This is a genomic window from Castellaniella sp. (assembly GCF_049650445.1).
In the GTDB taxonomy this organism is placed as follows: Bacteria; Pseudomonadota; Gammaproteobacteria; order Burkholderiales; family Burkholderiaceae_B; genus Castellaniella.
The window spans coordinates 1-54,126 of the sequence record NZ_JBASAD010000039.1; the positions used below are offsets into that span (position 1 = coordinate 1).

54 protein-coding genes, 1 tRNA gene and 1 pseudogene are annotated in these 54,126 nt (G+C 64.9%); 18 read left to right on the forward strand and 38 right to left on the reverse strand.

Features of this window, described 5'->3' with window-relative positions; translation table 11 throughout:
- The first annotated feature begins 292 nt into the window (after window positions 1-292).
- Window positions 293-565 carry a LuxR C-terminal-related transcriptional regulator gene (locus WA983_RS14295; protein WP_424252060.1) on the forward strand — a complete coding sequence of 91 codons (273 nt, stop codon included), beginning with the start codon at window positions 293-295 and terminating at the stop codon, window positions 563-565.
- Here WA983_RS14295 and WA983_RS14300 read toward each other — a convergent pair.
- The 10 genes from WA983_RS14300 to WA983_RS14345 all read right to left on the reverse strand — a co-directional run bounded on the left by WA983_RS14300 (window position 456) and on the right by WA983_RS14345 (window position 10,031).
- The gene (locus WA983_RS14300; RefSeq protein ID WP_424252034.1) at window positions 456-1,001 is read right to left on the reverse strand and encodes a hypothetical protein; all 546 of its coding nucleotides are present in this window, start codon (window positions 999-1,001) and stop codon (window positions 456-458) included. The two genes, WA983_RS14295 and WA983_RS14300, sit on opposite strands and share 110 nt — an antisense overlap.
- 112 nt (window positions 1,002-1,113) lie before the next feature.
- Window positions 1,114-2,028, reverse strand: coding sequence for an SMP-30/gluconolactonase/LRE family protein (locus tag WA983_RS14305; RefSeq protein WP_424252036.1), 915 nt, complete (start codon window positions 2,026-2,028; stop codon window positions 1,114-1,116).
- 61 nt (window positions 2,029-2,089) lie between these two features.
- Window positions 2,090-2,923, reverse strand: a complete 834-nt coding sequence (locus WA983_RS14310) for an NAD-dependent epimerase/dehydratase family protein (RefSeq protein ID WP_424252038.1) — start codon at window positions 2,921-2,923, stop codon at window positions 2,090-2,092.
- 64 nt (window positions 2,924-2,987) lie between these two features.
- Window positions 2,988-3,914, reverse strand: a complete 927-nt coding sequence (locus WA983_RS14315) for a 2-hydroxyacid dehydrogenase (RefSeq protein ID WP_424252040.1) — start codon at window positions 3,912-3,914, stop codon at window positions 2,988-2,990.
- Between the two features lie 7 nt (window positions 3,915-3,921).
- Window positions 3,922-4,908, reverse strand: coding sequence for a TRAP transporter substrate-binding protein (locus WA983_RS14320; RefSeq protein ID WP_424252042.1), 987 nt, complete (start codon window positions 4,906-4,908; stop codon window positions 3,922-3,924).
- Window positions 4,909-4,975: 67 nt separating this feature from the next.
- Window positions 4,976-6,247 (reverse strand): TRAP transporter large permease, encoded by a 1,272-nt coding sequence (locus WA983_RS14325; RefSeq protein ID WP_424252044.1) that lies wholly within the window; start codon window positions 6,245-6,247, stop codon window positions 4,976-4,978.
- Window positions 6,244-6,831 carry a TRAP transporter small permease gene (locus WA983_RS14330; RefSeq protein ID WP_424252046.1) on the reverse strand — a complete coding sequence of 196 codons (588 nt, stop codon included), beginning with the start codon at window positions 6,829-6,831 and terminating at the stop codon, window positions 6,244-6,246. The genes WA983_RS14325 and WA983_RS14330 overlap by 4 nt, the downstream gene beginning before the upstream one ends.
- Before the next feature lie 81 nt (window positions 6,832-6,912).
- Complete coding sequence (locus WA983_RS14335; RefSeq protein ID WP_424252048.1) at window positions 6,913-7,830, reverse strand: dihydrodipicolinate synthase family protein; 918 nt, start codon at window positions 7,828-7,830, stop codon at window positions 6,913-6,915.
- 26 nt (window positions 7,831-7,856) lie between these two features.
- Window positions 7,857-9,008, reverse strand: a complete 1,152-nt coding sequence (locus tag WA983_RS14340) for a mandelate racemase/muconate lactonizing enzyme family protein (protein ID WP_424252050.1) — start codon at window positions 9,006-9,008, stop codon at window positions 7,857-7,859.
- Between the two features lie 84 nt (window positions 9,009-9,092).
- Window positions 9,093-10,031, reverse strand: coding sequence for a 3-hydroxyacyl-CoA dehydrogenase family protein (locus WA983_RS14345; RefSeq protein ID WP_424252052.1), 939 nt, complete (start codon window positions 10,029-10,031; stop codon window positions 9,093-9,095).
- 125 nt (window positions 10,032-10,156) lie between these two features.
- Here WA983_RS14345 and WA983_RS14350 point away from each other — a divergent pair, with 125 nt between their 5' ends.
- From WA983_RS14350 to WA983_RS14365, 4 genes are all read left to right on the forward strand, one after another.
- Entirely contained in the window at window positions 10,157-11,113 is a 957-nt protein-coding gene (locus tag WA983_RS14350; protein WP_424252054.1) for a LysR family transcriptional regulator, read from the forward strand.
- On the forward strand, window positions 11,107-12,684 hold the full coding sequence (gshA, locus tag WA983_RS14355) for a glutamate--cysteine ligase (protein WP_424252061.1): 1,578 nt from the start codon (window positions 11,107-11,109) through the stop codon (window positions 12,682-12,684). Before WA983_RS14350 ends, gshA begins: the two co-directional genes overlap by 7 nt.
- A gap of 134 nt (window positions 12,685-12,818) precedes the next feature.
- On the forward strand, window positions 12,819-13,079 hold the full coding sequence (locus WA983_RS14360; RefSeq protein WP_424252055.1) for a helix-turn-helix transcriptional regulator: 261 nt from the start codon (window positions 12,819-12,821) through the stop codon (window positions 13,077-13,079).
- Window positions 13,080-13,083: 4 nt separating this feature from the next.
- Window positions 13,084-14,427 (forward strand): type II toxin-antitoxin system HipA family toxin, encoded by a 1,344-nt coding sequence (locus WA983_RS14365; RefSeq protein ID WP_424252057.1) that lies wholly within the window; start codon window positions 13,084-13,086, stop codon window positions 14,425-14,427.
- Between the two features lie 164 nt (window positions 14,428-14,591).
- On the opposite strand, the gene WA983_RS14370 is transcribed toward WA983_RS14365, so the two are convergent.
- A tRNA-Arg gene (locus WA983_RS14370) sits at window positions 14,592-14,666 on the reverse strand.
- Between the two features lie 256 nt (window positions 14,667-14,922).
- On the opposite strand from WA983_RS14370, the gene WA983_RS14375 reads away from it, so the two are divergent.
- The 4 genes from WA983_RS14375 to WA983_RS14390 all read left to right on the forward strand — a co-directional run bounded on the left by WA983_RS14375 (window position 14,923) and on the right by WA983_RS14390 (window position 18,086).
- Entirely contained in the window at window positions 14,923-15,816 is an 894-nt protein-coding gene (locus WA983_RS14375; RefSeq protein WP_424312224.1) for a c-type cytochrome, read from the forward strand.
- Between the two features lie 191 nt (window positions 15,817-16,007).
- Entirely contained in the window at window positions 16,008-16,985 is a 978-nt protein-coding gene (locus WA983_RS14380) for an NAD(P)H-dependent flavin oxidoreductase (RefSeq protein WP_424250604.1), read from the forward strand.
- Window positions 16,982-17,713: an enoyl-CoA hydratase-related protein gene (locus WA983_RS14385; protein WP_424312225.1), complete on the forward strand. Its 732-nt coding sequence runs from the start codon at window positions 16,982-16,984 to the stop codon at window positions 17,711-17,713. The genes WA983_RS14380 and WA983_RS14385 overlap by 4 nt, the downstream gene beginning before the upstream one ends.
- A 142-nt stretch (window positions 17,714-17,855) precedes the next feature.
- A complete protein-coding gene (locus WA983_RS14390; RefSeq protein WP_424312226.1) occupies window positions 17,856-18,086 on the forward strand; it encodes a hypothetical protein in 231 nt (76 codons plus the stop codon).
- A 112-nt stretch (window positions 18,087-18,198) separates the two neighbouring features.
- On the opposite strand, the gene WA983_RS14395 is transcribed toward WA983_RS14390, so the two are convergent.
- The 4 genes from WA983_RS14395 to WA983_RS14410 all read right to left on the reverse strand — a co-directional run bounded on the left by WA983_RS14395 (window position 18,199) and on the right by WA983_RS14410 (window position 24,463).
- Window positions 18,199-20,415 carry a UvrD-helicase domain-containing protein gene (locus tag WA983_RS14395; RefSeq protein ID WP_424312227.1) on the reverse strand — a complete coding sequence of 739 codons (2,217 nt, stop codon included), beginning with the start codon at window positions 20,413-20,415 and terminating at the stop codon, window positions 18,199-18,201.
- A 4-nt stretch (window positions 20,416-20,419) separates the two neighbouring features.
- The gene (locus WA983_RS14400) at window positions 20,420-22,642 is read right to left on the reverse strand and encodes a primosomal protein N' (RefSeq protein WP_424252162.1); all 2,223 of its coding nucleotides are present in this window, start codon (window positions 22,640-22,642) and stop codon (window positions 20,420-20,422) included.
- A gap of 430 nt (window positions 22,643-23,072) precedes the next feature.
- The gene (gene hemE, locus WA983_RS14405; RefSeq protein WP_424252164.1) at window positions 23,073-24,143 is read right to left on the reverse strand and encodes a uroporphyrinogen decarboxylase; all 1,071 of its coding nucleotides are present in this window, start codon (window positions 24,141-24,143) and stop codon (window positions 23,073-23,075) included.
- Between the two features lie 92 nt (window positions 24,144-24,235).
- Window positions 24,236-24,463, reverse strand: a complete 228-nt coding sequence (locus WA983_RS14410) for a hypothetical protein (protein ID WP_424252166.1) — start codon at window positions 24,461-24,463, stop codon at window positions 24,236-24,238.
- Here WA983_RS14410 and WA983_RS14415 point away from each other — a divergent pair.
- Complete coding sequence (locus WA983_RS14415) at window positions 24,462-25,814, forward strand: alanine/glycine:cation symporter family protein (protein WP_424252168.1); 1,353 nt, start codon at window positions 24,462-24,464, stop codon at window positions 25,812-25,814. The two genes, WA983_RS14410 and WA983_RS14415, sit on opposite strands and share 2 nt — an antisense overlap.
- Before the next feature lie 97 nt (window positions 25,815-25,911).
- On the opposite strand, the gene WA983_RS14420 is transcribed toward WA983_RS14415, so the two are convergent.
- The 7 genes from WA983_RS14420 to ddpX all read right to left on the reverse strand — a co-directional run bounded on the left by WA983_RS14420 (window position 25,912) and on the right by ddpX (window position 32,947).
- The gene (locus WA983_RS14420; protein WP_424252170.1) at window positions 25,912-26,730 is read right to left on the reverse strand and encodes a helix-turn-helix domain-containing protein; all 819 of its coding nucleotides are present in this window, start codon (window positions 26,728-26,730) and stop codon (window positions 25,912-25,914) included.
- 127 nt (window positions 26,731-26,857) lie between these two features.
- Window positions 26,858-27,916 carry an oligopeptide/dipeptide ABC transporter ATP-binding protein gene (locus tag WA983_RS14425; RefSeq protein ID WP_424312228.1) on the reverse strand — a complete coding sequence of 353 codons (1,059 nt, stop codon included), beginning with the start codon at window positions 27,914-27,916 and terminating at the stop codon, window positions 26,858-26,860.
- A complete protein-coding gene (locus WA983_RS14430) occupies window positions 27,913-28,932 on the reverse strand; it encodes an ABC transporter ATP-binding protein (RefSeq protein ID WP_424252174.1) in 1,020 nt (339 codons plus the stop codon). The genes WA983_RS14425 and WA983_RS14430 overlap by 4 nt, the downstream gene beginning before the upstream one ends.
- Before the next feature lie 2 nt (window positions 28,933-28,934).
- The gene (ddpC, locus tag WA983_RS14435; RefSeq protein WP_424252175.1) at window positions 28,935-29,768 is read right to left on the reverse strand and encodes a D,D-dipeptide ABC transporter permease; all 834 of its coding nucleotides are present in this window, start codon (window positions 29,766-29,768) and stop codon (window positions 28,935-28,937) included.
- On the reverse strand, window positions 29,765-30,787 hold the full coding sequence (locus WA983_RS14440) for an ABC transporter permease (protein WP_424312229.1): 1,023 nt from the start codon (window positions 30,785-30,787) through the stop codon (window positions 29,765-29,767). Before WA983_RS14440 ends, ddpC begins: the two co-directional genes overlap by 4 nt.
- A 3-nt stretch (window positions 30,788-30,790) precedes the next feature.
- Window positions 30,791-32,353, reverse strand: coding sequence for an ABC transporter substrate-binding protein (locus tag WA983_RS14445; protein WP_424312230.1), 1,563 nt, complete (start codon window positions 32,351-32,353; stop codon window positions 30,791-30,793).
- 36 nt (window positions 32,354-32,389) lie between these two features.
- On the reverse strand, window positions 32,390-32,947 hold the full coding sequence (gene ddpX, locus WA983_RS14450; protein WP_424312231.1) for a D-alanyl-D-alanine dipeptidase: 558 nt from the start codon (window positions 32,945-32,947) through the stop codon (window positions 32,390-32,392).
- Window positions 32,948-33,226: 279 nt separating this feature from the next.
- Here ddpX and WA983_RS14455 point away from each other — a divergent pair, with 279 nt between their 5' ends.
- From WA983_RS14455 to WA983_RS14480, 6 genes are all read left to right on the forward strand, one after another.
- Window positions 33,227-34,063: a formate/nitrite transporter family protein gene (locus tag WA983_RS14455; RefSeq protein ID WP_424252183.1), complete on the forward strand. Its 837-nt coding sequence runs from the start codon at window positions 33,227-33,229 to the stop codon at window positions 34,061-34,063.
- A gap of 36 nt (window positions 34,064-34,099) precedes the next feature.
- Complete coding sequence (gene nirB, locus WA983_RS14460; protein WP_424312232.1) at window positions 34,100-36,664, forward strand: nitrite reductase large subunit NirB; 2,565 nt, start codon at window positions 34,100-34,102, stop codon at window positions 36,662-36,664.
- A gap of 11 nt (window positions 36,665-36,675) precedes the next feature.
- A complete protein-coding gene (nirD, locus tag WA983_RS14465; RefSeq protein WP_424252186.1) occupies window positions 36,676-37,152 on the forward strand; it encodes a nitrite reductase small subunit NirD in 477 nt (158 codons plus the stop codon).
- The gene (gene cobA / locus WA983_RS14470; RefSeq protein ID WP_424252188.1) at window positions 37,130-38,035 is read left to right on the forward strand and encodes a uroporphyrinogen-III C-methyltransferase; all 906 of its coding nucleotides are present in this window, start codon (window positions 37,130-37,132) and stop codon (window positions 38,033-38,035) included. Before nirD ends, cobA begins: the two co-directional genes overlap by 23 nt.
- Window positions 38,032-38,937 carry an NAD(P)-dependent oxidoreductase gene (locus WA983_RS14475; RefSeq protein WP_424312233.1) on the forward strand — a complete coding sequence of 302 codons (906 nt, stop codon included), beginning with the start codon at window positions 38,032-38,034 and terminating at the stop codon, window positions 38,935-38,937. The genes cobA and WA983_RS14475 overlap by 4 nt, the downstream gene beginning before the upstream one ends.
- A gap of 336 nt (window positions 38,938-39,273) precedes the next feature.
- A complete protein-coding gene (locus WA983_RS14480) occupies window positions 39,274-39,465 on the forward strand; it encodes a hypothetical protein (protein ID WP_424312234.1) in 192 nt (63 codons plus the stop codon).
- A 34-nt stretch (window positions 39,466-39,499) separates the two neighbouring features.
- Here the strand turns inward: WA983_RS14480 and WA983_RS14485 are convergent, their stop codons facing one another.
- The 3 genes from WA983_RS14485 to WA983_RS14495 form a co-directional block, all read right to left on the reverse strand.
- On the reverse strand, window positions 39,500-40,108 hold the full coding sequence (locus WA983_RS14485; protein ID WP_424312235.1) for a glutathione S-transferase: 609 nt from the start codon (window positions 40,106-40,108) through the stop codon (window positions 39,500-39,502).
- Window positions 40,109-40,215: 107 nt separating this feature from the next.
- Window positions 40,216-40,545: a YegP family protein gene (locus WA983_RS14490; protein ID WP_424247806.1), complete on the reverse strand. Its 330-nt coding sequence runs from the start codon at window positions 40,543-40,545 to the stop codon at window positions 40,216-40,218.
- 204 nt (window positions 40,546-40,749) lie between these two features.
- Entirely contained in the window at window positions 40,750-40,944 is a 195-nt protein-coding gene (locus WA983_RS14495) for a YqaE/Pmp3 family membrane protein (RefSeq protein ID WP_376811294.1), read from the reverse strand.
- 178 nt (window positions 40,945-41,122) lie between these two features.
- Between WA983_RS14495 and WA983_RS14500 the strand changes: the two are divergent.
- Together WA983_RS14500 and WA983_RS14505 are read left to right on the forward strand one after the other, a co-directional pair.
- Window positions 41,123-41,326 (forward strand): annotated as a pseudogene (locus WA983_RS14500) (type II toxin-antitoxin system RelE/ParE family toxin); the annotation flags it as partial.
- A complete protein-coding gene (locus WA983_RS14505; RefSeq protein ID WP_424247808.1) occupies window positions 41,313-41,600 on the forward strand; it encodes a helix-turn-helix domain-containing protein in 288 nt (95 codons plus the stop codon). The pseudogene WA983_RS14500 and the gene WA983_RS14505, both read left to right, overlap by 14 nt.
- 24 nt (window positions 41,601-41,624) lie before the next feature.
- Here WA983_RS14505 and WA983_RS14510 read toward each other — a convergent pair whose 3' ends face one another.
- The 13 genes from WA983_RS14510 to WA983_RS14570 all read right to left on the reverse strand — a co-directional run.
- Window positions 41,625-41,699: a hypothetical protein gene (locus WA983_RS14510; RefSeq protein ID WP_424247813.1), complete on the reverse strand. Its 75-nt coding sequence runs from the start codon at window positions 41,697-41,699 to the stop codon at window positions 41,625-41,627.
- Window positions 41,700-41,782: 83 nt separating this feature from the next.
- On the reverse strand, window positions 41,783-42,160 hold the full coding sequence (locus tag WA983_RS14515; protein ID WP_424247809.1) for a two pore domain potassium channel family protein: 378 nt from the start codon (window positions 42,158-42,160) through the stop codon (window positions 41,783-41,785).
- A 14-nt stretch (window positions 42,161-42,174) separates the two neighbouring features.
- On the reverse strand, window positions 42,175-44,778 hold the full coding sequence (locus WA983_RS14520) for an exopolysaccharide biosynthesis polyprenyl glycosylphosphotransferase (RefSeq protein ID WP_424312236.1): 2,604 nt from the start codon (window positions 44,776-44,778) through the stop codon (window positions 42,175-42,177).
- Between the two features lie 113 nt (window positions 44,779-44,891).
- Window positions 44,892-46,013 carry a glycosyltransferase family 4 protein gene (locus tag WA983_RS14525; protein WP_424312237.1) on the reverse strand — a complete coding sequence of 374 codons (1,122 nt, stop codon included), beginning with the start codon at window positions 46,011-46,013 and terminating at the stop codon, window positions 44,892-44,894.
- Entirely contained in the window at window positions 46,010-46,828 is an 819-nt protein-coding gene (locus tag WA983_RS14530) for a glycosyltransferase family 2 protein (RefSeq protein ID WP_424312238.1), read from the reverse strand. The genes WA983_RS14525 and WA983_RS14530 overlap by 4 nt, the downstream gene beginning before the upstream one ends.
- Complete coding sequence (locus tag WA983_RS14535; RefSeq protein WP_424312239.1) at window positions 46,822-47,919, reverse strand: glycosyltransferase; 1,098 nt, start codon at window positions 47,917-47,919, stop codon at window positions 46,822-46,824. Before WA983_RS14535 ends, WA983_RS14530 begins: the two co-directional genes overlap by 7 nt.
- Window positions 47,916-49,193 (reverse strand): oligosaccharide flippase family protein, encoded by a 1,278-nt coding sequence (locus WA983_RS14540; protein WP_424312246.1) that lies wholly within the window; start codon window positions 49,191-49,193, stop codon window positions 47,916-47,918. The genes WA983_RS14535 and WA983_RS14540 overlap by 4 nt, the downstream gene beginning before the upstream one ends.
- Window positions 49,194-49,336: 143 nt before the next feature.
- The gene (locus WA983_RS14545) at window positions 49,337-49,891 is read right to left on the reverse strand and encodes a hypothetical protein (RefSeq protein WP_424312240.1); all 555 of its coding nucleotides are present in this window, start codon (window positions 49,889-49,891) and stop codon (window positions 49,337-49,339) included.
- Window positions 49,878-50,240, reverse strand: coding sequence for an STAS-like domain-containing protein (locus WA983_RS14550; protein ID WP_424312241.1), 363 nt, complete (start codon window positions 50,238-50,240; stop codon window positions 49,878-49,880). Before WA983_RS14550 ends, WA983_RS14545 begins: the two co-directional genes overlap by 14 nt.
- Window positions 50,241-50,254: 14 nt before the next feature.
- Window positions 50,255-51,109, reverse strand: coding sequence for an ATP-binding protein (locus WA983_RS14555; RefSeq protein ID WP_424312242.1), 855 nt, complete (start codon window positions 51,107-51,109; stop codon window positions 50,255-50,257).
- Window positions 51,110-51,259: 150 nt separating this feature from the next.
- Entirely contained in the window at window positions 51,260-52,576 is a 1,317-nt protein-coding gene (locus tag WA983_RS14560; RefSeq protein ID WP_424312243.1) for a hypothetical protein, read from the reverse strand.
- 117 nt (window positions 52,577-52,693) lie between these two features.
- Complete coding sequence (dinD, locus tag WA983_RS14565) at window positions 52,694-53,554, reverse strand: DNA damage-inducible protein D (RefSeq protein WP_424312244.1); 861 nt, start codon at window positions 53,552-53,554, stop codon at window positions 52,694-52,696.
- A 75-nt stretch (window positions 53,555-53,629) separates the two neighbouring features.
- The coding region (locus WA983_RS14570; RefSeq protein ID WP_424312245.1) for a polysaccharide biosynthesis protein at window positions 53,630-54,126 on the reverse strand (497 nt) is incomplete at its 5' end.

A 54,126-nucleotide genomic window follows, 5' to 3' on the forward strand; every position in this document is an offset into this window, starting at 1 on the left:
GCCAATCATCCCTGGAGACGCTGGGAGGGGCCTATCGAACGCCTGCGCGCACACCCGGCCGCCTCCCCCTGAACCGGACATTTCTATTTGGGAGAAAACCGGACATTTCTATTTAGCGTTGACAGCCCGCCTTTCGCACGGCTGGTGGAGCCTGAGCACATCCGGTCACCCCCCGGAATTAAGTCACATCAACGTTTTTTGGATTCCTGCTTGGCAAGCCGAAAAACGGTGGATACATTTGCTCACGTTAGCTTTCATTAATAGATTAATAAATCTCGGAGGACACATCACCATGACCTTGCTGACCGAGCGCCAACACGACTGCCTGTACTGGGCGGCACAAGGCAAAACAAGCTGGGAAATCGGGTGCATCCTGGGCATCAGCGAACGGACTGCCAATTTCCACATCTCCAATACCTGCGACAAACTGGCGGTACGTACGCGTCAGGCCGCCATCACGGCGGCGATGAGCCAGGCACTGCTGTCCCCACCCCGCCCGGCCAGCGCAACGACAACCAAAAGTCACCCAACGGCGCGCGTGCACGGTCGTCGGACCCGGAAATAACCACCGCCTCCAGCCATTCGGTCGCCGTCACCCTGATCTGCGCTTCGACCTGCACCGGGCCTTGCGGCCCGCGTCCCTCGAAGGAAAACCGCTGCTCCAGATCCGCATCCGGGCCAGGTGGCTCGGCCCCGACGTTGCGGTACAAAGCATCGATCGCCCAGCGGGCCAGACGCCGCCGGACCGCCGCATCATCGGCCCAACCGGGCGGCAGATCCGCCGCCCCCAGTGCGAACAGCACGCCACCGGCCCGCGCCGAACGCATCGTCAGATTCAACGTCTGGTTCTCGAACGTCACCGGGCGGGCCTGCGTCTGCGGCGTGTCCGGCAGCACCCCCGTCGCGCCGCCCTGGCCAAAGGCCACCGGCCGCCAGTCAAAGGTCGGCGAGCAGGCGGCCAGCCAGGCCGCACAGCACACGATCGCCAGAATCCTGAACATGCCGTCTCCCACAAATGCCCCGATTGCGCCCCGCTCGGCGCCGGAGGCCCTTCGGCCGCATTGTACGGCGCGCGATGCAGCGCCGTTGAGGGAAGACCTACGCAGGCTGCCGTCAGACGCCTGAAAACATCCTGCGGCCCGCCACCGGCATCTTCGCAGTCAGGATGCATCCCGATTCTGCCTCGGTGATGTAGAGCGTCTTGCGGTCAGGACCTCCGAATGCAACGTTGGTCGTCAACGCGCCGGTCGGCGAATTGATGCGCAGCATGGGTTCGCCGCGATGGCTGAACAGCCAGACCGCACCCAGGCCCACGTGGGCGACCGCGAGGTTGCCATCCTCATCGATCGCAAGCCCATCCGGGCCGCCACCGCCGGACATCTGGATGAAGGTCCCCACCTTGGTCACACCGCCGTCACGTGTGAGCGGCACACGCCAGATCGCATTCGCCCGGGTGACGGCCAGATACAGCACGGATTCGTCCGGGGACAGGACCAGACCGTTGGGGCTGGGCACGTTGTCCAGCAGGCACTCCACGCGCCCATCCGCCCGGCTCCGGAAGACCCGGCCGGTCGCGTCATGCAGGCCAGTCAGCCCCTGATCGGTAAAGTACATATCCCCGTTGGAAGCAAACACCAGGTCGTTGACCGCCTTGAGCCGCTCGAGATGGATGCGCTGCACGACGGGCGTCACCTGGCCGGTCCCGGGGTCCAGCATCATGATGCCGTTCGCATAGTCGGCGATGAATATCCGGCCATCCTGGTGGACCTTCAGGCCGTTGGGCTCGCCATCGTACTCGGCGACGAACTCGAACTGTCCGTCCGGACTGACGCGGAAAATACGCCCCCAGGGCACGTCCACGCAATAGAGACGCCCCTGGCCGTCGAAAGACGGCCCCTCCAGCAATGAGTGGGCCGGCTGATTGCCGGGCTGATGCCGATGCCATTCCGAACTGGCTTCCGCCCGCCGGAAACGTTCAGGCAAACGGGCGAATTCCTGGGCCATCTGGACTGGCGGTGCAGCATACATGGGAGGTCCTTCACAAGAGTTGTCGTTGGCGATGCGCCACGAGGATATGGGAAATTCAGGCTCAGGAAATCCGGTCGGTCGTGCCCACGAACCCGATCGGACAATAGAAACCGCCGTGGAACTGGGCTGCGACAGCGTCCTCCGGGATATCCTGTGCGAGGATGTCAGCGGCGAACACCTCGGAGTCGTCCTGCGGCACATATCCCAGGAATTTCACATTCGAGTTGTCCCAGCGGTTCCGCAGGTTGTTCGAGACGCCATAGGCCACGATGAAATGATAGGACGCGTGCTCGATGCAGCAACGGGTCAGCTCCGTCATGTCGCGATGGCTGATCCAGGTGAGCAGTTGGCGGGCCTCGCTCGGCCGGTCGGGCGTCCGGAATGTGCCGATGCGCAGGCAGGCCACCTGCAGGCCATATTTGTCAGCATACATCCTGCCCACCGCTTCGCCGAATACCTTCGAGATCCCATATTCCGAATCAGGCCTCGGCTGCACGGTATCATCCAGGAATCGCTCCCGCCGGTGGTAACCCACCGCATGGTTGGAACTGGCGAACACCACGCGACGTACGCCCTTGCGGCGTGCCGCCTCGAACACGTTGTAGCAACCTTCGATGTTCATGGGCAGAATCCGATCCCATGATTCTGCCGAGGAGATCCCCGCGAGATGGATGACGCAGTCGATCCCCTCCATGCAGTCCTCGATCGAGCGGACATCGCGCAGATCCATGTGCCGGATCTCTTCATTGCCTTCTGCCGGCGCCTGCTCGGCGATGTCGGCCAGCCGCAACAAGGCATAGCGCCCCCGCAGTCCAGCCCGCAGGCACAGGCCGATATTACCTGCCGAGCCGGTGATCAATACCCGCAATTTTTCTGAATTCACGAAGTCACTCATTAGTATCCACCTGGTTCAAAGGCCACGGGAACCCTCATCCCGAAAGAGGGGCCGTGAAAAAACATCATGCAGGCACGGGGGTCAGTACCGTACCCTCTCGGAAAAACAGGCTCAGGTTGTCAAGTACGAGCTGGGCCATGGCCCGCCGTGTCTCGAACACCGCACTGCCGATGTGCGGGGTGAGCACCGCATTCTCGTGCGCCAGGAATCGCGGGTCGATCTCCGGCTCGTTCGCGAACACGTCGAGGGCCGCTCCGGCGATCCCACCGCTGCCCAACGCATGAAGAAGCGCTTCCTCGTCCACGATGGAGCCTCGGGCAACATTGACCAAGTAGCCCGATGGCCCCAGGGCCGCCAGAACCTCTGCGTCCACGCTGTGCCACGTTTGCGCGCTTCCTGGGGCTGCGAGGATGAGGATGTCGCTGCGCCGCGCCAGGTCCCGCAGACTGGCCTCGTACCGCAGGGCCACGGCCTGGCGGGTGCGGCCATGGTAGGCCAGGTCGACCCCCAGGCCACCGAAGCAACGGGCGATTTCCTTGCCGAGGCGGCCAAGCCCGAAAATCCCCACTGCCTTCCCTACCAGCCCCGTGCCCAGCGGCATCTCGGAGCGGCGCCACTGCCCGGACCGAACGTACTGATCTGCCGCAGGAATCCGGTGCAGCAGGGCGAGCGTCAGACCGAGCGTGAACTCGGCCACCGTTCGCTCGAGCACCCCTGGCGTGTGCGCCACCAGGACGCCCTTGTGCCGCGCCAGCTCGACGGGGATCTGGTGGTAGCCCACGCCGTAGGTGACGATCACCCCAAGATGCGGCAACAGCCCGAACACCGCCTCAGGAACATCGCAGTTGCTTCGGGTGATGATGCCGCGTATACGGCCACGCAGGCGGCTGCATCCTTGCACCACCGCCCAATCATGGCACTGAAACCGGGCATCGATCATTTCCTGCACGAAGGCAGGAAACAAGCCGATCTGCAGAAGATCAGGTCTCATCAGGCCTTTACTTCTTGGCCTTGGCGGCCATCAGGGCATCGTAGAGCTCCTGCCCGTTGGGTGCCTGCTTGATGAGCGTATCGACTACGGGCCGGGTCGCCTCGACCAGCGACCCCAGGTTGCCAGGCTGGACGATGGTGATGCCCTTCTCGGCCATGGTCTTCATGCCTTCGTCGTAGACCTTCTTGTAATACGCCCGGGCATACTCCATCGCTTCGTCCGCCGATTCCTTGACGATCTTCCGCTGACTGTCAGACAGAGAATCCCAACGCGCCTTCGACATGATCAGCAGGGCGGGGTGAATATTGATATGCGTGAGGTTAAAGTACTTTGAGACCTCAATGAACTTGTCGGACACAAACTGGTCGGGTGTGGTCTCACCGCCATCGATCACGCCCTGCTGCAGCGCCAGGTAGAGCTCGGAATACGCCATGGGCGTGGCCTGAGCCCCCAGGACGTTATAGCTCTCGACATAGCCGGGGGACTGGATGACGCGGATCTTCATGCCTTTCATGTCGTCGGCCGAGTTAATCGCCCGGTTACCGAAGACATCGCGCTCGATCGCCGAGAACCAGCCCAGGCCCACCATCCCGTACTTGGGCAGCACGTCCATGAACTTCTGGCCCACCGGACCGTTCAGGATGGTGTTGGCTTGTTCCACGCTATCGAACAAGAAGGGCGCGTCAAAGACCAGGAACTCCTTCACCGTATTGTTCAGCGTGGGCTGCCCCGTGATCAGGAGATCGTTGGTCCCGGCGACCGTGCCCTGGATCATCGTGAGTTCGCCACCCAGTTGCGAATGGGGGAAGACGTTGACCTTGATTTCGCCGTTCGATTTTTCCTTCAGCAGGTCGGCGAACTTCTGCGCGCCCACGTGGAAGGGACTGTCGGTGGTGAGCGTGTGCCCGATGTCCATGGTCAGACTGTGCGCTGGCATCGACAGCGCCGCCAGGCTGAGGGCGCCGCCGCCAAGAATGGCTTTCAATCGTTTCATTGCAGTCTCCTTGCGAATCCGGTGGACGGTGCATGCAAAACTTCACGCCGTCCCCATGGACCGTTGTTTATAAGAAAAATGTGCTGATTGCAGGCACGTAGGAAATAATGAGGATGTCCACGACCAGCACTGCGAGAAAAATGACCAGATAACGGGCCAACTGGTGCATCTTCAGCTTGGCCACTTCGCATACGACGAACAGATTGACCCCGACGGGCGGTGTGACCATGCCGACGGCGAGGTTGACGATCACAACGATCCCGAAATGGATGGGATCGATCCCGAACCCGATGCTGATGGGCGCGAGAATCGGGACGATGATCAGGATGGCTGCCAAGGCCTCGATAAACATGCCTACGATGAACAGCATGCCGTTGACCAGCATCAGGAAGACGAAGGGGCTGGTCGTGAACGAACCGAGCAGCACCGATGCACGCTGCGGCACCTGGTTGATGGTGAGCAGGTATGCAAACACGGCGGCGAATGCCACGATCAACAAGATGATCGCGGACATGACCGCCGACCGGGCAAAGACGCCGAGCAGCGACCGGAAGGTGATTTCCTTGTAGACGAACATGCCCAGCACGAGCCCGTAGAGGACGGCCACGCACGAGGCCTCGGTGGCCGTGAAGATGCCTCCGTATATTCCGCCCAGGATGATGACGGGCATGAGCAGCGCCAACAGGGCCTCGCGCAAGGCCGCAAAGATTTCTTTCAACCAGTCGCGGACGCCGACCTTCGTCACTTTGTCGAATCCGACGATGCTGGCCACCACGCAGACCGTCACGATGAGGGACGCCGTGATGAGCAACCCTGGCAGGATGCCGGCGATAAACAGAGATCCCACGGAGACATTGGCGGTCAGCGCGTAGACGATCATCGGGATCGACGGCGGGATGATCGCGCCGAGCTCACCCGACGATGCCGTGACCGAGGCCGCGAATGCCCGCGGGTAGCCCTTTTTTTCCATTTCGGGAATCAGGACCGATCCGATAGCTGCAGTCGTCGCCGACGAAGAACCCGACACCGTGGCGAACAGCATAGAGGTCAGCACGGCCACGGCGCCGAGGCCCCCGCAGATCCAGCCGACGAAGGCATTCGCAAGGCGGACCAAACGGCGCGCAATGCCGCCTGACTGCATCAGGTGGCCCGCCAATATAAAGAAGGGAACCGCCATCAGACTGAATGAATCGATCGACTGGAAGGCCATCTGCACGACGATCAGCAGCGGCCGATCACCGGATACCAGGGCCATGGCAGCCGACAGCCCGAGCGCCGTCATGATAGGCGCGCCAATCAGCAGGATGACAAAGAACGAGAAACCAAGGACCGGGATCATGACAGATGCTCCTTACCCAGCGGGCCCACGTCCATGGCCTCCGGGGCCGTGGCCTCGCCATCGGGCGCAATACCCAGCGCCTCCGTCACCACGTGGGTGAGTGCATTGGCGGACAACAGGATGCACCCCACGATCATCAAGCTATACACGTAGGCCATGGGGATTTCCATGGCCGGCGACCACTGTTTCAGGCCAAGCTCGATCAATCGGCCGGATTTCCAGACCAGCAGGCACCCCAGCACCAGCGTGAGCAGGTGCCCAGCGAGGCGAAGCCAGCGTGCCATGCCAGCAGAGACCAGCGACTGAATCGCATCCACCCCGATCAGGCGGTGCTCATACGCGGCAACCGCGCCGCCGATGAACACGGCGCCCACCATCAAGTAGCGGGCGAGCTCCTCGGCCCACGTAACGGAAACGGCAATGCCCGCGTAGGTGTACAGCAGTCTGGCAACCACCGAGATAGTGACCGCCGCGACCATTCCAACCAGGAATATCCCAGCGCACTTTTCAGCGACCCAGTTTATTTTTCGCATGGTCCGCCGCAGCGCGACGACCCCATCCTGAACTACGACATTGCTGCTCATACCGTCTTGTCCTTTTAGTTATATTCGTCCGACCCGGATGATGTCCCGTCAACGTCCTCCTCGTCCACCAGCATTCATGGCCTACAGACCAGGCATGGAAAAACCATGTGCCGCCAACCGTTCTACGAGACTATGCTGCTGTGTCTGGCTCAATGCGGTCAGTGGCGGGCGTACCCGAACCCAATCCGGACTGGCCCCGTAGTGAGCGATCGCAGCCTTCAAGGCCGGTATCATCGGAAATTCCTGGAAGATTCCACGCACGGCATTCAGCGCCGATTGCTGCATGTCGGCATCTTCGTCCTGCCAGGACTGGTGGAGACGCACGATCGCTGCGGGGTTCACGTTTCCCGTGGCAGTGATGCAGCCGGCTCCGCCTGCTCTCATGGTCTGCAACAGGAAGGGCTCGCTACCGGCGAAGACGCTGAAGCCGTCGGCGGCAAACTCGGTGATCATCGCCTGCGTGTTGTCCCAGTCGCCGGAACTGTCCTTGACTCCGGCAATCGTCTGCGGATAAGCGGCCAGCAGGCGTTCGATCAGCGACAAAGAAAAACCCACTTGCGATACCTGCGGTATGTGATACAGGTAAATGCGCAATCTGTCGTCCGCGACCCGCTGGATGAGCTCCGCATAATTGGCGAATAGGCCATCGTCGCTGACGTTCTTGTAGAAGAACGGCGGCAGCATCAGCACGGCCGGCGTCCCGTGGTTAACGGCATGGTGCGTGAGCCTGACCGAATCCGGCAGCGCGCAGCACCCCGTGCCCGGCAAAAGCCGCGCGGCCGGAATGCCGGCATCGAGCAAGGCATCCAGCAGATCGATCTTTTCACCGACCGACATTGAGTTGGCTTCCGAGTTCGTGCCGAACACAGCCAGACCCACGCCTTGCTCCACCAGCCAGCGACAATGCCTGACGAAAAGCCAACTGTCAGGCTCCAGCGTCGCATCGAAAGGTGTGACGACGGGAGAGTACACCCCCTGCAATCCGCTGTTTTTTCGCATAGTGCTCTCCCGGGTTTGCCCGTCTCTCAGGCCCAATCATCCAAGGCGTAACGCTCGACCGCCTGCTCATCGAACCTGAAGCCCAGGCCTGGCGCGGTCGGCACCCGCAGCATGCCGGCCGAGAACTCCAGTTGCGTATCGACCACTCGCCGGAAGTTCAGAACCTGATCGTCGGGGAAGAACTCCACGTATTCGGCATTGGGCGTCGAAGCAACCAGGTGCACATGCAAGTCATGGAACCAGTGGGGATACATGCTGACCCCGAAGCCTGCAGCCGAGGCCGCGATCCGCTTCCATTCGGTGATGCCGCCGCATACTGCAGCGTCGGTCTGCAGAATCATGGCGGCGCGCTTCTCGAGAAGCTCCTGGTGCCTCCAACGGCCGGCCTCGATCTCACCAGTGGCAATGGGAACCGCAGTCCGGCGGGCCAGTTGCGCATGGTTGTTGATGTCATCGGGGCTGAAGGGCTCCTCGATGAAATAGGGGTCGTAGCGCTCGTAGCGCTTCACATATTCGAGGGCAGTCGGCAGATCCCTCCAGGCGTTGTTGGCGTCCAGCATCAGCAGGACGTCGTCGCCGATGGCTTCGCGCGCCGCCTTGATGCGCGCTTCTTCCTCTTGCACCGACAGACGGCCGATCTTCATCTTCACCGCCTTGAATCCCAGGCTGACGTAGCCCGCGAGCTCTTGGGCAAGCTTGTCGGGCGTCTTGCCATCCAGATAGTATCCGCCGCTTGCGTAGGCATTGACGGAGCCCTTTGCATAACCACCGAGATACTGGCTCAGGGGCAGGTTTGCCGCCCGCGCATTGCGGTCCCATAGAGCGATGTCGATGATCGACAAGGCGCGCATCACCGATCCGGTGCGGCCGTGCAGAAGGGAGGCCTGGTACATATCGACCCATAGCCCCTCCACCTGGAGAGCGCTCTGCGCCTTGAGACGGTCACGGTGCAGTTGGCGTACCGCCTGCGTGACGATCGAGCCGCTGTGGCTGCCGGCATAGCAGAAGCCGATGCCCTCGTGGCCGTCGATACTGCGGATTTTCACCAGGGCATATTCCCGAGCGGTGACGTGCCGTGTGGAGAACGCGGTGGGATGGTCCAGCGGCACACTGATCGTGCGAGCCTGCACAGATTCGATGCGCGAGCCTTCGACTGCGGTGGCTACTTCCTTAGACATGGATGACTCTCCTGTTTTATGTCCGTAATCCGGGCAGCAGTGGGTCGGAGTTCTGGCGCCCAAGAATCGTGGGGATTGAATGCGTTATTCCTTGCGGGCTTCTTCGTCCAGCAAGATATTGATCGCCTTCAATAGTGCGGTTTCATATCGCAGCTGCTCGGCCGCAATCCTGTCCTCGGTCCAGTCGTAGAAGCCTTTGCGCGCTGGCGACTTGACGCCGATATGGCCTTCTTCGACCAGGCGGCGCATATAAGCGCTGGGCTCCTGGTCGTTGTGCAAATGGGGGTACATGGTTTTTGCTGCGGCATAATGAATATCGATTCCCCCCAGGTCCTTCTGCAAAAGCGGACCGGCGGCGATATAGCGAAGACCAAAGCCATAGCGGACGGCGGCATCGACGTCCTCTGCCGAAGCGAATCCCTCTTCCACCAAGGCAATTGCCTCGCGCATCAGGGCATGCTGGATACGATTGGCCAGGAAGCCCGGAACATCACGCTGCACCCGGATGGGCTTCTTGCCGACTTCGCACATGATCTGGCATACCCGCTCGGTGACGGCCTCATCGGACGCCGCGCTGCGCACCACCTCGACGGCAGGCACCAGGTGTGCCGGCATGAAGAAGTGCAATCCCAGCATGCGATCAAGCGTCGACAGACCCTGTCCAATGTCGCTGATGGGAAAACTGGATGAATTGCTGGTCAACGGAATCGATGCCGGGCAGAGGGCTTCTAGCCGGGCGAATACCGCTTTCTTGACTGCCAGAATTTCAAACACGCATTCAATGACGATATCCACTCCCCGCCAATCGATTGCGTCTAATTCTTCATGGATGGTGACTGTTCCACCTATATTCCCGTTGCCGATGACACTGCCGGCTGCGGTGATTTTTCCCGGCAAGGCCGCTCGCACGGACGCATCCGTTTCAACGACGTCTGCGTTCCAGCCCGCAGCACAGAATATCGCCGCCACTGCCGATCCCATCGTGCCGCCACCAATCACCACGGCTTTTCCAGTTTTATTCATATTGCCTTCTCGAAAGATTTAAGAAGGCAATATACATATCGAGGATTAATTAGTAAAATTGAAATTGATGAATATAGTATTCTATTTTTTCAATAGTTTGACAGCCAGGAAAAGGAGACGACCGGATGCTGGGAGATCTGAAGCAGTTGCGAGCGGCACTGGCCATTGCACGCCTGGGCAACTTCACACGGGCGGCGCATGAGCTCCATATTTCACAATCGGCCCTGACCCTGCAGGTCCAGCAACTGGAATCGCAACTGGACACGCAACTGTTCGATCGAAGCCGCCGCCATGTCAGTCTGACCCCCCAGGGACTGGCACTGCTGCCGCGCATCGAGCAGGTGATCGCCCAGATGGAGGACCTCGTCAGATTTGCGCGCGACGCGAGCGATCCCGAGCGCGGCACAGTCACCGTCGCCGTGCTGCCCTCATTAGGGGCAGGGCTGCTGCCCCAGGCGATCCGCCGCCTGAAACGCGACTATCCGCGCATCGACGTACGCATTGCCGATACGGTCGCCACGCGAGTGACAGACCTGATACGAAACGGTGATGCCGATTTCGGACTCAGCAGCCAGATCAAGCGTGTGCCCGAACTGACCTGGGAAAACCTGATGACGGACCACTTCTACGCCTTCATGGCCCACGACTACCCATGGAAGTCGCGGCGCACGACGACGCTCAAGGAACTGGCCGCGCACCCGCTCATCCTTCCAGTCAGGGACAGCAGCGTCCGCATGCACATCGAGGCCGCCGCCGACAAGCAGAAAATCCTGCTGCCCGCCGCCCACGAGGCCGTCTACAACTCGACCATATTGGCCATGGCGGCCGAGGGGCTGGGCGTCGCCGTACTGTCGAAACTGGCAGGCCTGGGCGGCGACACCCGGCGCCTGCGCCAGGTGGCAATCACCAACCCGCCAATCTACCGGCACATCGGCATCTTGCGGCGCGCCGGCCGCTCGCTTCCCCGTCCGGCAGAACTGCTAATCGAGGTCCTGCGGGAAAGCGTTCGTCAGGACGCGTCCCCGCGCGATGCAGCTAAAATCCCTCTTTATTCAGACCAAACCGGTACACATTCATCATGAGCCTGGCCTCGGAACGACGCGCCCTCCTGGCGGCGCAACCTGAACTATTGCGCGCCATCCGACGCGGCATCGAAAAAGAAGGCCTGCGGGTGGATGCGGCCGGGAACCTGGCCACGACCCCGCATCCATCCGCCCTGGGCTCGGCACTGACCAACCCCCGCATCACCACCGACTATTCCGAATCCCTGCTGGAACTCATCACCCGGCCTTTGCCCGACGCGCCTGCGCTGATCGGCGAACTGACCGACATCCACCGCTACGTCGCGCAACGCAACCCCGGCGAACCGATCTGGAACCAGTCCATGCCGGCGCACCTGCCGCCAGAGGCCGACATCCCCATCGCCTGGTATGGCACGTCCAACACCGGGATGCTCAAGCACGTCTACCGGCAGGGCCTGGCCTGGCGCTACGGCAAGGTCATGCAATGCATCGCCGGGGTGCATTACAACTTCTCGCTGCCAGAGGCCACCTGGGACCTGCTGGCCGACGGCGACACGGCGCAGGACCGGCGCAACACCGGCTACATGGCCTTGATCCGCAATTTCACACGCCACGCCTGGTTGCTGATGTACCTGTTCGGTGCTTCGCCGGCTGTGTCCCGCAGCTTTTTGCAGCACGCCGGCTTCGAGGCCCAGTTGACGCGGCTCAGCCCGGACACCTACTGTCTGCCCTGGGCCACCAGCCTGCGCATGAGCGACCTGGGCTACAAGAGCCCGATCCAGTCCGACCTGCAGCTCTGCTACAACGATCTGGATACCTTCACTGCCCGCATCCACCGCGCCGCCACGACGCCATGGCCCGCCTACGAGGCCATCGGCACCCACCGCGACGGCCAGCGCATCCAGTTGAACACCAACATCCTGCAGATCGAGAACGAATACTATTCCAACATCCGGCCCAAGCAGACCACGGCCCGCTGCGAACGGCCCAACACCGTGCTGCGCCAACGTGGCATCCAGTACATCGAGGTTCGCTGCATGGACATCGACCCCTGGGCACCCGCCGGCATCGCGGTCGAAACCAGCCGATTCCTGGACGCCTTCCTGCTGTACTGCGCGGTCGAGGACAGCCCGATGTTTCCCCCGCCTGGTTTCTGCCAGGAAAGTCAGGATAATTTCGGCCTGGTTGCCCGCGCAGGCCGCAGCCCCGGTCTGCTGTTGCAACGCGACGGCCATGCCACCAGCCTGCGCGACTGGGCCGAAGAGGTTCTGGATCGCCTCGTGCCCTATGCCCGCCTGCTGGATGAGCTGACCGGCGATGGCGGCCATGCCGCAGCCCTGGATGCGCAACGCACCAAGACCCGCGATCCAGAGGCCACGCCCTCGGCCCGCCTGCTGGCCGCCCTGCGTGACAGCGGCCAGGAATTCCACGACTGGACCCTGGCACAAAGCCAGGCCCACTGGGATGCCCTGCGCGCGAACAGCCTGCCGGCCGATGTCCTGGCGGACTACGACGCGACTGCCCGGGCCTCCATCGCGGACCAGGCCGCCATCGAAGCCGCCGACACGATTTCCTTCGAGGACTACGTGGCGCGCTTCCACGCGGCGCTGGGGCCGGTTCCGGTGCATTGAGATTGAAACACAGGCGGTGATTTGTATTTTATAAATACATTGAATAAGCTGTATTTTATAAATACAAATTATCTTGTGTATTTTGAATATACAACCTAAGATTTGTGGTACCGCTCGTCTGCAGGGTCGCGTCCATGAACGACTTCACCATCCGCACTGCGCAGCAACTGCCCGCGTTGCTACAGGGTTTTCGCAAGCAGGCCGGCCTGACCCAGGCCGAGGCAGCACTGCGGCTGGGCGTCACGCAACAGACGCTCTCTGCCTTGGAGCGCAACGCGGAAAAAGTCAGCACCGAGCGCCTGCTGCGCCTGCTGAGCATTCTGGGAGTCGACCTCGTCCTGCGCAAACGCGACGGCACGCAGCCCGACACGTCCACGTCAGGCCCGGCCTGGTAGCGCCATGGGCCGCCGATCCCGCACCCATGCACTGGGGCTCTGGATGAACGGCGCCTTCGTCGGCACCTGGACCCTCCCGCCCCAGGGCGTCGAAACCCTGCACTACGACGCTGACTGGATCGCATCACCGCAGGGACGTCCGCTGTCTCTGTCCCTGCCCTTCACGCCGGACAACGCACCACACCGTGGAAACGCCGTCCATGCCTGGTTCGACAATCTCTTGCCCGACAGCCAGAACATCCGCGAACGGATCGCGCGGCGATACGGCACGGCCTCTGTCTCTGCTTTCGACTTGCTGGCGGAAGTCGGTCGCGATTGCGTAGGTGCTCTGCAGATCTTGCCCGAAGGTGCCCACCCCGCCGAGACGGCATCCATCCAGGCCAGTCCGTTGAGTGACGCAGAAATCGCACAACTGCTGCGTGACACGCTCACGCCCGCCGCTGTCGGCGCGGATGATGAAGGCTTCCGGATTTCCATCGCCGGCGCCCAGGAAAAAACCGCGTTGCTGCGATTCGATGGCCGATGGTGCCGGCCTCATGAAACCACGCCGACGTCTCACATCCTGAAGCTGCCACTGGGACTGGTCGGCAATATGCGGCTCGATCTCAGGGACTCCATCGAGAACGAATGGCTCTGCGCCGAAATCCTGGCCGCCTACGGCATGCCTGTTGCCCGCTGCGAACCCCTGCGGTTCGAAGACATGAAAGTCCTGGCTGTCGAGCGCTTCGACCGGCGGTGGTGGCATCCGGACAACGGTGCCCCTCAGCTCATCCGCCTGCCGCAGGAAGACCTGTGCCAGGCGACCCGCACCCCGCCCCACCTCAAATACGAGGCCGATGGCGGCCCCGGCATGGACACGATCATGCCCCTGCTGAAAACCTCCGCCCAGCCCGAGCAAGACGTGCGGACGTTTTTCCAGGCCCAGGTGCTCTTCTGGATGCTGTGCGCCCCGGACGGCCACGCCAAGAACTTCAGCCTGTCCCTGCGGCCAGGCGGCGCCTACGCGCTCACCCCGCTGTACGACGTACTGTCGGCCTATCCGGTACTCGGTGAAGGGCCAGGCCGAATCTCGCCGCACCGCGTCAAGATGGCCATGGCGGTGCGCTCGAAGAATCCGCACTGGCGCATGCGCGACATCCAGTGTCGGCACTGGCTGGCGGTCGGAGAGCGCCATGGCGTGATAAGCGCGGACGGTGGCGACGTTCGATCCGTCGTGGACGACCTGGTCGCCCGTACGCCCGATGCGCTGGACACGGTTCAGGCCCGCCTGCCTCGGGATTTTCCGCCCGCGCTCGCCGACTGCATCCTGAAAGGATTGCGGGACGCGGCGGATCGGCTGGCAGGCTGACTGCGGCCTGGCTTCTTGTGAAGCCACCCATCGTCACGGTTTCCGGGAAATCGAGCGCCATGATTTCCTGCGCCACGGCGTTCCGATCCGTCACTACCGGATGGAAAAACGGCTCTGACCGGCCCAAATGAAAAATGCCCAGCCGTGGCTGAGCATCATGCAGGTGGCGCGCCCGACAGGAATCGAACCTGTATCAGAAGCTTCGGAAACTCCTATTCTATCCATTGAACTACAGGCGCATCAGCCGTCGGCACGGGGCCGACGTGTCTACCTGGGCACAGCCGCATGGGCCTACACAGGCGCCCCTGCCATTGCGGCACGGGGACGCCATTGTATCGTGTTTGTGCGTCCGCTGCTGGCCAGACGCGCGCAGGGCGGAGCACCGCCCACGGCGGCGGCGCAACGGCGACATGCACACATCCATGCAGCCACACAGGCCAGTCGCTATAATCTTCGGTTGAAGTCTATAACACGAACGCGTACTAGGATCCCATCATGAGTCTCCCTGAAAACGCCCACGGACACGAAAGCGCCATCAAGACCCCGCGTCAGTTGCTGATCACCGTCGTCCTGGCCTTCCTGATCCCGATCGCGGTCATCATCCTGCTGGTCAATCTGGTGGGTTCGTCCATCCGCACGGGCGCCGGCTCCGACAGCCAATCCGAAGAATCCATCGCCCGGCGCATCCAGCCCGTGGCCGGCTTCAAGCTGGTCGACGCTGATGCGCCCAAGGTCTTCAAGACCGGCGAGCAAGTCTACCAATCCACCTGTTCGGCCTGCCACGGCACGGGCGTGGCGGGTGCGCCGAAGTTCGGCGACAAGGACGCCTGGGCCAAGTTCATCAAGCAGGGCTACGAAGACCTGGTCAAGAACGCCATCCACGGCATTGGCGCCATGCCCCCGAAGGGCGGCAACGCCTCGCTGGACGACTTCGAAGTCGCGCGCGCCGTGGTCTACATGACCAACCAGTCGGGTGCCAGTTTCGAAGAACCCAAGGAACCGGCCGCCGACGGCGCGGCCAAGCCCGAAGCCGCTGCGCCCGCCGCCCCGGCCGAAGCCCCCAAGGCTGCCGAAGCCAAACCCGCTCCCGCCCCGGCCGCCGCGCCCCAGGCCGAAGCGGTCAAGCCTGCCGCCCAGGCCGAGGCCGGCAACGCGGTTGGCAAAAAGATCTACGAATCCGTCTGCATCACCTGCCACTCCATCGGTCTGGCCGGCGCGCCCAAGTTCGGCGACAAGGCCGCCTGGGAACCCTTCGTCAAGACGGGCCCGGACACCATGCTGAAGAACGCCATCTCCGGCGTGGGTGCCATGCCCCCGCGCGGCGGCTCGCAAGCCTCCGACGACGAGCTCAAGGCCGCCATCGAATATATGGTGGACGCCGCGAAGTAGGCCCGATTCCGCCGCCCCGGCGCGGCCTTTCGGCACCGATCAGCCCCGGCTCGCGCCGGGGCTTTTTCATGCGCGGACGGCGCAGCTCACGGTCAGGGTTCACCCACCCTGTTTTCAAACAATTGTTTGATTTAGAATGAGGCACTACCCGGCGGGCCGGCGGCCCCATCCTCACGCGGAGACAAAACCTCATGCCTCACCCTCTCGTCACGTCGCTGCACCAGTCCATGACGCTGCCCGTCATGGCGGCGCCCATGTTCATCGTCTCGAACCCTGAACTGGTGATCGCCCAGTGCGCCAGCGGCATCATCGGTTCGATGCCGGCGCTCAACGCGCGCCCCCAGGAAAAGCTGGGCGAATGGCTGACGCAGATCGACACCAGCCTGGCAGCCCTGCGCGCCGCTGATCCGGACCGGCCGATTCCGCCCTACGCGATCAACCACATCATCCACCGGTCCAACGACCGGCTGCAGCACGACCTGGAGGTCTGCGCCGCGCACCGCGTGCCGCTGATCATCACCAGCCTGCGCGCGCCCAATCAGGTCGTGGATGCGGTCCACGGCTGGGGCGGCAAGGTCTTCCACGACGTGACCACGCTGCGCCACGCACAAAAGGCGCTGGAGGCTGGTGTCGACGGCCTGATCCTGGTGTGCGCGGGGGCCGGCGGCCATGCGGGCACGCTGTCGCCCTTCGCCCTGCTGGGCGAAGTCCGGCGCATCTTCGACGGCCCGATCTGCCTGTCGGGCGCGATCAGCCGGGGGCAGGACGTCCTGGCGGCGCGCGCCATGGGCGCTGATTTCGCTTACGTCGGCACGCGCTTCATCGCCAGCGAAGAAGCCAACGCCCAACCCGAATACAAGCAGATGATCGTCGACACGGCGGCCGCCGACATTGTCTATACCCCCTACTTCACCGGCATCCCGGGCAACTATCTGAAGCCCTGCGTACGCGCCATCGGCCTGGACCCCGACAATCTGCCGGCCGCCCAGGGTACGAACTTCGGCAGCGACAGCAAGAAAACCTGGCGCGACATCTGGGGCGCCGGCCAGGGCGTGGGCAACATCGACGCCGTGCGGCCCACCGCCGACATCGTCGCCCGCCTGCGCGACGAATACCGCGAGGCCGCCCAGGCGCTGCGCGACGGCTTCGTCGAGGAGGTCCGCGCATGATCCGCATCGAACGCCGGGACGCCATCCTGGAGATCCTCATCGACCGGGCGGAACGGCGCAACGCTCTGACCGACGCCATGTACCGCGACATCGAACGCGCCCTGCGCGAGGCCGACGCGGACCCCGCCTGTGCGGCCGTCATCCTGCACGGTGCGGGCGGGCACTTCACCGCCGGCAACGATCTGGCGGAATTCCAGATGCCGCAGGACAGCCGCGACGTGGGCTCGATTGCCTTTCTGCACGCACTGGCGTCCGTAGACGTGCCGGTGATCGCGGCGGTACAGGGCCAGGCGGTCGGCGTGGGGGTCACGCTGCTGTTGCACTGCGACTTCGTCTATGCCGCCCCCGACGCGGCGTTCCGCCTGCCGTTCGTGTCCCTGGGCCTGTGCCCCGAGGGCGCCTCCAGCCTGCTGCTGCCCCGCCTCGCGGGCGAGCGCCGGGCCGCCCGGTGGCTGTTGGGCGCGGAACCGTTCGGGGCCGCAGACGCCCTGGCCGGACAGGTGCTGAGCGCCGTGGAGGACGATCCGCTCGCCGCCGCGCGCGCCTGCGCCCGGTCGCTGGCCGCCCAGCCGGGTCCGGCCGTACGCGCCAGCAAGCGCCTGCTGCGCGAACCCGGCCGCGCCGAGGTCCACCGTGTCCTGGACGCCGAGGCTGCGGTGTTCTTTGAACGCCTGAAATCACCCGAGGCCCAGGCGGCCTTCCAGAAGTTCTTCGCCCGGACGCGCTGAGGCAAAACTGTTGTTTTCCCATCAAGGACCGGGGTTGTTTTCAAGCGCTTGCATGAGATTAGGGTTTTCCCCTATCTTTATCCTAGGGTTTACCCTATACTGACTCTATTGAAACCTACAACTTCTGAAACAGGAGTCAGTCATGTACGCCACGCACACCCCGAACCTGCTGTCCGACGCTCTCGAGCGCGCCTACAGCCGTTCCTTTCTCGACACCTCGTACCAGCCCCTGCAGCTGGGCAAGGCTGTTCGACAACTGGGCCGCGCACTCAAGCGCGCTGTCACCGCCACCGGCCGCTTCATCGCCGACGCGATCAACGCCCAGGCCGAAGCCCGCGCACGCGACATGCACTACACCCGCACGCCCTGGTAATCCACCCGCGGGATGAACCTGGACACCGATCGGTCCATGTTCAAAACCGGCTGCGCAGTGAACTGCACCCCAAAAGTTGGACATCCATCCAGCCTTTGGGGTGTTTTTCATACTAACGCTTCAACAGCGCCTTCAGCCGGTCCAGCGTCCGGTCCGGATCGGTATCGCCGACGGGGCGCGGCACTTCGGCCTGCAGACCCATTTCGGCAATGAAACGCGAGGGCTCGCAGATCGTGTCCTCGCGCCCGCGCCGCCGCTTGCGGCACCAACTGACCCGCAGCGTGCGCTGCGCGCGCGTGATGCCCACATACATCAGGCGCCGTTCTTCCTCGATGCGACGCGCCCGGGCCTCAACGGCGGTCTCGCTGACATCGCCCTCATCGTCGCCGCCCCGGTGCGGCAGCAGGCCTTCCTCGACCCCGATCAGGTAGACGTGGGGATATTCCAGCCCCTTGGATGCGTGCAGCGTGGACAGTTTCACCGCGTCGGGTTCCTCATCATCGGCGCGTTCCAGCATGGTGACCAGGGCGACGTGCTGAACCAGCTCCAGCAGCGTCATCTCGTCCTCGTCCGCCTTGCGCTTGAGCCAGTCCAGCAATTCCAGCACATTGGTCCAGCGGGCCAGGGCCTGGCGCTCGTCCAATATGTCGTACAAATGGCGCTCGTACCCCATGGCCGCCAGCAGGTCGTCCAGCACGCGGGCGGCATCGTCGCCGCGCTGGCCGTCGATGCCCACAGCCGCACCCGCCAGGCCGACAGGCGCCCCGGGCCGCGCCGCCTGCAAGGCATCCGACGGGCGGATCGCCGTGTCCGCATCGAAAGCCGGCGGGTCCGCGTCAAATGCAGGCGGGTCCGGATCGAAGGCCAGCAGATCGCCCTGGACGTCCGCACCCGGCAAAGGCGGCACCGCGCCACCCCGCCGCGCCGCACGCGCCTGGAAATGATCCACCAGCCTGACGAACTGATGCACGGCCTCGCGCTGCCGCCCGGCCGGCAGGATGGCCTCGGACACGTCGGCCGCCACTGCGTACAGCGATACGCCGCGCCGGGCGGCCTCCGTCCCCAGGGCTTGCAGCGTGCCCTGGCCGATGCCGCGCCGGGGCGTGGTCGCGGCGCGGATGAAGGCCGGGTCCTCGTCCTCGTTGGCAATCAGCCGCAGCCAGGCCAGCACGTCGCGGATCTCGGCCTTGTCGAAGAAGCTCTGCCCGCCCGACACGGTATAGGGAATCCGCAGCGTGCGCAGGGCCTGTTCCATGATGCGGGCCTGGTGGTTGCCCCGGTACAGCACGGCGAAATCCTTCCACTGGGCCTGGCGCTCGAAGCGCGCCGCCGACAGGCGCATGGCGATGGACTCGGCCTCGGCCAGGTCGGAATCCATGGGCGTGACCACGATGGGCTCCCCAGCCCCCAGTTCCGACCACAAGGTCTTGTCGAAGGTCTTGGGATTGTGGCCGATCACGCGATTGGCCGCCTCCAGGATGCGCTGGACGGAACGGTAGTTCTGCTCCAGCTTGATCAGCCGCAGCGCCGGATAGTCACGCGAGAGCTGGGCCAGGTTTTCCACCGTCGCGCCGCGCCAGGCGTAGATCGCCTGGTCGTCGTCGCCCACCGCCGTGAACATGGCCCGATCCCCGCACAGCATCCGCACCAATTGATACTGGCAGACGTTGGTGTCCTGGTATTCATCCACCAGCAGATACTGGACCCGGGCCTGCCAGCGCGCGCGCAGGGCCTGGTCGGCCGCCAGCATCTGCGCGGGCAGGCGGATCAGGTCGTCGAAATCCACCGACTGATAGGCCTTCAAGGTCGCCTCGTAGCTGCGGTAGATGCGCACGGCCTCGGCCTCATCGGCCCCCTGGGCCACCCGTGCCGCGCCATCAGGGTCCAGCAGAGCGTTTTTCCACAGGGATATCGTCTGCTGCACGGCACGCAGGCGGGCGCGATCGGTGGTGGCCAGCAGTTCCTGGACGATGCCCTGGGCATCGGTCGCGTCCAGGATCGAGAAGCCGCGCTTCAGCCCCGCGCCGGCGTATTCCTCGCGCAAAAACCGCAGGCCCAGCGAGTGGAAGGTGCCCACCGTCAGTCCGCGCAGCAGCCGGGGATCGACCAGCGTACGGACCCGCTCGTTCATTTCGCGCGCCGCCTTGTTGGTGAAGGTCAGGGCCACCACGTGACGGGCCTGGTAGCCGCATTCGCGCAGCAGATACGCCATTTTCTGGGTGATGACGCGGGTCTTGCCGCTGCCCGCACCGGCCAGCACCAGGCACGGGCCGTCCAGATAGAGCACGGCTTCGCGCTGGCGTGCGTTCAGGGCGTCCAGACCTTCCATGGCCTCAGATCTCCTGGGGATCGATCTCGATCCCCCAATGCTGGACCACACCCCGGGCCGTCTCGTCCAGGCCAGGCAGCAGCGCCCGCAGCAGCCGGTGCAGCGCGCCGCGCCCGTCCGACTCGAACAGCAACTGGGCACGCTCGACCCGCGCCACGCGCACGATGCGCAGCGGCACGGGATCATGAATCCGCACTCCGGCGGATTCGGGCAGGGATTGCGCCTGGTCGCGTGCAGCCTCCAGGAAGTCCAGCGCGTCACGCACCCGGACCGCCTGCGCCGTCAGCAGGGCCTGACTGGAAAACGGCGGCAGTCCGAGATCGCGGCGTTCTTCCAGGGCATAGGCGGCAAAACGCACATAGTCGTGCTGCAACAGCGCCTGGTAGATCGCCTGCTCGGGATAGTCGGTCTGCACGATCACCTGGGCCCCGCCCTGGCGCCGGCCGGCGCGGCCCGCCACCTGCATCAGTTGCGCGAACAAGCGTTCCGGTGCGCGGAAATCCTGGGAAAACAGCATGGCGTCGGCGTTCAGCACACCCACCAGCCCCAGGCGCGCGAAATCGTGCCCCTTGGACACCATCTGCGTCCCGACCAGGATGTCGGCCTCGCCAGCGTGCGCCTGGGCGAACAGGGCTTCGGCGCTGCCTTTGAGACGGGTGGTATCGGCGTCGATGCGCAGGATGCGCGCGCCGGGGAAGCGTTCCGCCAGGAATTCCTCGACCCGCTGCGTACCCCGCCCCATGGGCTGGATGTCGGGGTCGCCGCAGTCGGGGCAGGCGCGCGGCACCGGCATGGCGTCGCCACAGTGGTGGCATTGCAGCACGTGCCGGCCACCCAGGCGATGCAGCACCATGTGTGCCGTGCAGCGTCGGCACTGGCTGACCCAGGCGCAGGATGCGCAGCGCAGCACCGGCGCATAGCCGCGCCGGTTGATGAACACCAGGCTTTGTCCGCCCTGCGCAAGCCGCGCCTCCAGCGCGTCCAGCAACTGGGGCGTGAAGCCCTGTTCCAGCCGGGCGCGGCGCGTGTCCACCAGGCGGATTTCCGGCAGCGGCTGTGCCTGGGCGCGCTCCGGCAGCGACAGCAGCCGGTAGTTGCCTTCCTGTGCGTGGCGCCAGGTTTCCAGGGACGGGGTGGCCGAGCCCAGCACCACCGGGACGCCCAGGTCGTGGCCGCGCCACACGGCCAGATCACGCGCCGAATAGCGCAAGCCATCCTGCTGCTTGTAAGAGGCGTCGTGTTCCTCGTCGACCACGATCAGGCCCAGGCGCGGCAGAGGGGTGAACAGGGCCAGGCGGGTGCCCAGCAGGATATCGGCCTGGCCGCGCGACGCCCTCAGCCAGGCGCGCAGGCGGTCGCCTTCGGACAGGCGGCTGTGCATCACCGCCAGCCGGTCGCCCAGACGCGCGCGCACGCTGTGTTCCAGTTGCGGCGTCAGATTGATTTCCGGCACCAGCAGCAGCACCTGCCGCCCCGTCGCCAGCACATCCTGTGCCAGGCGCAGATAGAGTTCGGTCTTGCCGCTGCCGGTCACGCCATGCAGCAGCGCCACGCCGGTGCCGGCCGCCAACAGTTCACGCAGACCCGCCAGGGCGCTGACCTGGGCATCGGTCAGGGCCGGGCCGTCCTCGGCAGGCGCCGGATGGGAGGGCGACGACGCCGCAGCAGTGGCACCCGCCTCAGTGTCCCCATCCACAGGTACTGCCTGGGCGGTGTCCTTGCGCTTGCGGACGGCGCGTGAAGCCCCGGGCCGGCGATCAGCCCGGCATACCGGCCCGCCCGCCGAGCGCGTGCCGGTATAGGCGGCGGGCTTGCGCAGGGGCGGCGGCAGCACCGGCAACAGGACTTCGCCCAAAGGGCGGTGGTAGTAATGCGCAGCGAACTCCGCCAGACGCAGCCAGTCAGCCGGCATGGGCGGCAGGTCGTCCAGCACGGCCTCGATCGGCCGCACGCGATCGACCGCCACACCCGGCGCGTCACGCACAGCCCACACCATGCCCACCATGGCCCGACGGCCGAACATGACCCGCACGCGCACCCCCGGCGCTACGGGCCGGTCATGGGAATAGTCGAACAGGCCGGGCAAAGGCACGTCCAGCGCCACGGCCAGATAGACCGTTTGCTGCGGATCGGCGGGCGGCGCAGGCGACCGAGCCACGTCCGGCTCCCGATCAGCGACTCCGCCCGTTTCCCCGAAAACCGCATCCATCGGGCGTTTCAGCGGCATGACAGCTCCGCCGCCGCCATACCGCGCCCAGCCTGTGGATAACTTTGTGGAGAATCGCCACGGGAAAGAGTCAACACCAAGCCGCCCAAATGGTCAAGTGTCTTATAGATTTTTAATGAAGGCAGATTTATCTATCCAAATCAATGGTTTATGGAGCATAACCAGAATCGTTCTGCAAGAATGCACGTAAACCCTGGTTCCGAATTTTTTTGTGCATAAGCACATTAGCCCGAAGGCCGCATCACGCGGGGTTTTCGACTTCAAACAGGCCGCCCTGTACTCCTTTCCGGCCTTCATCGGGTGAAAAGGCCCGCATCCACGTCACGGTCTGCAGGCCGATTCGATTCATCCGGCATAGGACAGTCCGCAGAGCACCATCCTACGTCCCGCCTCATCCGTCCGCATTCATCAGGGAGCGGAGAGACGTGGATCAGCCTGCATGGTACGCGCGGCTGGCGGTGTGGACCTCGTCCACCAGGATCGCAACCGCCTCTGGCGGCGTGAACTGGGAAATCCCGTGACCCAGATTGAAGACGTGGCCTCCGTTGCCCACCGTACCGAAGTCGGCCAGCACCCGACGGACCTCGGTGCGGATCCCGGCCTCGCTGCCGAACAGGGTCATGGGATCCAGATTGCCCTGCAGGGCGACCTGGTCGCCGACCCGGCGCCGGGCTGCGGCCAGATTGGCCGTCCAGTCCAGCCCCACGGCGTCGCAGCCCGTGGCGGCGACGTCCTCGATCCACTGCCCGCCCCCCTTGGTGAAGACGATGGCGGGCACGCGATGGCCCTCGTGTTCGCGGATCAGACCGTCCAGCACCTGACGCGTGTAGGCCAGGGAAAACTGCTGGAACAGACCGTCGGCCAGCACCCCGCCCCAACTGTCGAACACCATCACCGCCTGGGCGCCCGCCCGGATCTGGGCGTTCAGGTAGGACTGGACCGCCTGGGCATTGATCGACAGGATGCGGTGCAGCAGGTCGGGGCGCTGATACAGCAGCGTCTTGATCTGGCGGTAGTCGGAACTGCCGGCGCCTTCGACCATATAACAGGCCAGGGTCCAGGGACTGCCGGAAAAACCGATCAGCGGCACCGAGCCGTTCAACTCGCGGCGGATCAGCGACACCGCGTCGAACACGTAGCGCAAGCGATCCAGGTCGGGGACCTGCAAGGCCTGGATGGCGGCCTCGTCACGCAGGGGGCGGTCAAAGCGCGGCCCCTCGCCCGCGACGAACTGCAGACCCAGCCCCATCGCGTCGGGCACCGTCAGGATGTCGGAAAACAGGATGGCCGCGTCCAGATCGAAACGCCGCAGCGGCTGCAGCGTGACCTCACAGGCGTATTCCGGATTCTGGGCCAGCCCCATGAAAGAGCCGGCCTGCGCCCGGGTCTGATTGTATTCAGGCAGGTAGCGTCCGGCCTGGCGCATCATCCACATCGGGGTGTAGGCCACAGGCTGGCGCTGCAGGGCGCGCAGGAAGGTGTCGTTTTTCAGTTCGGGCACAGCGTATCCTAAGAGAACAGCACAGTATCCGATGGTGCGGGTATCCCACCACGGATCCGGGAAATCGTCCGTGCGGGGACGTTGTCGGGATTTTACCCGGCCTGGGAAAGACGGGCAGAAGCCGGCCAGAACCCCGCTTGCGATCCGCATGAATCACGGGTCAAAGCCCGTTTTCGCACCTCATGGTTTACCCTTAAACAGGCCGCTTTTCCCCAAATACCAGAAATTTTCTCGTCGTCCAATAGAAATTCAGGCTTTTTATCTAAAACCCCGGTGTTAGCATTCACGAAATTTTTATATCTAAGGGTGTCGTGAGCCATGGAATTCCTGAATCAACTCGTCAACCAGATCAACGGTCTGGTCTGGGGGCCGCCGATGCTGGTCCTCATTCTGGGGACCGGCCTGTTCCTGATGGTGCTCCTGAAGCTGATGCCGCTGCGGCGCATCGGCACCGGTTTTGCCATGATCTGGCGCGGCCGTCACCGGGGCGACAGCACCACCGGTGAGATCAGCCCGTTCGAGGCGCTGATGACCTGCCTGGCCGCCACCGTCGGCACCGGCAACATCGCCGGGGTGGCCACGGCCATCGCCGTCGGCGGTCCGGGCGCCCTGTTCTGGATGTGGTGCACGGCCCTGGTCGGCATGGCCACCAAATACTGCGAGGTGGTGCTGGCCGTCCATTTCCGTGAAAAGGACGACCGTGGCGAGCACGCCGGCGGCCCCATGTACGCCATCAAGAACGGCCTCGGCCGCAAATGGCTGTGGCTGGGCGTGGCGTTCGCGATCTTCGGCGGCTTCGCCGGATTCGGCATCGGCAACATGGTCCAGGTCAACAGCATGGCCCAGGCCCTGGAGTCGTCCTTCTCCATCCCGCTGTGGGTGACCGGCGTGGTCACGATGGTCCTGATCGGCCTAGTGATTCTGGGCGGCATCAAGCGCATCGGCGCGGTCGCTGCGTCTCTGGTGCCCTTCATGTGCGTGGCCTACGTGCTGGCAGGCCTGGTCGTGCTGGCCATCAACGTCGAGCGCATCCCCGAAGCTCTGGATCTGATCTTTACGCACGCCTTCTCGCCCATCGCCGCCACCGGCGGCTTCGCGGGCGCCGCCGTCATGGCGGCCATCCGCTACGGCGTGGCGCGCGGGATCTTCTCCAACGAAGCCGGTCTGGGATCGGCCGGGATCGCCCAGGCCGCAGGCACCACCAACAACGCCGTGCAATCCGGCCTGATCGGCATGATGGGCACCTTCATCGACACCATCATCATCTGCAGCATCACCGGCCTGGCCATTGTGTGTTCCGGCGTCTGGAGCAGCGGCGCCAGCGGGGCGGCCCTGTCGGCCGCCGCCTTCGAGGTGTCCATGCCGGGCATCGGCGGGGCCATCCTGACCGTGTCGCTGGTGGTCTTCGCCTTCACCACCATCCTGGGCTGGAGCTACTACGGCGAGAAGTGCTGGGAATTCCTGCTGGGCACGAAATCGACCCTGCCCTACCGCATCATCTGGGTCGCCGTGATCCCGTTCGGGGCCATCAGCCAACTGGACTTTGCCTGGCTGCTGGCCGACACGCTGAACGGTCTGATGGCACTGCCCAACCTGATCTCGCTGATTCTGCTGAGCCCGCTGGTGGTGAAGCTGACGCGGGACTACTTCCAGAACAACCCGCAGTCCTGATCGACCCGCGACCGAGCATCTCCAGGGGGCCCACAGGCCACCTGGATACGCCAGGCGCGGAATCGTCCCCCCACCCAGGGGCGATTCCGCGCCTGTTTCATTCCGCAGCCTGCGTGCGGCGGTAGGGCGCGGGGTCGATGTCGTGTTTGCGCATCAAGGCCCAGAACGCACGCCGGTGCTTCTGGGCCATGCGTGCCGCCAGGGTGATGTTGCCCGCATGCCGCCCCAGGGCCGCGCGGATGTAGGCACGTTCGAACCGGGCGACGACCTGACATTTGGCGACACGAAAGGATTCCCGCGACGTGGCCCGCTGCATGGCCACGGCCACCGCATAGGCTTCCAGTTCGTTGCCGGAACGGTCCAGGATGGTGTTGCAGAACGCGATCTCGGATTCGGTGACGGGCGGTTCGGGCGTGCCGGCCGACAGGACACGCGGGGACAGCGACACGGCCCCGGCGCCCGACAGGCCGGAGCCCGACAAGCCGGCGCCATAGACCGGCCCCTGTTCGCAGAGACGGGCCGGAGCCAGCAGGTTCAGGGCATGATCCAGACGCGCACGCAGTTCCTCCGGGCAAAAGGGCGGCCGCAGGAAATCGGCCACCCCCAGCGCCATCAGATCGCGCACGGCCTGGGCCCGCAGACCCACCGCGTAGACCAGCAGCACCGCCGGCAGGCGGCTTGCCAGCGCGGCCAGCGCCGTGCGCCAATCGCGGATCGAGGATGCATCCACGTACAGCAGCCCGGCGTCGTAGCGGCCCCGCGCCATGGCCGGATCGGCCAGCGCATCGGCCGCCGAACCGGGCGGCTGCTGTGGTGTGTGCAGCATCAACCGCCCCCCAAGATGCGGGCCGCGCAAAGCGCCTGCCCAGTCTTCCCTGCCCGGCGCCAGAATCGCGCAATCCAGCCGTTCCCGCATGTCGCTGCTCCTGTTCGTATGGTGCGGACAGGATAGAAAAATGACGGTGTGTCGGATAGTCGCAAAACTACGGCCGTAGTTTCCACAATGACCCTCCCGGATCACAGGCCGCGTGCCGCCGTACCGCTCAGGCGCCAGCCCCCTGGCGCGTTCCCGCCACATGGCAGCGATAGGCGTGCAGGGGCTCGTCGGGCCGGGCCAGCAGGACTTGCGGCTGGTCGCAACCGGTCGTCGCCCAAGGACAGCGGCCGCGAAAGAAACAGCCTTGCGGCAGCGCGCTGTTACCCGGCAGCTCGGCCGGGACGGCCGGCGCGGCTTCGGGCCAGGGTCGATCCAGGCGCGGCACGGCATCGAGCAGTTCGCGCGTGTAAGGGTGGCGCGGGGATTCCAGCACCTGCGCGGCCGGCCCCTGTTCGACCACCTGGCCCAGATACATCACCGCCACCCGATCGCACAGATGGCGCACGACCGAGACGTTGTGAGAAATCAGCACGTAGGTCAGGCCGTGTGCACGGCGCAGTGCGCCCAGCAGGTTCAGGATCTGCGCCTGGACGGAAATGTCCAGCGCAGAGGTCGGCTCGTCCAGCACGATGACGTCGGGCTCCGGGGCGAGCGCCCGGGCGATGGCGATCCGCTGGCGCTGTCCTCCGGAAAACTCATGCACGTAGCGGTCGAGCTGCTCGGGGCGCAGACCGACTTGCAGGGCCAGGGCATCGGCCCGCGCACGCAAGGTGGTCTTGTCCAGGCGACCGCCTCGCGGCGCAGCCGCACGGCGGCCTGCGGCCACCAGCGGTTCGATGATGACCCGCCAGGCGGGCAGGCGCGGGTCCAGTGAGGACTGCGGGTCCTGAAACACGATCTGGACGTCGGCCGGGCGGCCGTCGGCGCGCGGCAGCCGCGACAGTTCACCCTGGGAGGGCGGCAACAAGTTCATCAGCACCGCCGCCAGGGTGCTTTTGCCGCAGCCGGACTCGCCGACGATGCCGAAGGCCTCGCCGCGCCGCACCTGCAGGCTGACACCGTTCAAGGCATGAGCGTGGCGCACCGCCCGGCCGCGCCAATCCCGGGCCAGCGGAAAGCGCACATGAATCTCGTGGGCGTCCAGCACCAACGAGCCCTGCATGGCGTGGACGCCCGGGCCAGATGCCGGACGCGCCCCGATGCCGGCCGTGCCGACGGGCGTCATGTCATGTCTCCCGCAGACTGCACGGCCGGCGCCGGAGCCGGGTCTGAGTCGAGCGGATGCCAACAGGCCACCCGGCGTTCCGGCGCGGCCCCAGGCCGCAACTCAGGTCGCTGGCGGCAAGCATCGTCCGCAAACGCGCAGCGGTCGAAGAACACACAGCCCTGCGGCGGCTGCCGCATGTCCGGCACCCGGCCCGGGATGGCGGCCAGATCGGCACCCGGCACGGCGCGCTCCGGCAAGCCATCGAGCAAACCGCGCGTGTAGGGATGGCACGGAGCGCCCAGTACCTGGCCGGTCGGTCCCTGCTCGACCACCGTCCCCGCGTACATGACGTACACCCGGTCGCAGAACTGCGACACCACGGCCATATCGTGGGTGATGAACAGGATCGCGGTGCCGCGCTCGCGCGCCCGCTGGCGCAGCAACTGCAGGACCTGGCGCTGCACCGTCACGTCCAGCGCCGTGGTGGGCTCGTCGGCGATCAGCAGCGCCGGATCGCAGGAAAACGCCATCGCCACCATCACCCGCTGGCGCATGCCGCCGGACAACTCGAAGGGATAGGCCCGCAGCGTCCGCTCCGGATCGGGGATCATCATGTCGCGCAGCAGCCCGCTGGCGCGCGCCAGGGCCTCGCGTCGGCTCAGGCGGTGATGCGCGCACAACACGCCCGCCAGTTGATCGCCGATGCGCCGGGTCGGGTTCAGGGCAGTCATCGGCTCCTGGAAAATCATCGCCGCGCGGCGTCCGCGCCATTGCCGCATCTGTGCTTCGGATGCGGCCAGCACGTCCTCGCCGCACAGCCGCAGGCCGCCATGCGTGACGCGGTAGCCGCCCGGGGGCAGCAGCCGCAGCGCCGTCATGGCCGTCACCGACTTGCCGGAGCCGGATTCGCCCACCACGCCGACGATCTCGCCCGGCATGACGCGCAGATTGACGCCAGCCAGCGCCCGGACCGAGCCGCCGAAGACGGGGAATTCCAGCGACAGGTCGCGAATATCCAGGACGGGTTCCGTCATGCTCATTTCGCCCTCGACTTCGGATCCAGCAAGTCGCGCACACCGTCGCCCACCAGATTGCAGGCCAGCGCCGTCACCAGGATCGCACAGCCCGGCGTCACGGTGTACCACCACTGATCCAGCAGAAAATTGCGCCCCGTCGCCACCATGGCGCCCCACTCGGCCGTGGGCTGCTGCGCACCCAGGCCGATGAAGCCCAGCGCCGCCGCCATCAGGATCGCCCCGCCGATGTCCAGCGTGGCCTGCACCACCAGGGGCGAAGCCGCATTGCGCGCCACGTGCCAGCGCACCACGTGGCGCCGCGTCGCGCCAAAGGTCCAGGCCGCCCGCACATAGGCCATCTCGCGGATGCTCAGGGTCTGACCGCGCGCCAGCCGCACATAGAACGGAATCCGGACCAGCGTGATCGCCAGCATGGCATTGAACAGGCTGGGGCCCAACGCGGCCGCCAGCGCCATGATCAGCACCAGCGACGGCACCGACAGCACCACGTCCATCGACCGCATGATCAGGCCGTCAAGGCGGCCGCCCACGATCCCGGAGAAACAGCCGATCACGGCGCCCACGATGCTGGCGCAGCCGGCGACGAACAGCCCCACCCCGATGGATTGGCGCCCGCCGTAGAGCACGCGGCTGAAGATGTCCCGGCCGACCTCGTCGGTGCCGAACCAGTGCGCCGCCGACGGCGCCGCCAGCCGGTGCACCAGGTCGAGCTTTTCGGGATCGTAGGGCGCCACCCAGTCCGCCAGGATCACGGCCAGCCCCACCGCCGCGAGGATCGCCAGCCCCAGCAACATCAGGGGGTTGCGGCGCAACTGGTACAGCACATAGCTCATCCGACCTCCTGGATGCGCGGATCGAGCCGCCGGTACAACAGGTCCACCAGCAGGTTCAGAATCACGTAGGCGAAGGACACCACCACGGCAAAGCCCATCACCGCCGGGAAATCCAGCGCCTGGATCGAATCCACCACATAGGCGCCCATGCCCGGCCAGCCGAACACGGTCTCCGTCAGCACCGCCCCGTACAACAGATCGCCCAGCGCCAGGCCCAGCACCGTCACGGAAGGGATCAGCGCATTGGGCAAGGCATGGCGCACGACCACGGCCCAGGGGCTCAGGCCGTAGGCGCGGGCCGTACGCACGTAATCTTCTCCCAACTGTTCCAGCATGGACGAACGCACCTGCCGCGCCACCACGCCCAGGTGCACGAAACCCAGCGTCAGCGCGGGCAGGATCAGGTGTTCCAGCGCGCTGCGCCAGACGGTCCAGTCACCCGCCACCGCCGCATCGATCAAGTACAAGCCCGTGAGGCTGGGCGGCGGCGCCAGGCCCTGGTCGATGCGCCCGCCGCCCGGCAGCCAGCCGAGCTCGCCGTAAAACAGCACGATCAGGCCCAGCCCCAGCCAGAAGGCCGGCGTGGAAATGCCCGTGACGGCCAGCGTGCGCGCGACGTGATCGACGAAACGGTTGCGATAGACCGCCGACAGCACGCCCAGGGGAATGCCCAGCAGCGTCGCCAGCAGCAAAGCCACCAGCGCCAGTTCCAGGGTGGCGGGGAAGAACGCGGCAATGTCCTGCAGCACCGGCCGGTGCGTGCGGATGGAGGTCCCCAGATCGCCTTGCAGCAACTGCCCCATGTAGTGCAGATACTGCTGCGGCAAGGGCAGATCCAGGCCCAGTTGCGCGCGGATGTGGGCGACGATTTCCGGCGTGGCGCGGTCGCCCGCGACCAGGCGAGCCGGGTCGCCGGGCACCATATGGGAAATGGCGAAGGTGATCAGGGACACCCCGACCACCACCCAGACCAGGCTGGCCAGCCGGCGGCGCACCACAGACAGCCAGGACACGCTCATGACTTACTTCGTCATGTCGGCAACGTTGAACACGCGCTCCAGCATGGGATTGAAGACGAAGCCCTTGACGTTCGCCCCCAGCCCGGCCTGATAGTTTTTCTGATACAGGTAGGCGTAGGCCGCGTCCTTCACGACCTGCGCCTGGACCTGCTTGTAGAGCGCCACGCGTTTGGCCTGGTCGCTGAGCGTGGCGGCCTCGCGCAGCCACTGGTCCACCTGGGGATTGGAATAGAAGGAACGGTTGCCCGCCAGGCCCTTCTTGCCCGAATCGAACCAATAGCTGGTGAACATGTAGGGATCGGCGAAGTCCGGGCTCCAGTTGCCGATGGAAATGTCGAAATTGCCTTGGCCCAGGTTTTCACGCAAGGTGGCGTTGGCCAGCTTTTCGAGCTTGACCGGCACGCCGATCGCCGTCAGATTGGCCTGCACCGTCAGGGCGATGGGCTCCCAGGCGGGGTCCTGGGTGGAATAGCGCAGCAGCAGCGGCGACTTCACCCCGCCGGCCTTTTCCACCAGCGCCTTGGCCGCCGCCACGTCCTGCCTGGGCTGCGGCAGATCGGCGTCATAGCCCCACATGCCCTCGGGGATCGGGCCGCGCATCTGCTTGGCCTGACCCATCATGATGCCATCCACGATGCCCTGGTAGTCCAGCGCGGCCACCACGGCACGGCGCAGGTCCGCGTTTTCCAGCGGTCCCTTGGCATTGTTCAGGTACAGGTAGGTCACCCGCAGCGACGGGAATTCGGCCACGACCACGTCCTTGGTTTTCTTCAGGGCCTGGAGCTGATCCACCGGCAGTTCCTCGGCCACGTCCAGATCGCCCTTTTGCAGTTGCAGGCGGCGCGCGGACGATTCCGGCACGATCTTCACCACGAACTTGTCCAGCGCCGGCTTTTTGGAGCCCGCGTAATGCGGATTGCGCTCCAGCAACAGCGACTGGCCCTTCTGCCAGGACACCAACTGGTAGGGTCCGGAGCCCGCCGTATTGCCCGACAGCCAGGCATCGGCGTCATCACGCTGCATGGCCTTGGGGTTGACGATGGAAGCGCCATTATTGGCCAGCGTGTAGAGGAACGGCGCGAAAGGCTTTTGCAGCGTGAACTGCACAGTCTGCACGTCCAGAGCGTCGATCTTCATGTCGGCGGGGAAGGCCTCGGACGGCCCCTGCTTCTTGGCCAGCAGACGTTCGAAGGACTGCTTCACCGCCTGAGCGTTCACGGGACTGCCGTCGGAAAACTGCTGGCCTGCGTTCAGCTTGAACGTCCAGACCAGATTGTCCGGCGAGGCGGACCAACTGGCCGCCAGATCGCCCTCGACCTCGGTCGAGCCCTTGCCATCGACCTGCTTGTAGCGCATCAGGCGCTGATAGGCCGGATAGGTGACCGTCCAGTCGTTGTTGTCGATCGTGATGGCCGGGTCCAGCGTCTGCGGGTCGGCCGGCTTGCCGATCACCAGCGTATCGGCCGGCGTCGCCGCCAGCGCCCCGCCCGCCAGGGCCCAGGCCCCCGCGCCCAGCACGGCCGCCATCAGGGTGCGGCGCATGCCCGTTCGAATTCTGGATTGCATAGGTGTCTCCTCCGATGAAATCGTCTCGAAATCGTTTCAGTCCACGTCAACCCGGACCATATCGCTTTCCGGCAGTAAGGCATATTCCTGCGCATCGGGCAATTCGTAATGCCACCACTCCGTCGGAATCGAGCAGAATCCAGCCTGCAGCATGATCCCCAGCAGCAGATGCCGGTTGCGCTGCGCGTCGGGCGGCAGATCGTCGCGATCGTGATGCGACTGGTCACGCATGTCGTCGAAACCCGTGCCCATGTCCAGCGGCACGCCGCCGGCGTCCAGCAGCCCCACGTCCACCGCCACGCCCCGGGTGTGATTCGACCCCTGGGACGCGTCCGCCACGTAGCGCGGATCAGGCAACAGCCGCCAGAACACCGCCTGGGCCGCCGCCGGGCGGTAGGCGTCGTAGACGATCAGGCCCAGGCCCGCCCGCCGCGCCGCACGCGCCGCCCGCTGCAGACAGTCCGCCGCGATCGGTCTCAGGGCGCACCGGGCGCCGGAGGCATACACCGGCCGGCCAGTCAGGTTGTCGGGTGTGGCGTAGGCCAGCGAAATACGCAGGCCATCAGTTTCGGGAATTGCGATCAGGTCCGGCATGTGTGTCCTGTCCATCCGGATCGACGCAGGCTGCGCTGCATCGGCCCAGGCTCATGGGATGTGGGACAAATATTCTACTGACATTCCAGGCGACCGCCCGCAGGCGCTCACCGGCGAACCATGGTGCACCGCGGCACCGCATTGATGCAGGCCTGCCCCATCGGCGGGCCCTCCGGCCCGTCCGGACCGAAGGCGCCTCCCGCCTGAACACGATCCGGAAAGTTGGCACGTGAATTGCTTCACTCTGAATGAAGTCCTTTCATTGACAGGGAGAGCACCATGTACGACGACACCATCGACGGTTTCGTGAAAGCCGCCAACGCCAAACTCGACCTGCTGCGCCGCGCGCCGCACGGATTCTTCGTGGGCTGCATGCTGGCCGGCGCCTATATCGGCCTGGGCATCCTGCTGATTCTCAGCCTGGGCAGCCACGTGCCGCCGGACCTGCGCCCGCTCGTCATGGGCGCCACGTTCGGCATCGCACTGATCCTCGTTGTCATCGCCGGCGCCGAACTGTTCACGGGCCACACCATGGTCATGGCCCTGCGACGCTACCGGGGCCAGGGGAGTTGGGCCGAGGCTTTCTCGGTCCTGGGCGTGAGCTGGGTCGGCAATCTGTGCGGCGCCGCCGTGCTGGCGGGCCTGTTCGTCATGGGCGGAGGCGGCGGGCTGCTGGACGATCCCCAAGGCCTGCTGATGACGGCCGCTGCGCACAAGATGAACGGCACCGCCGCGAGCCTGTTCGCCCGCGCCGTGCTGTGCAACTGGCTGGTCTGCCTGGCGGTCTGGATGTCGGCCCGCGTGTCCTCCGACAGCGCGCGCTGCATCGTCATCTCCTGGTGCCTGATGGCCTTCATCGCCAGCGGCTACGAGCACAGCGTGGCGAACATGACCTTGTTGCTGCTGGCCCTGGCCGGCAACCACCCCGAGACCGTGAGCCTGGGCGGCATGGTCTGGAACCTGGTCTGGGTGACGCTGGGGAATCTCGCAGGCGGGGCCGTCTTCGTCGCGGGGGCCTACCGGGCGGCCTCGCCCGCCCGGCCCGTCCCGGCACCCGCCACCGTCCGGGAATCCGACGCACGACCCGCCCTGGACACGCCCACCGCGCGGCCCTGAGTCTCATCCAACTACCGGATTTTCCTGGAGCGAACCATGAATCCCCACGATCTTCCCGCCTCTGCCGCCGGTCCGGTCGCCACGCCACGCCTGATTGTCATCGGCCACGGCATGGTCGGCCATCGCCTGCTGGAAGCCCTGGTACGCGAAGCGCACGGCTACGACATCACCGTGCTCTGCGGAGAACCCCGCCTGGCCTACGACCGGGTGCGGCTCAGCCAATGCTTCGACGGCGCAGATGCCCAAGACCTGGCGCTGGCCGACGAGGCTTTCTTCCGCGAGCACGACATCACCGTACTGCGCGGCACGCGGGCCGCCTGGATCGACCGCAAGCGGCGCCGTGTCCACGTGTCGGACGAGCAGTTCCACACCTACGACAAACTGGTCATTGCCACGGGCTCCACCCCCTTCATCCCGCCCATCAAGGGCGCGGACCGGACCGGCTGCCTGCCCTACCGCACCCTGGAGGACGTGGAGGCTATCCGCGCCTGCGCCGCCGGCAGCCAGTGCGGCGTGGTCATCGGCGGCGGCCTGCTGGGACTGGAGGCGGCCCGCGCCCTGCGCGGGCTGAAACTGGACACCCACGTCGTCGAGTTCTCGCCCCACCTGATGTCGGCGCAACTGGACGAGCCCGGCGGGCGGCTGCTGCGCACGAAGATCAAGGCCCTGGGCATCCACGTCCACACCTCGAAGATGACCTCGTCCATCGGCAACGGTCTGCGCTCGCGCCACCGCCTGCGTTTCTCGGATGGCGACTTCCTGGAAACCGACATGGTGGTCTTTTCCGCCGGCATCCGCCCCTGCGACCGCCTGGCGCACAACTGCGGCCTGGTGATCGGCGCGCGCGGCGGCGTCGTGATCGATGAACACTGCCGCAGTTCCGACCTCGACGTCTACGCCATCGGCGAAGTCGCCAGTTGGCAAGGCAACACCTTCGGTCTGGTGGCGCCCGGCTACGAGATGGCGCGGGTCTGCGCCGCGCACCTGCTGGGCCGGGACACGCCCGTCTTCCAGGGCAGCCTGCCCGGCACCAAACTCAAGCTGCTGGGCGTGGACGTCGGCTCCATCGGCGACGCCCACGGCCGCGCGCCCGACAGCGTGAGTTGCGTGTTTGAGGACACGCTGGCCGGCACGTACCGCAAGCTGGTCATGGACACGAAGGGCAAGCGCCTGCGCGGCGCCGTGCTGGTGGGCGACACCAGCGCCTTCGGCCTGCTGGACCAGTATTTCAGCAACGGCCTGGATCTGCCTGCGCAGCCCGCCGCGCTGATCGCGCCGCAGGCCGGCGCCGCCCCGGTCCTGGGCGTGGACGCTCTGCCCGACACGGCGCAGATCTGTTCCTGCAACCAGGTCAGCAAGGGCGCCCTGTGCTGCGCCATCGTCGACGGCTGCGCGACTCTGGGCGACCTGAAGGCCCGCACCCGCGCAGGCACCACCTGCGGCGGCTGCGTGCCCCTGGTCAAGCAGGTGCTGGAAAGCGAGCTGCGGCGCCGGGGCATCGCCGTGGACCACAGCCTGTGCGAACACTTCCCCTACAGCCGCCAGGAACTCTACCACCTGGTCCGCGTCAACGACATCCGCGACTTCAAGACCCTGATCACCCGCCACGGCAAAGGCAAGGGCTGCGACATCTGCAAGCCCACGGCGGCGTCGATCTTCGCCTCGTGCTGGAATGAATACGTGCTGGCGCCCAGGCACGCGCCTCTGCAGGACAGCAACGACGCCTACCTGGGCAACCTGCAGAAGGACGGCACCTATTCCGTGGTGCCGCGCATCCCGGGCGGGGAAATCACGCCCGACAAGCTGATCGTCATCGGCGAGGTCGCCCGCAAGTACGATCTGTACACCAAGATCACCGGCGGCCAGCGCATCGACCTGTTCGGCGCGCGCCTGGAACAGTTGCCGACGATCTGGCGTGAACTGGTCGACGCCGGCTTCGAGTCCGGCCACGCCTACGGCAAGGCCCTGCGCACGGCCAAGTCCTGCGTGGGCAGCACCTGGTGCCGCTACGGCGTGCAGGATTCGGTGGGCATGGCCATCCGCCTGGAACAGCGCTACCGGGGCCTGCGCGCGCCGCACAAGATCAAGATGGCCGCCTCGGGCTGCACGCGCGAATGCGCCGAGGCACAGAGCAAGGACGTGGGCATCATCGCCACCGAAAAGGGCTGGAATCTGTACGTCTGCGGCAATGGCGGCATGCGCCCGCGCCACGCGGAACTGCTGGCTTCGGATCTGGACAACGATGCCCTGATCCGCATGATCGACCGTTTCCTGATGCTCTACATCCGCACGGCGGACAAACTGCAGCGCACCGCCGCCTGGCGCGAAAGCCTGGAAGGCGGCCTGGACTACCTGAAGGACGTGGTCGTGCGCGACAGCCTGGGTCTGGGCGCGGAACTGGAGGCGCAGATGCAGGCCCTGGTGGACGCCTACGAATGCGAATGGGCCGCCACCCTGAAGGACGAGCAGGCCCTGCGCCGCTTCCGGTCCCTGGTCAACAGCGATGCACCCGATGAACACATCGTCCACGTACGCGAACGCGGCCAGCCGCGCCCGGCCACCGTGCGGGAACGCGAGGCCCTGGCCGCCCCGGCCGAATGAAGGAGAACGCCATGAAGCCATCGACCCATCGCCGCGCCAAGGGCGTCGCCCAGTCCCTCGACCCGGACGATACGCCGCAACCCGAGGGGCGCATCCGCGCCGACACCGCCGCGGACGCGCCCTGGCAGCCCATCTGCCGCCTGGACGAGTTGATCCCAGACGCCGGCATCGCGGCCCGCGCCCACGGCGAACAGGTCGCCGTGTTCCTGACCGAGTCAGGCCTGTTCGCCCTGGACCACATCGATCCTTTCTGCGGCGCGGCCGTGCTGGCGCGCGGCATCGTCGGCGAACTCCAGGGGCACGCAGTCGTCGCCTCGCCCATGTACAAGCAGCATTTCCGCCTGGACACCGGCCAGTGCCTGGAAGACGAGACCGTGCGCGTGCGTCGCTGGCCGCTGCGCGTGGACGCCGATGGCGTCCTGAGCGTCGGCCACCCCGAAACCATCCACATCCTGGAGGCCACCCATGCATCCGCAACCATCGCATGAATCCCCGTCGGCCCCGGCGGACGGCCATGTCTGGCTGGTAGGCGCCGGCCCCGGCGACCCGGACCTGATCACCCTGCGCGGCCTGCGCGCCCTGCAGGCCGCCGATGTCGTGTTCCACGACAGCCTGACCGCCCCGGAACTGCTGAGCCACTGCCGCCCCGGTGCCCTCCGGATCTCCGTGGGCAAGCGGGCGGGCCAGCACAGCGTGCCCCAGGAAGACATCCACGTCCTGCTGGCCGCGCATGCCCGGGCCGGACTCGCCGTGGTGCGCCTGAAGGGCGGCGACCCCTTCATCTTCGGACGCGGCGGCGAGGAAATGGAATCCCTGCGCGCCCAGGGTATCCCGGTGACGGTGGTGCCCGGCGTCACCGCCGCCTCGGGCTGCGCAGCCGCCACCGGCATCCCCCTCACGCACCGCGACCTGGCGGCCGGCGTCTGCCTGATGACCGCTCACCGCCGGGACGGCGCCCGCGACCCGGACTGGACGTCCCTGGCGGCGGACCGCCAGCGCACCCTGGTGTTCTACATGGGGCTGTCCCAGGCCGGCCACGTCGGCACGGAACTGCTGCTGCACGGCCTGCCCGGCACCACGCCGGCCGCGCTCGTGTCCCAGGGCGCCACCTCGCGCCAGAAGGCCGTGCGCTGCACGCTGGCCGGTCTGGCCCGGGCCGCCCGCCGCCGCGAACTGGAATCGCCCTGCCTGATCGTGATCGGCGACGTCGTCGCCCTGGCCGATCCGGCGCTCGTGCCCTGGGTGGAAGACCTGCCTGAACACGAAGCCGGCCATCCGGGAAAGGCGCCGGCGGACCGCGCATCCGGCGCGATCTCCGTGCCCGGCCAGAATGATCGCCCGGCCGCCAGCCCCACGGCCTGCCCCGCATGAAGGCCCTCTACCCCCTGTTCGCCGACCTGGACGGCCACGCGGTCCTGGTCGTGGGCGGCGGCGCCGTGGCCGAGCGCAAGACGCGCGCCCTGCTGAACTGCGGCGCCGAGGTGCGCGTGGGCGCGCCGCGCCTGACCCGCGCGCTGCGGGCATGGGCCGACGAAGGCCGCCTCGCACACCTGGACGGTCCGTTCCAGGACGATTGGCTGGCCTCCGCCTGGCTGGTCATCGCGGCCACCGACGACCGCGCGCTCAACGCCCGAGTGAGGGCAGCCGCGGACACGCGCCGCATCCTGGCCAACGTCGTCGACGACCCGGCGCTGTCGTCCTTCCAGGTGCCGGCCGTCGTCGACCGTGCGCCCCTGACCATCGCCGTGTCATCCGGCGGCACCGCCCCGGTCCTCGCCCGGCGCCTGCGCGAGCGTATGGAAGCCCTGTTCGATCCCGCGCTGGGCGATCTGGCCCGGCTGGCCCACGACCACCGGCCCGCCATCCGTCGAGCCTATCCCGACCACGGCGCGCGCCGCCGCTTCTACGACTGGCTGTACGAGGGCCCCGTCCTGGAGCAATTGCACGCGGACGACGCCACCGCAGCGGAGCGCATGCTGCTTGCCCGCCTGGACGAGGCCGGCGACGAACCGGCGCCGCCGCGCACCCTGCGCTGGATCGCCCCCTGCCCCGCCGACCCGGGCGACATCACCCTGCGCCAACTGCGCGCTCTGAACGAGGCCGACGTGCTGGTGCACGACACGCAGGTGAACGAGGCCGTGCTGTCCCTGGCCCGGCGCGACGCGGACCGCCGGCCGCTGGAGACGGACCGGCACGAGGACACCCGCACGCTAGAAGCCCGGGTGCTGGCGCTGTGCGCGGGATACCGGAACGCGGTGGCGCTGGTGGTTTAGCGCCGCGCAGCCCAGGGGAGACCGCGGCTCTGCTCTCATGATAGAGTTAAGCATAAAAATTCATGCTTAACTGGATTTTCGGATGAGAGACGTTTCAAATCAACAGGTTACGGACCATCTTAAGAGACTGAACCTGTGGTGGCAAACCGGCCGGATGGCAGAGCACCGAATCGGGCGCAGGCCGACTCACCGATTTTCTGCTGCCGCCGCTCACCTTCTCCGAATACCTGGAGGCCGCTTTTCTCATCAAACGGGTATTCCGTGTCGATCAGGACGGCAAGCGTTATCAAATGGAGCGATCGTTTCATCAGCAGGCCGGAACTACTGAAGGGACTGATGAAATTCGTACACAACAACCATCTGCCCATCGCTTGGTCGACGACCCGCACACGGTTCGGCAAACAACAGATCGATGGCAGCGAACTGCGACAATGGCCTGCGGCGGTGCTGGCTTTCCATTACGGCACACGCGCCGTCCAGGGCCGCCTGGCCGACTACGAAGCCCAGGTCAAAGGCATCACGGACTGACCTCGGCCCGCCGCAAACCGTCCGCTCCGCCGCTTCAGGCCTTCAGCACCGTGGCCCGCATCGAGGGCCGTTGATCGAAGCCGGCAAACCAGGCCGCCAGCCCCGGGGCCGCGCCGCGCCAGTCCATGTCCGGAAACCTCAGGTCCAGGTAGCCAAGCGCGCTGGCCAGCGCGATCACCCCGATGTCCAGGCGACCGGCCGGCCAGCCCGCGGCCTGTCGTTCGAACTGGCCCAGGGCACTGCGCACTTTTTCTTCCTGGGTCTCGCGCCAGGCGGGCCATTGCCGTTCGGCGGGCCGCAGGACGGCTTCGTAGCGCATCAGCAGGGCGGCGTCCAGAATTCCGTCGGCCAGCGACTGATCGACCAGGGCGGTCCATTTGCCGCCGCCAGCCGGGATCAGCCGGCCGCCGCTCAGGTCGTTCAGGTATTCGCAAATGACCCGGCTGTCGTACAGCGCATGGCCCTCATCGGTGATCAAGGTCGGCAGCTTGCACAAAGGGTTGTCGCGCATCAGTTCCGGACTGTGCGCGGTGGGCATGGTGACGACCGGGGCCAACTGAATGCGGTCAGCCAGGCCCAGTTCATGGGCGGCGATCAGGCACTTGCGCACATAAGGCGAGGTCGACGAGTAATAGAGCTTCATGAGGCTCTCCAAATTCGCATGCCGGTCACATCGATCACCTCGCCCCAGGCCTGTCCGTCCGCGATGCAGCGACGGCCGGCCCGGAACGACACACCCAAGGACGTCCCTCAGGTTTCGTCTTTCACCACCCCGTCCGGACCATTGGCCTTGACCGAGTCGATGCCCTTGTCGCGGGCGGCGTCGGTCGTGTACATCTCGCTGCTGCCGATGATTTCGCCGTTGGCGGCGGTCAGATTGAAATAGAAGGAACCGTCCTTGGCCGTCAGGCGGCGGTAGCGGGCATCATCGGCGGCGTTCTTGCGCACCGATTCGATGCCCTGCTGGGCGGAGGCCTTGGTGGCGTACCGCTGGCTGCTCAGGATCACCTGGTGATTGCCGGCCCTGAGGTTGAATGTGAACTGTTCGCCACTGCGCTTGAGGATGTAATCGCCGCTCATGGATTCGTCTCCGGTTCTTGATTTCCTGGTTTCCGGGCGGGCGCGGACCGCGTCCGTCCTGGCCTGGACACTATATCGCACGCAGGCCCAGCGACGAATCCTTGACGAGAATCTTATCGAATTTTGACACTTCAAACAGATGGACCCGGGCGTACGCCGGCGTCCGTCTATCTCAGCAGCCGGCGGGCACCGGCCGGCCGGACATCAGGCACGGCCGCCCATCGCCTTTTCGATCTTCTTGTCGGTGTTGTACTGGCTGAGCGCGTAGACCGCCCAGATCGCCGCCGGAATCCAGCCGATCAGCGTGATCTGCAGGATCAGGCAGATGATCCCCGAAATGGGACGGCCGATGGTGAAAAAGGCCAGCCAGGGCAGCAGCAGGGCAATGAGGAGACGCATGTGCGGGATCTGATGATTGGGAATGGAGCGGACATTCTACCGGGAGATGGTATTTCTCCACAGTGATAAACCGGATCAAAACCAGCCAAACGCGCTTTCACCACAATGCCGCTACCCGCGCTATATCGATACTCTTTCCGAAAGATAACATATTTGTTAATATTTACAGCTCGGTGAACCGCATACCAAGGCCCTGGGCAACGGTCTGTTTGAGTTGCGGCTAAAGGGTGCCGAAGGTATTGCGCGCGTGTTCTATTGCTCCCAAGCGGGCCGCCGCATCGTGATGCTGCACAGTTTCATCAAAAAGACGGAAAAGACACCGATTGCGGCACGCCGCATCGCCGCCGCTCGACTGAAGGATATCCAACATGCGCACCCATGAAGAGCTGAAATCCCTCGCGCTATCCGATCCCGAGGTGAGGGCCGAGTACGAACGCATCGAGCGTGAGGAAATGCCCATGCTGGACGCCATTCTGAAAGCACGGGCCGAAGCCGGCCTGACACAGGCCCAAGTCGCGGTTCGCATGGGGACTCAGGCACCGGCTGTGGCACGACTGGAAAATGCCTTGATGACGGGGAAGCATTCACCATCCATCGCAACGTTGCAAAAATATGCGGCTGCCCTAGGCAAAAAGCTGGAAGTCCGTTTCGTTTGACACGATCATGTGTGAGCCAGCCCCTCACTTCCTCAAATAGCTTTTCCTGCCACTATCCGAATAACAGTAGCGCCCGCCCCTGGGACCCGTGCGACGGATGGTTGCAGGCTATACAGGCCAACAACAGGCCGAGAGAGACCACCCGTCTCATGCAGGAAGCCACCCCTGCCGCCATGACGACCTCAGTCCTCCACCTCGTCCAGATGGAACTTGTGCATGATGCGATGCGCGATCGGCGCCAGCACGACGCCCAGCGTCGCCATCACGACCAGACCGACGAAGAAGCCGTAGACGGCGGAAAAGATCTTGCCGCCGGATGTTTCGGGCATCGCATAGGTGCCGATGCCGCCGATGACGAAGGCCGCGTTCATCAAGGCATCATGCCAATCATGACCGCCGAAGAGCTTGTGGCCAAACGCCCCCACCAGCAATGTGACGCTCACCAGCAGCAGGGCATAGCCGGCGTGCAGGATCAGACGGCGGCGGAAATGCGCGGGATGCAGCAAAGGTTCATTGCGGGATTCGTACACGGGAGGCGCCTCTTTATAGGTCAGGGACACACCGCCATCCTACCCTACCGCGCCCCCTCCCCCGTCAGCACGATCCTGACCGTCTTGAACGCAATCAGAATATCCAGCCACAACGAGAAATGCTTGATGTAGTAGAAATCGTGCTGGATTTTGACCCGCGTCTCATCCGCGTCTCCGACGTAGCCCTGCATCACCTGGGCCCAGCCGGTGATGCCGGGGCGCACGACGTGGCGGTAGATGTAGAAGGGGATCTCGGCGTCGAAACGGTCCACGAATTCGCGCTGTTCGGGCCGGGGGCCGATCAGGCTCATGTCGCCCTTCAGCACGTTCCACAACTGGGGCAGTTCATCCAGGCGGGCATTGCGGATGAAGCGGCCCACGCGCGTGATGCGCTCATCGTCCTCGCAGGCCAGGCGCGCGCCCTCCGATTCGGCGTCGGCGCGCATGCTGCGAAACTTGTAGATGCGGAAATCGCGGCCGCCCAGGCCGACGCGGCTCTGGACGAACACCGCCGGGCCAGGGCTGTCCAGGCGGATCGCAAGGGCCGTCAGCAGCATCAGGGGCGCCACCACCGGAATCAGGACCAGCACACCGACGATATCGATCAGCCGCTTGCACACTGAATACAGCGGGGATGGCAGCAACGCGCCCACGTCGTTCTCGGACAGATGCTCGATCTCGACCCGGCCGGTGAGATTTTCCTGCATCTGGCGGACGTGAAAAACGGGGATATGCGACAGGATGCACTGGGCCAGGAACCGCTCCCAGTCGGGGTCCAGCCCGTCGGCCTCCAGATCGGCGACCACTGCGTCGTAGCGGACCCCGCCCAGATCGGGTTCAGTGAGCCGCCGGACCTCCAGATTGCGCCGGGAACGAATGACCCATGTCCCGCCCACAGGCACCACCGCCAGCTTCAGCTTCCGGTACTTCCAGCCGATGAAATAGGCACCGTAGCACCAGGCCAGGGCCACCGCGTAAGCCAGCAGCAGGATCGGCCGGGAATACGCGCTGCGACTGAAGAACAGCACGGCGAACGCCACCAGGAACACCGCCGTCACGACCGGGACGATATGGGCGATGATCGCCCCGCCCGAAAACGCACCCAGACGCCGCAGGGTCAGGACGCACATCAGAAACGACAGGCCGACGGCAATCAGGGTATTGAGCCTGGCGGGATCCAGAGGCCGCCAGAACGGGAAACCCCAGACCAGGGCGGCCGGGAGGACCGCCACCAGCAGCAAACCCGCCACCACCTGGAACGGACCGCCCAGCAGCACGTACTCATACCAGCGGGAATGGCGCCGCTCGTAGCAGCCCAAGGCATGGTGTCCGTCGGCGCCCGCACCGGCGACCCGATAGTCCTCCATCACGGGCAGCCAGGCAAACGCCAGCAACATGATCAGATAGCCCCATTCCGACATCTCGGTCGAAAAGGTATGCAGCATCAGGCTGCCCAGATAGGCCAGGGCCGCACCCGCCGAAGCCACGACGAAATACGTGCTCTCCGCATCACGCGCCCGGTCACCCAGGACCCGCCGGATCGGCAGCGCCGCCGCGGCGATGAACCCCAGCATGCCCGCCAGCCCCAGTACGCCAAAATCGGCCAAGACCCCCAGGTACGCATTGTGGACCTGCATGACGACGCCATAGCCCGGGTCCATGGCGGTGGAGCCGAAACCGCAGCCCAAAGGCAGGCAGTCCACCGCGCGGTCGACCCCGTGTTGCAGCAGCCTGATCCGCTCGGGATCGCCGTTGCCCAGGCGGGTCGTGGTGAGCGGATCGACCGAGGTCTCCACCAGCGCTTCGGCCTTCCCCACGAACATTCCGCCGGCCCTGGCCATTTCCGGTGAAGAAAGCACCGTGCCCAGCCCATGGCTCAGGTAGCCGATCCCGGTGCTGAGCAACAGCAACCCAAGCAGGCCCGGCACGCACGCGGCCATTGCCGGCTTCACCCCGGACAAGGCGGACCAGTCCCGGCGCCAGGCCAGGAGCCCGCCGAACATCAGGACCATCAGGCCCATCACCAGCACACCCGTACGCGTACCGTCGATCATGACCAGAAAGACGCACGCCGCAACCGCCAGGCCGTTGGCCAGCCAGTCCCGGGGCCGGATCAGCATGTCCGCCAGGAACAGCGGCATGAAAAATGCCCCGACCTTCCAGATCACCCCCGGCCAGGCCAGAAAACTGCCTTCGCGGCCCGCCGAACCCAGGTCGATGTAATAGCCGTACGGCGCCGCCTTGGAGGCGAAGAACACCCCCACCACAATCGCCACGGCCCAACGCAGCATCGCGACCCGTTCGCGCCACCCCAGGCTGCCGGCCAGGCGCCAGGCGACGCAGAAGCACAGGCTGATGATCCCGACTTTGATGGCATGGTGCAGGGAAAGGGCGCTGTCATTGACTGCGGCCGACAAGACCATGCCCAGGACCAGCACCGCGCACGAGCCCCAGACCCAGAGAGGCGGCATCGGCCGGCCCGCGCCCGGCGCGGGAACCGGCCACGTCAGGCCCATCACCGCCAGCGCCCAGGCACCCCACAGGCCCCAATACCCCAGGGGCGTGGCAATATTCCGCAAACTGCCCAAGGCAGCCAGCAACAGGCCCAGCGCAAGCAGCAACGATAAGAAAAACCCTCGATGAACCATTTACAGCATCAAGCCCCTGAGCGATCCACCCACATCCTAGTGAATCGCCGGCCGGATAATGTAATAGGTTCCTTTATTTCTAATCAGATTATTCCGACCGGACTGCTGCTCAGTCACCGCAGCAGCCAGGCCGCTAACTTCTGGTTGATCTTTCGCACATCAAAACACGTCTCTGCCATGCGACGGCTGGCCTGCCCCATGGATGCGACCCGCCCAGGATCATCCAGAAACCGCAACATGGCGTCGGCCAGGGCGTCCGCGTCACGCGCCGGCACCCGATACCCATTGACCCCGTCGCGCACCGTCTCCCGGCAGCCCGGCACGTCGGTGGTGATCACCGGCCGCCCCATCGCCATGGCCTCCTGGGTGCTCAGCGGCACGCCCTCGCGGTACGAAGGCAGGACGAACACGCTGACGCGCATCAGCCAGGGCCGCACCGGCACGTAACCAGGCCATTCCAGCACCCCCTCATCCACCCAGGACTGGACTTGCGCCCGGTCCAAGGCCCCGGGGTTGGAATCCAGGCCACCCAGCAGCACGAAGCGCGCCTGGGGATACCGTTTCCTGACTTGCCGGGCAGCGGCGACATATTCCACGATGCCCTTCTCTCGCAACACACGCCCCACCAGCAGAAAACACATCGGTTCGATCACCGGCGGCGCGACGGCCCAGACTTGCAGATCGACACCGATGCCGCCCAACAGCACGGTTTTTTCACGCGCCACCAGGCCCTGCTCGACGAATTCGTGCTGGTCGTCCGGATTCAGAAAGACCACCCGATGGGCGCGCTCCAGCGCGAGGCGGTACAAGGCCTTGACCCCACCGAGCAAGATGCGGCGGCGCCAGCCGGGCCGCTCGTCCGGGGACGTGAACAGATAGCCCGCCCCCTCGACCATGGCGACGCGCTTGGGGATGCCGGCCAGCCATGCCGCCAGGGTCCCGTAGACCATCGGTTTGGTGGAAAACGCGAACACGACGTCTGGCGCCAGGTGCCGCAGGATGCGGACCAGCCCCACGACGTCCACCAGGTCACGCAGCGGATTCATGCCGGTGCGCTGCAGGCTGTAATCCACGGGCTCCGCGCCCAGCGCGGCCAGTTCCGTTCGCGTCGCCGCGTCGTAGTCCGGCGCCAGGCAGCGCACCCGCACGCCGGATGCCGCGAGGTCGCGGATCAGAGGCCCCCGGAATTTCAGCAGGTCCACCGCGTGGTGGGACACGATCACGAGGCTCGTCATGTCCGGGCGCGCCTGCGATCGGCCGCAGCCTTGACCGCGCAATACACCAGACACTGCACGCTGCGGATCCCCGCCTTCAGCTTGTCCAGCCAGCGCGGCTCCCTGCCGATCTGCGCCGCATAGAACAGAAGAAACCCGCCGGGATTGCGCCGCAGATGCGCCTGGAAGTTCCGGGTATAGCCATCGTCCAGGTATTCACACACATAGATCGCCCGGTCCAGATAAAACCAGACCGGTCCCCGGTCGCCGATCTGGTTCCAGATATAGAGTTCGGGCACGAACCGTTCCCCCGGGATGACCGGAAAGGGCAGATCCGCCATGACGTCCCGGCGGAATGCATAGGCCAGGTCGCCCCGGACCATCCGCCCCACCTGGCTGGGCGTGCCCACAAAAGGCGACGGAACGCCTTCGCAGGGCAGCCCCATCAATCGCCCCTGCGGGCCCGCCCGGCGAAAACACACGCCCGGCACAAGTCGCGGCGCTTGCGAGGCCTGCGCCACCGCGTCCATCAGGCATTCGACCGCATCCGGCGTCAGGCAATCGTCGCTGTCGACGATGAAGACCCAGTCCCCCCGCGCCGCCCGTACCCCGGTGTTCAGGGCCACATGCTTGCCGCCATTGGCCTGGCTCAGGCTGCGCACGGCGAATGCCGAAGTCCGCGCCTGGCACGACTGCAGCCACGCCGCCGTGTCATCCGTGCTGCCGTCATCGATCACCAGCCATTCAAAATCCAGCCGGGTCTGTGCACACAGGCTTTCATACAGGCGTGGCAATGTGGGCCGGCGGTTGTACGTCGGCGTCAGGATGGTCAGCACGTGGTTTCCCCCTGATAGAGTTTCAGCCAGACAGCCACGACGCGCTCGATGTCCAGGTCATGCTCGGCCCGCCGGCGCGCCGCCGCCGTCATCGCAGCCCTGCGCCCGGGGTCCATCGCAAAGGCCTCGACCAGGCCCCGCGCCAGCGCCGCATCATCCCCAACGGGGACCAGAATGCCCGCGCCCTCCAGGACCTCGGCCACCCCGCCCGCATCCGTGGCCACGACCGGCGTCCCGCAGGCCATCGCCTCGGCCACCACCAGCCCGAACCCCTCGAAACGCGAGGGCAGCACGAATACGTCGGCAGCGCGCATCAGGTCGGGCACGTCCTGTCGCACCCCCAGAAACGCCACCCGATCATTCAGCCCCAGGGCCGCACGCTGGCGCAACAAGGCGTCTCGCAAAGGCCCGTCGCCGACGACCCACAAACGAACGTCCGGGTACTGCGGCGCCAGCCGCGCAAAGGCGCGCAACAGACCCGCATGATTCTTTTCCTCGGCCAGACGGCCCACCGACAACAGCAGCCGGGCACCCAGCGGCGGGCCGACCCGACGGCGAGCCTGTTCGCGCAAGTCCGGCGCAGCGGAAAACACCCGCACGTCGATGCCATTGAGCACCGGCAGCATCCGCCCCCGGGGCACCGCCCCCGCGCGTTCAAAAGCCTGCACGGCATCCCTGCTGACATGGGTCGACAGGTCCGCCAGCCGATCCGTCACACGATAGGCCAGCATCACGGCCCTGCCGCCCTCGGCCGGGCTGTGCGCCGTGCAGATCAGGCGGCGCATGGTCACGGTCAGCCGCACGACCCGGGCGACCAGATTCGCATGCACCATGTGGCTGTGCACCACGTCCGGCCGCCAGGCGCGGATCAGGCGGCGCAAACGCCAGCAGCCCCGCAGGACACCGAGCGGCGTCTTGCTGAACCCCAGCGGATACAGCTCGACCGCAGCGCCGGGGCGCACGGCGGCATCCCCGGTCAGATAGGCGATGGCAACCGCATGACCCCGGGCCGCCAGCCGGTCGGCCAGGTCCACCACCTGGCGTTCCGCGCCGCCCAGTTGCAGTCCGGTCACGACCAGCAGGACCCTCATCGAGCGCCTCCATCGATCGCGACGCGCCGCCGCACCAGGGCCACCGCCATACCGACCATCACCACCAGCAGCACCGCCTCGACGCCCACCAGGCCCGCCGCCATGCCCAGCCCCCCGTAGGGCAACGACAGTCCCGTGCCGCAGGCAACGCCCAGGATGGAGCATGCCGAAATCACGTAGCTGACCGGTTTGGACCGGCCGGCGGGGATCAGCAGCACCATTGCGATGCTTTGATTCAGGATGCGCAGCGGCGCCAGCACGATCAGCACGAAATAAATCGCCAAGGCCCCGTCAAAGCCGGCACCCAGCATCGCATCCAGCACCCAGGGGCCGACCAGGATCGCCAGCGCCGTGCCCGCCAGGGCCAGGGCCGCAATCGCCGCCAGCACCGCCAGAGGTGCCCGGAACGACACCGTTTCGTCCCTCGCCTCCAGGCGCCGGGAAAAGACCGGGAACACCGCCGACAGGAACGGCATGGCCAGGCTGGTCATGCCCTTGATCAATTTCTCGGGCGGCGCGAATTCACCCACCGCCTGCTTGCCCGCACTGAGGCCCAGGAAAACTGGAATCGCCGACAGCGCCAGATTGCTGGCGCTGCGATAGACGAAAAAATGGAACCCCTCGCGGATCTGGCGGCAGGCGCCCTGAAAATCCCAACGCACCGGGCCGACCTCGAGCCGGCACCAGCCCAGCGTCAGCGCGGTATTGAGCAAAGGGGGAATCGCCAGAATCGGCAGGGCCAGGAGAAAGTCGCCCGGCGCACGGATCAGGACCGCCAGCACGCCCAGGCCACACAGGCGCAGGACCACATCCAGCAGCGCGGGCCCCGCCATCCGTTCCCGCCCCTGGAAATACCACATGGGGCTGAAGCCAAACGCCAGGAAATAGGCCAGCACGAACCCCAGCAGCGCCGCGCTGCTCAGATAGACATCCAGCAGCCCCAGCGCCCAGGCCGCCAGCATCAGGCCGGCCAGGGGCACCGCCAGCAGGATCTTGGCCAGCAAGACCTGGCCGAACAGACGGTTCAGTTCACCCAGCCGCCCGCGTGCCAGGGCGGCCTGCTGCGCCGCATTGATGTTGAAGCCGTACTCCACCAGGAGCGAGGCCGTCAGGGCCAGCGCCTGACAGAACAGGACCTGGCCATACAGCGCAGGGCCCAGCGCGCGGGCCAGAATGGGGATCTCGAAAATCGGGATGAGAAACGAGACAAGCTGCACGACATACAGCGCGCCCGCATTGCGGGCGATCCGCGCCCGGGTGGAACTGCGCTCCATTCGTTCCAAAAAACCTCTCCGGCTATCTGATGCAAGTCCGTCAGCTTAGCAGCGAAGAGTTATACGAATGGTTAGGGAGTATGAAATGAAGTACGGATGGCGCTCACCCGTCGTCGGATGACAGGGCCGGCTACCGCCCGACATCAAGCGCCAAGCAGTTTTTTGTTCAAAGTCAGGACGTCGATCCCACCCACCCGGATGTCCGCATCATGCGTCAGGAATTTCCACTGCCGCAAACGGCAATTCTCGATCAATATCCCATCATTGAAATCGATGGATCCCTGCTTGAATTCTGCAAAAACATCGCTCAGGGAGATCTCGTTTGCCATCGTATCCTGCAATCTTCCAGTGAACGACAGGATATGCTCTGCCTCAGCCACGGCATTTTCCGCCACAGTCACTCCCGCTGGAGAAGACCTGAAATCCTTGAATTTTGCATAGCCCTCTTTCCAACATGCGTCGTATTCGATTCGCACATACCGATTCAGATACTCACTCAAAATCAACGCATCAATCACCGGCACAGCGCCAGCCGCCAACAGATTGGCAAAAACCCTGGAGTAACCCCGGTTGGCCCATGAAGGCGCAGGCCGCGCCACTGGCGGCTGCAGATAAAGCCAGACATTGGCATCCACGAGAATCCGTTCTTCCGCACGGAACACATAGGGTGCCGCATGAATCGAGTTATTCTTCATCATCTTCGACAGCATCCCTCCAGGCCTGGTCATAGGCCTGACGATTTGAAAAATAACGCTTGGCGTTATCTATGGTGCGACGAAGCAAAGCCAGATCATCTTCATCGATATCGATAAAGGCAAGATTTTTTTCAAGAAAATCATATTCATAATCCCCCCCATACAACTGGCCGACACTCGCATTCAAAAAGGCGGATATCATATTTTTATGATTTGCGAACGACAAAGCCACTGACCGCCCCGCCTTGAAAGCGGTGGTGATCTTATCGAAGACTTTCTGCCCATCATCCATCGACGCCCAGACAGGGCCGCCGACAATATCGTATATACGAAGAAGCACCGTATCAGCCATTGCAATTCCGTTATTTAAATTTCGGAGGACAACCGATAAGACCTTTCGTCCGCCGTATTTATTTCTATATTTATCACAGTCCCCGGGAAGGAGTCATCCATCCGACGATGGACCAGCTTGCCGTCATCGCATTGCTCCCAATAGCCACGATCCGAGACAATCTGCAGTCTGCCACGATTGATCTCGATGAACTCTCGCATGATCTTCAGGCCCATACCTCCCGGGATTTTGCCTTGCCGGGTTGTATTCCCGGTTTCCAATGCCCATGCAATAGCATCATGTGACGGCATCTTCAAGCCCAGTTCATTGGCGATTTTTCTCCGAATTCCGATTCCGGCATCAGCGATAGAAAAATCCAGTTTGTGTCGCTTATGAAAATACTGACCGCATACAAAAATCCCCAACTCTGTTTCCGAGTGAACAGCCGCGTTATCGAAAATTTCCAGTATGCTGTCTTTAAAACGACGCGATAACCCGTCCGACATGCGCGGAATCCTCTGCCGTTCCAGATTGGCATCCACATACGCAGAAAAATACCGCGCATCATCCGGTTGAAGGCGACGATAAGGCAAAGTAGAACCATAGGCGTCAGTCCGCTCCTGATATCCATACCCCAGCAGAAAACGGTTCCTGGACAATATCGACTCCACGCCGGGGCGAAGATTCATCAAGCGCACGTCATTGATCCGATCCGCCGCAAGAGCCAATACGACCCCAAGGGGGGCGCTCATGTTTGCATCGAACCATTCACACCCGGAAAAATCCAATTCAATCTGCTCGAACCACAGCGGCTTCAGGTCAGATGAAAGCCTGGCGATCCTGTCGTAGCCCTCAATATTGCACCGAACATCATGAATGAGAAATTTCAAGACGGGCCTCTGATCAGGTACAGCCACCCAGGACACAAGACGACGGCCACCGTCGTAATCGACTCATAGATCATCCGCTGCCAAGCGCTATCATAACCGGCACACCATTCTGCGGCGGCAGCACCAGGGCAAAAGTGTCCACCGTTCTGATCAATCACCCCCAGCCGGAGCCCACGCAAACGCCAGCATGAGAATCAGATAGCCCCATTCCGACATCTCGGTCGTGAAGGTATTGAGCATCAGCGACGTGCCGTAGGCCAGCGCCGAACCTGCAGCAGCCACGACAAACAGGCCCTGGGCAGACCGGTCGCCCCGCCGCAGGACCCGCCAGACCGGCAGCGCCGCAGCCACCAGAAAGCCCAGCATGCCGACCAGCCCCAGCACACCGAAATCCCCCAACGCCGCCAGATAAGCGTTATGGACCACCATCTGCGTCCCGGTGCCGATATCCGCCCCCGTCGCACCGAAACCGCAGCCCAGCGGCCAACAGGCCTCGATCTGCCCCAGGCTGGCCCGCAGCAGCTTGATGCGCGCGGGGTCGCCGGCGCCGATCCGGGTTTCGAAGGTCCGATCCAGGGCGCCTTCCAGGACGCGGGCCGGCCGGGCCGTCGCGGCTTGGGCCGCAACCGCTGGCGGGGGGGCCGCAGCCCCGACGCCATCCGACACGCTGCCCGCCGTTGTGTTTCCAGCCCACCACTGCCCCGCCACGCCCAGGTTCGCCCCCGTATTGAGCACCTGCAGACACAGCAACAGGACAAGCGCCGCCCCAAACCACCGAAACTGGCGGCGCATCAACGCCCAGCCTCCGCGCCACACAAGAAAGGCGAGAAAGCCGACCGCGGTCGCCCCCAGCAGCAACAGGCCCGTCCGGCTGCCATCGATCAGCACCAGGAACACACACGCGGCGACCATCAGGCCGTTCCTGGCCCAGGCGCCGGGCGTCTCGACCGCATCCGCCAGGAACACCGGCAGCAAAAAGGCCCCGGCTTTCCACAACACGCCGTACACCGCCAGGAAGCTGCCTTCCCGGGGGCCGGCAAGCAGGGCCTGTCCGGTGGGATTCCAGACCTTGGACACGGCAAGGCTGACGAGCACCACCACGACCGTCCAGCCCATCGCCCCGACCAGCCGCCGCCCATCGAGCCGCTCGGCCAGACGCCACATCACCATGAACATGAGCGCAACCACGCCGATCTTGACCGCCTGATAGGCGGAGACGCCATCGCGATTGAAAGCGGCCGAGAGCAGCATCCCGACGATCAGGATGGCGTAAGAGGCCATCACCCAGCCGGGCGGCCGGGTTTGGGTGCGGGTCCCCTGGATGTGGCGCGTGACGATCAGCGTCACCACGGCCCACAGCCCCCATGCGCCCCAGTACCCCAGGGGAGACACGAGATCCCGCAGGCTGCCCGACACCATCAGGACCAGGGACGCCGTCAACAATGCGACAGGAAGCCTGTCGCTCATCACCACTCGTCCCAAAAAAACCCTCCCCTGGCTGTCTGGATGCCCAAGGCATCAGGTTAGCAGTGAAAGACTATACGAATGGTTAGGGATTATTAGATGAAGTACGGGGGGATTTCATCAGACAGTTTCTTTGCCTGGCAGCTTTCCAGAGCGCCTTTCGAGCTTCCTTTCATCGGATTTCACCCGCCGCTCCAGCTTCTTGATGTCTTCTTCCGCCGGCAGATGCTCTGGCCGGATGCCCCGTTGCCCGAGCATGCCGCGTACGCTGAGATTGTTTTGCACGTGCTCGTCGGTGATCCTGACCTCTCCGCGCAGATCCGCCTGCTGCACATTGTGGTTAGTCATCTCGGTAGCCAGATTCTTGGCCGCGATGGTGAGCGTTGGCAGGAAATCTGCCAGTGGACGGGCCGGAGCAACGCCCAGGCGGTCTTTCATCTTCTGGGTACTATTGCCGCCAAACAACGCGGTATCACCCCTGGAGCGGATACGGCCAAAGCCAGCATCATCCACACCACGCTCGTAGATGTTCTGGGACAGGGATTTTTCTGATTCACGCAGGCGGTCACGGGCATCCAAGCGAGCCTGCAAACGCATGCGTTCCTCGATCAGCTCCTGCTTGCGAGTCTGCGTGGCGAAGTAGCTCTGGGCAAACGCGATCGCCTCTTTACGAGGGTCGCCGTTCATCGCGATCAGATAGCAGGCATAGCGGGTAAGCATGAAATCATCAATCGGTCGCTCGGCTCCGCTACCCACCGAGACCATTTTCGTGACGCCACGAAAATGGTCTCCCACACCGTAACCCGTTGATTCACAAGCCTCCATGGCGCGCCGGATAGCGGTCAGGAAGTTCTCCCAACGCGCGTAGCCCAGGGGTTCCTGCAAATCGCGAGCATACCAGAACTCGATGTTCTCGCTGGGAATCACCTGTGCCATTGCGTCAAGGTGATTTTGTATCCGCTGGATCAGTTCGTTGACCATGGGAGAAACCTAGAGGAAAGGCACATCATTGTTAGCCTAGCATAGACAGCATTAGACGCAAGCTAGACAAATACATCACCCCCTAGGCTCATACTCCGGCACCCACTGTTTCAACCCCGCCCGCACATCCACATCCTCTTGCGGCCCCCGGGCCAGCCAAGCCAGCACGCCCTCGTAAAACGCCTCCGGCACCGCGCGCGACCGCGCGATACGCAGTTTCTCGTGAGGGGTCGGCAGAGTCTCCTCTGCGTCGGCCAGCAGCTCCTCGTACAGCTTTTCCCCAGGACGCAGGCCGGTGAATTCGATGTGGATCTCGTCTTCGGTGAAACCCGACAGACGGATCATGTTGCGCGCCAAGTCAACGATCTTGACGGGCGCGCCCATGTCCAGGACGAAGATCTCGCCGCCCTGCCCCATCGCAGCCGCCTGCAGCACGAGCTGCGCGGCTTCGGGGATGGACATGAAATAGCGGTTGATCTCCGGGTGCGTCACGGTCACCGGCCCGCCATGCGCGATCTGGGCCTGGAATTTCGGGATCACACTGCCCGTGCTGCCCAGCACATTGCCGAAAC

Bases quoted from the DNA above. Each gene is read 5' to 3' on its own strand.
- WA983_RS14325 (WP_424252044.1), bottom strand. From the start codon at position 6,247: ATGATCCCGGTCCTTGGTTTCTCGTTCTTTGTCATCCTGCTGATTGGC.
- WA983_RS14410 (WP_424252166.1), bottom strand. From the start codon at position 24,463: ATGGCTCACGACACCCTTAGATATAAAAATTTCGTGAATGCTAACACC.
- WA983_RS14415 (WP_424252168.1), top strand. From the start codon at position 24,462: ATGGAATTCCTGAATCAACTCGTCAACCAGATCAACGGTCTGGTCTGG.
- WA983_RS14360 (WP_424252055.1), top strand. From the start codon at position 12,819: ATGAACGACTTCACCATCCGCACTGCGCAGCAACTGCCCGCGTTGCTA.
- WA983_RS14540 (WP_424312246.1), bottom strand. From the start codon at position 49,193: ATGGAGCGCAGTTCCACCCGGGCGCGGATCGCCCGCAATGCGGGCGCG.
- WA983_RS14330 (WP_424252046.1), bottom strand. From the start codon at position 6,831: ATGAGCAGCAATGTCGTAGTTCAGGATGGGGTCGTCGCGCTGCGGCGG.
- WA983_RS14390 (WP_424312226.1), top strand. From the start codon at position 17,856: ATGTACGCCACGCACACCCCGAACCTGCTGTCCGACGCTCTCGAGCGC.
- WA983_RS14550 (WP_424312241.1), bottom strand. From the start codon at position 50,240: ATGGCTGATACGGTGCTTCTTCGTATATACGATATTGTCGGCGGCCCT.
- WA983_RS14525 (WP_424312237.1), bottom strand. From the start codon at position 46,013: ATGACGAGCCTCGTGATCGTGTCCCACCACGCGGTGGACCTGCTGAAA.
- WA983_RS14395 (WP_424312227.1), bottom strand. From the start codon at position 20,415: ATGGAAGGTCTGGACGCCCTGAACGCACGCCAGCGCGAAGCCGTGCTC.
- WA983_RS14560 (WP_424312243.1), bottom strand. From the start codon at position 52,576: ATGAGCGACAGGCTTCCTGTCGCATTGTTGACGGCGTCCCTGGTCCTG.
- WA983_RS14335 (WP_424252048.1), bottom strand. From the start codon at position 7,830: ATGCGAAAAAACAGCGGATTGCAGGGGGTGTACTCTCCCGTCGTCACA.
- WA983_RS14440 (WP_424312229.1), bottom strand. From the start codon at position 30,787: ATGAGCGTGTCCTGGCTGTCTGTGGTGCGCCGCCGGCTGGCCAGCCTG.
- WA983_RS14345 (WP_424252052.1), bottom strand. From the start codon at position 10,031: ATGAATAAAACTGGAAAAGCCGTGGTGATTGGTGGCGGCACGATGGGA.
- WA983_RS14295 (WP_424252060.1), top strand. From the start codon at position 293: ATGACCTTGCTGACCGAGCGCCAACACGACTGCCTGTACTGGGCGGCA.
- WA983_RS14430 (WP_424252174.1), bottom strand. From the start codon at position 28,932: ATGACGGAACCCGTCCTGGATATTCGCGACCTGTCGCTGGAATTCCCC.
- WA983_RS14480 (WP_424312234.1), top strand. From the start codon at position 39,274: ATGAAATTCGTACACAACAACCATCTGCCCATCGCTTGGTCGACGACC.
- WA983_RS14365 (WP_424252057.1), top strand. From the start codon at position 13,084: ATGGGCCGCCGATCCCGCACCCATGCACTGGGGCTCTGGATGAACGGC.
- WA983_RS14490 (WP_424247806.1), bottom strand. From the start codon at position 40,545: ATGAGCGGCGATTACATCCTCAAGCGCAGTGGCGAACAGTTCACATTC.
- WA983_RS14545 (WP_424312240.1), bottom strand. From the start codon at position 49,891: ATGATGAAGAATAACTCGATTCATGCGGCACCCTATGTGTTCCGTGCG.
- WA983_RS14425 (WP_424312228.1), bottom strand. From the start codon at position 27,916: ATGACGCCCGTCGGCACGGCCGGCATCGGGGCGCGTCCGGCATCTGGC.
- WA983_RS14350 (WP_424252054.1), top strand. From the start codon at position 10,157: ATGCTGGGAGATCTGAAGCAGTTGCGAGCGGCACTGGCCATTGCACGC.
- WA983_RS14495 (WP_376811294.1), bottom strand. From the start codon at position 40,944: ATGCGTCTCCTCATTGCCCTGCTGCTGCCCTGGCTGGCCTTTTTCACC.
- WA983_RS14315 (WP_424252040.1), bottom strand. From the start codon at position 3,914: ATGAGACCTGATCTTCTGCAGATCGGCTTGTTTCCTGCCTTCGTGCAG.
- WA983_RS14310 (WP_424252038.1), bottom strand. From the start codon at position 2,923: ATGAGTGACTTCGTGAATTCAGAAAAATTGCGGGTATTGATCACCGGC.
- WA983_RS14340 (WP_424252050.1), bottom strand. From the start codon at position 9,008: ATGTCTAAGGAAGTAGCCACCGCAGTCGAAGGCTCGCGCATCGAATCT.
- WA983_RS14375 (WP_424312224.1), top strand. From the start codon at position 14,923: ATGAGTCTCCCTGAAAACGCCCACGGACACGAAAGCGCCATCAAGACC.
- WA983_RS14305 (WP_424252036.1), bottom strand. From the start codon at position 2,028: ATGTATGCTGCACCGCCAGTCCAGATGGCCCAGGAATTCGCCCGTTTG.
- WA983_RS14505 (WP_424247808.1), top strand. From the start codon at position 41,313: ATGCGCACCCATGAAGAGCTGAAATCCCTCGCGCTATCCGATCCCGAG.
- WA983_RS14520 (WP_424312236.1), bottom strand. From the start codon at position 44,778: ATGGTTCATCGAGGGTTTTTCTTATCGTTGCTGCTTGCGCTGGGCCTG.
- ddpX (WP_424312231.1), bottom strand. From the start codon at position 32,947: ATGCCGGACCTGATCGCAATTCCCGAAACTGATGGCCTGCGTATTTCG.
- WA983_RS14320 (WP_424252042.1), bottom strand. From the start codon at position 4,908: ATGAAACGATTGAAAGCCATTCTTGGCGGCGGCGCCCTCAGCCTGGCG.
- WA983_RS14380 (WP_424250604.1), top strand. From the start codon at position 16,008: ATGCCTCACCCTCTCGTCACGTCGCTGCACCAGTCCATGACGCTGCCC.
- ddpC (WP_424252175.1), bottom strand. From the start codon at position 29,768: ATGAGCTATGTGCTGTACCAGTTGCGCCGCAACCCCCTGATGTTGCTG.
- nirB (WP_424312232.1), top strand. From the start codon at position 34,100: ATGAATCCCCACGATCTTCCCGCCTCTGCCGCCGGTCCGGTCGCCACG.
- nirD (WP_424252186.1), top strand. From the start codon at position 36,676: ATGAAGCCATCGACCCATCGCCGCGCCAAGGGCGTCGCCCAGTCCCTC.
- WA983_RS14445 (WP_424312230.1), bottom strand. From the start codon at position 32,353: ATGCAATCCAGAATTCGAACGGGCATGCGCCGCACCCTGATGGCGGCC.
- WA983_RS14455 (WP_424252183.1), top strand. From the start codon at position 33,227: ATGTACGACGACACCATCGACGGTTTCGTGAAAGCCGCCAACGCCAAA.
- cobA (WP_424252188.1), top strand. From the start codon at position 37,130: ATGCATCCGCAACCATCGCATGAATCCCCGTCGGCCCCGGCGGACGGC.
- WA983_RS14385 (WP_424312225.1), top strand. From the start codon at position 16,982: ATGATCCGCATCGAACGCCGGGACGCCATCCTGGAGATCCTCATCGAC.
- WA983_RS14535 (WP_424312239.1), bottom strand. From the start codon at position 47,919: ATGAGGGTCCTGCTGGTCGTGACCGGACTGCAACTGGGCGGCGCGGAA.
- WA983_RS14400 (WP_424252162.1), bottom strand. From the start codon at position 22,642: ATGCCGCTGAAACGCCCGATGGATGCGGTTTTCGGGGAAACGGGCGGA.
- WA983_RS14300 (WP_424252034.1), bottom strand. From the start codon at position 1,001: ATGTTCAGGATTCTGGCGATCGTGTGCTGTGCGGCCTGGCTGGCCGCC.
- dinD (WP_424312244.1), bottom strand. From the start codon at position 53,554: ATGGTCAACGAACTGATCCAGCGGATACAAAATCACCTTGACGCAATG.
- WA983_RS14420 (WP_424252170.1), bottom strand. From the start codon at position 26,730: ATGCGGGAACGGCTGGATTGCGCGATTCTGGCGCCGGGCAGGGAAGAC.
- WA983_RS14475 (WP_424312233.1), top strand. From the start codon at position 38,032: ATGAAGGCCCTCTACCCCCTGTTCGCCGACCTGGACGGCCACGCGGTC.
- WA983_RS14485 (WP_424312235.1), bottom strand. From the start codon at position 40,108: ATGAAGCTCTATTACTCGTCGACCTCGCCTTATGTGCGCAAGTGCCTG.